The sequence below is a fragment of the Cohnella lubricantis genome (assembly GCF_014212015.1).
In the GTDB taxonomy this organism is placed as follows: Bacteria; Bacillota; Bacilli; order Paenibacillales; family Paenibacillaceae; genus Cohnella; species Cohnella lubricantis.
Genome location: NZ_JACJVN010000057.1, coordinates 120,204 through 168,724, shown reverse-complemented (window position 1 = coordinate 168,724; position 48,521 = coordinate 120,204). Strand labels below are relative to the sequence as shown.

The following is a 48,521-nucleotide window of genomic DNA, read 5'->3' as shown; positions in this document are numbered from 1 at the left end:
GTAACCAAGCAAGCCTAAGATCCCCCCTTTTCAATGGGCTGCTAGCGGTAGCCTAGCTTTGCCATGCGCATTTTCCACCGTGCGTGCTGACACGATTTCATAAAAAAAAGAGATCGGCCAAAGGCTCACGAGGCCTTCGCCGATCTCTCTCCCGTGATCAGGACGCGGGAGAATTTAATTTAACCAACTCTCGCTCCACGAGCAGAGTCAATTCTTCTTCGTAACCGCTTGTAATTCTGTACTTGCGAATGTAGTCCTTCACAAACTTGCGCGGGTCCTTCGGCCGGAAAATTCTAGTCAGCTCCCGGAGACTTTCCTGAACTTCGTTGTGGCTTCGTTTTGCCAATGTGAAATCCCTCCCGGCGGAACGAATCCCGCAAGTTATGCTGCTAAATAGCATCCTGCTTGCTGTCTGCAATTCCTTGACTTTCCCATTATACCAGTTTACGGTCGGGGTTAAAAGCCAAACATCAGATTTGGACTTCAAACCAATGCCGTTCTCCCGACAGGGAAAATCGGGCTCCCGGCCGCAATTCGTAGATCACTCCAGGCTCCAGGCGTTCCCCGTCCGACAGGAACGTTCCATTCGAGGAATGGTGGTCCTCTATCAGAAATAAGCCGCGTTCCGCCTCGAATCTCAGGGAGCAATGCTTGCGGCTGATCTCGCCGGCGTCATAGGGGAAGATGATCCCGCATTGGGCTGCGTCACGCCCAAGCGTCAGCCAGCAGTCCGACAGCTTGAAGCCGCTGCCGGCGAATTCGCCCTCCACTCCCCACAACCGAGGCGATCCCTCTCGCGCCGGAACGGCGGCTTCCGGACGCCGCCGCATGGCCGGCAGAGGAATCGTATAATCGGGCAGCGCGTCTTCCAGGCCGGCTAACGATTCGTCCGATTCGCGGAATGAATCGGCCCGATCTTCCGCAGCGGACGACTCCGAAGGCCACGGCTCGGCGTCGTCGTCCGCCGCCTTGTCCCCGACGTTCTTCGCCTTCGCAGTCATCTGCAAGAAGGCGATCACCGCCGCGGCAGCGATGCAGATGCCAATGGCCATCGCAGCGAGCAATGGCAGCGTTCCGACGCCCGTCTGTACGACAGCAGCCTCTCGTTCCGACGCATGGACCGTTACGATTCCGGCTCCCGACCATAACGCCGTTCCGGCTGCGGCCATCCTCCCGAACGAGCCGAATAGCCGGCCGCATGCGGCAGCCATTCGCTTGGGACGACCCACTGTCCGCCTGCAGGCAGACTTCGTTCTCAACCCCAACGTCCGCAGTCCGAATCCCGCGATCCGGTCCACGACCGCCATCATCAATTGATCCCCCCCTTTAGGCTCTTTATCGGAATCGTATGGCAACTTCTTCACCCCTTGATTGGCTGCGCAATATTGTAAACGCTTACTATTATGCTTAAAAAAAACGTCTATAGCTGATATCAGTATAGCGAAAGGGGGGATGCATACGCAATGAAGGTAACCATTCTTTAGTTATTTTTAATCATTTCTTCCTATTGTTGACCTTCACGAAGCTTTAGCTTGGAGGGGAGGCGGTCGCACACCTCGTACTCATCCGGCGCTTCATGTTCAGACAGCCGTTCAAGCCCCCAACGGCGCAGCTGCATCACGGACGTTCGGCAGCCTCTTCTTAGGGTGACGAACGCCCGGATCGCCGTCTCCCCCTGCTTCTTCGGGATGCCGACGACAACCGCCGCGGCGACAGCCGGATGCCGGATGAGCTCCAGCTCCACCCGCCGCGGATAGACCGTCTGTCCGCCGCGCGGGAACACTTCGGCCTTGCGGTCGACCAGCGCTATGAATCCGTCTTCATCCATGACCGCCATATCGCCTGTTCGCAGCCAGCCATCTTGGAATACGGCGCTGCTAGCCTGCGGCAGACGCCAGTAGCCGGCCGCAATCTGCGGCCCCCTGACGATCAATTCCCCGATCTCGCCAGGTGAGAGCGGCGCGAATCCAGCCTCGCCAACGATTCTCGCCTCGGTATCGGGCAGCGGTATGCCCAGCATCCCCATCCGCCCAAGCCGGTTCGCCGGCTGGGCCGCCGGGTGAGCCGCGGCCTCGGCGATGCAGTAGCCGTCGACGCCGTCTCCGCTGCGGCGCGCAATCGGCAGCGCGGCGAGATAACGAAGCTGCGCCTGCTCTTCCGCGTAGCGCCAAGCCGCGACCTGCACGGCGCCGGCGATCAGGTTCGCGTGCGTGAGCATCGCCCCCTTGGCATCGCCCGTCGTTCCGCGCGTGTAACGGATCATCGCGAGCTCGCGATCCGCGTCGACCTGAACGAACACGGGCGAATCGGGGAAGCGGCGCAGCAGATGGCTCCAGCGCTCGACGCCGCTCGCGCTCACCCGGCGCCGGGCGAACGGGTCAAGCTCCGAGAGACGCGCCGCGGGGAGCTTCGCCGGCGTTCCCGGCGAGCCGTCCGCCTTCGAGGTGGCGATGATCGCGCGCAGGAATGTGCCTTCCCGCGCAGCCGCTATGGCGGGAAGGTGAGAGTCGTACACGACCGCGGCGGCAGCCTCGGTCTCGATCAGGCGGCGGCGCGTCTCCCGTTCCGCGTCCGGGCCTGTACCCGCCTCGAGCGGCACGGCGATCGCGCCTGCCATCAGCGTGCCGAAGAAAGCGATAAACGACTGCGCGCAGTCGGGCAGCACCAGCGCGACCCGTTCGCCTCGGCCAATGCCGAGGCCGACCAGCGCGTTCGCGAATTTGCGGCTGGCGCGAAGCAGCCGGACGCAGTTCCAGGCGGGGCAGAGGTACCCGCCCGGCTTCGCGCCCGGGCTGCGCTCCGCCCAGCCGATGAGCAGCCGGGCCGCGTTGCCGGATGGGTAATCGCATGCCGGAGCTACTTGCCATGGGTAATGAAGAAGCCACGGCCTCTCCTTCTGAACGCTATCATTCAACACGCCGAAGCACCGTCCTCTACTTAATCCGTACTTGATCCTAGCTCTCATTTTATTCGGAGATACGCTCTGTCTATGACTATTCCCACCGTTCGAAAATGAACAAAACCCCGTTCGGCCGCTTAGACCGTTCGGGGTTAGGCTATGGCGTCGGCTGTCTACCCAAGCAGACTGCGCAGGTCCTGAAGGCTAGGCTTGCGGAACTCGACGACCAGTTGATCGCTCTCGATTCGGATATCGTTCACATGAAGCGGCTCCGGCAGCTCGTTGCCTAGCGGAATTACAATATCGTCGAACGCTTCCGCCGGCAGTCCGACATTCTTCAGCTTCGCTTCTTCGACCTGCGCGATTAGATTCGGGCTTGCCCATCTCAGCCGATAGGTTAGCTGCAGGCCGACCGGGACGCGGTCCTTCCACTTGGCGGTCACGTCGGCGACGAGCTTGCCGCCCTCCAAGCGGAAGCGCGCGCCCGTCAGTTCGACGTCGGGCTGATAGTTGCGGTGGGCGGCAACCTGCTGCCGGCCGAGATTGTTGACGTCCGCCTCCGTCAGTACCAGTTCCGGCGACATACGGCGTGCCATATCGAGCGCGCGGGAGCGGAGCGGCACTTCCTCATAGTCGAGGCCGAGCTGCTGCGGCGGGGACACGTACCAATAGGCGAACGCGGCAGCGCCCCCTAAGAGCAAGATTAGAATGATCAGGGCGGCTAACAATTTTCTCATCAGGCATCCCCTTCCTTCGATGCGATCGGGCAGCGGCGGATTGACTTCCGGCTTAGGTAAGAGTATAACATTATATAAAATTCAATGACGGGAACACGTTCCCCGTTCCGCTCGATCCCCAGAGAGTCGGCGCTTCGCTGCAAGCCGACGTTCGAGCCCGGCGGAATATCCTCCCCGAGAAGCCGCGCCGAAGTCCGTTCGGCCATAAGCGCGGACGTCCGCCCCCGTTAAGGGTATGCGCCCCATTCGGCGGCGCGCTGAAGTGCCAAGAACGAAGCGACATCCTGTCGCGGCGTTCGCGGAACGAGGGTGGTAACACGGAGCGCCAATCCGTCCCTTTTGCGGGACGGTTTTTTTGCGTTAGCAGGCGCGCAAACGAGCGCAAACGCGTGGTCACGCTCCTGTAACCCGGTTTTTCCGGCTTACAGCAGCCCCAACTGCCGAGTTCGCTCCTGTAACCCGATTTTTCCGGCTTACAGCGGCCCAAACACGCGTGCGCGCTCCTGTAACCCGTTTTTCCCGGCTTACAGCAGCCCCAACCGCCGAGCTCGCTCCTGTAACCCGTTTTTTCCGGCTTACAGCAGTCCAAACACGCGTGCGCGCTCCTGTAACCCGTTTTTTCCGGCTTACAGCAGCCCAAACACGCGTGCGCGCTCCTGTAACCCGTTTTTTCCGGCTTACAGCAGTCCAAACACGCGTGCGCGCTCCTGTAACCCGATTTTTCCGGCTTACAGCAGCCCCAACCGCCGAGCTCGCTCCTGTAACCCGGTTTTTCCGGCTTACAGCAGCCCCAACCGCCGAGCTCGCGCTCGCAAGACGGCCCGGACCGCTTCCGCGAGCAGTCGCCTCACCGAGCGCCAAATGCCGAGCCTCGAGTCTCCGAGCTTCCGAGTCTCCGAGCTTCGAGCCTCCGAGCTTCCGAGCCTCCGAGCTTGCTAGCCTCGGGCGCGCCGCTAAAGCCGTTAACTTTTCACATCATCAATAACTAATGAGATAAACCGAAAGGGATGACCCGCCATGCCAACTCCATCCGCCGATACGGCTGTCCGCCTGGAGGACGTGCTGCACGCCCACCGCGTCCTGCAGGACGTCGTCGTGCCGACTCCTCTCCAGCCTAACCGCGCGCTGTCCGCCAAATACGGCTGCAACGTCCTGCTCAAACGAGAGGACCTGCAGATCGTCCGCTCCTTCAAGATTCGCGGCGCCTACAACCTGATTTCCTCGCTGCCGGAGGAAGTGCGCGCGAACGGCGTCGTCTGCGCCAGCGCGGGCAATCACGCTCAAGGCGTCGCTTACTCGTGCCACGCGCTCGGCATCCGCGGACTGATCTACATGCCCGCCACCACGCCGAGGCAGAAGATCAATCAAGTGAAGCTGTTCGGCGGCGAGCATGCGGAGATTCGCCTGATCGGCGATACGTTCGACGACGCCTATGCCGCTGCGATCGCCGCCAGCCGCGAAGAAGGCTTGCCGTTCGTCCACCCGTTCGACGATCCGATGATCATCGCCGGCAACGCCACTGTCGGCAAGGAGATCCTCGAAGCGAGCAAGCAGCCGATCGACGTGCTGCTCGTTACGGTCGGCGGCGGCGGGCTGGCGGCGGGCGTCGCGTCATACGTGAAAACGGTGAGCCCGTCCACCATCATTATCGGCGTGGAGCCCGAAGGCGCAGCCTCCATGCTGCGATCCCGCGAAGCCCGCGCCGTCGTCGCGCTGGACGAGATCGAGAAGTTCGTCGACGGCGCGGCCGTCAAGCGGGTCGGCGACTTGACCTTCGCGATCTGCGACGAGCTGCTGGACGACGTCGTCGCTGTCCCGGAAGGCCGCGTCTGTACGGCCATTCTCGAGCTGTACAATGAGCACGCGATCGTCGCCGAGCCGGCCGGCGCCCTGCCTGTGGCGGCGCTGTCGATGCTGTCGGATCGCCTCGCAGGCAAGAACGTCGTCTGCGTCGTCAGCGGCGGCAACAACGACATTGATCGGATGCAGGAGATCAAGGAACGCTCGATGATTTTCGAAGGACTCAAACATTACTTCATGATTAACTTCCCGCAGCGCGCCGGCGCTCTTCGCGAATTCCTCGACGACGTGCTCGGCCCGAACGACGATATCGTCCAATTCGAATATACGAAGAAGAACAACAAAGAGAACGGCCCCGCGCTCGTCGGCATCGAGCTGAAGAGCCGCGAAGACTACGAGCCGCTCATCGCCAAGATGCAGCGCAAAGGCTTTCAGTTCGTCGAGCTGAACAAGGATCCGCTATTGTTCAACCTGCTGATCTGACGCCGCCTGAACCCCCTTGCGGGGTTCTTTTTATTTTTGACCTGCGGTTAATCGGGAATTAACGGGTATATGGTAGGATGACAATGGATTACAATAAATCACAACTCTGCCAAGGAGGAGAGACCGTATGCGGGAGATCGCCCGGCGGACCAGCGCGTTGAGAATCATCATCGTCTACGCCAGCTTCGGCGACGGGCACCGGCAAGCTGCGTTAGCGCTGCAGCAAAGCTTCTCCAGCCTTGGCGCGGCGAATATCGTTCTCCTCGACCTGATGGCCGAAGCTCATCCGATCCTCAACGAATTCAGCCGTTATTTCTATATGAAGAGCTATACGCTCTGGCCGCAAGTCTACGGCTGGATGTACCAAGCGACGCGCTGCATGAAGCCGAATTCGCTGTTCGCCCACTGGCTTCATTCCTGGGGAGCTGACACGCTTCGCCGGTTGATCGAGAAGGAACGTCCCGATGCGATCGTTCACACGTTCCCTATGCTCGTCCTGCCGTCCATCGCGAGACGCATTCAACGTCCGATCCCGATGTACAATGTCGTCACCGACTTCGATCTTCATATGAGATGGGTCCATCCGAAAATCGATAAGTACTATGTCGCCACGGACGACCTGCGCGATGAACTGGCGAGAACCGGCATCCCGCCGGCACGTATCGCCGCGACCGGCATTCCGCTTCGCTCCACCTTCTCCATGCCCCGCCGGCTTGAGCGCGAAGCCGAACGGTTCGGCTTCGACCCGGAGCAGCCGGTCGTTCTGGTCATGTGCGGCGCATACGGCGCGCGGTCCGGCCTCGGCGAATTGTGCAGGCGGCTTGCCTCTGCCGGCCGTACGCAGGTCGCTCTCGTCTGCGGACGCAACCGGGCGTTGGAGGCAGCCTTCCGCGAGAGGTTCAACACCGACGGAAGCCGCGTTCGCGTGTTCGGTTATGTCGAGTCGATCCACGAGCTCATGAGCATCGCCTCTTGCATCGTCACCAAGCCGGGCGGGTTGACTTTAACGGAAGCGATGCAGGCCCGACTGCCGATCTTCCTCTACCGCCCCATGCCGGGCCAAGAGCTGAACAACGCCCGCTATCTCGCCGCCAAAGGAGCTGCCGTCATCTGCCGGACGCCGGGAGCCCTCGCCGCCGAGATCGAGAGTACACTTGAAAGCCCCGGCCGCCGAAGCGCCATGCAGTCGGCGATCGATACTTTGCGCAAAGAAGGAGCAGCCGACCGAATCGCGTTAGATATTCTTCAGAACTTGCCTATACTTTAAGATACGAGCATTCGATTCGTTCCAGGGAGCCGAGGGACCGGAGAGACTTCGGCTTGGCGATCCGGCGATTGGGCTATCCTGAGGCTGGATACGAGCCCGATCAAGCGGAACGAAGATCCGATCGTTGCGTAGAAGATTATGTTGCAAAGGAGACCTCGAGTGAGATCTGTTCGTGTGAAGTCTCTCTTCTCGCCGGAAATGTCGCTCTTCGCCGTCATTCTTTATTTGGTCGAATTCGGGCGGGGCGCTGCGCTCATCAGCTTCATTCCGATCTACGGGAAGAATGCCCTTGGGCTCAACCTGGATGTCATAGGTCTTGCAGTCGCCGCGCATTATTTGACCGACACCGTCGTCAAGCTGGCGATCGGTTACTTGATGAACCGCCTATCCGTCCGGACGATCGTCGTTGGGGCGCTTCTGCTCTCAATGGCCGGTATGCTGCTCATGGGCTTCACGCCAGTGCCTTGGATCTTCATCGCCGCTTCCGGACTGTTCGGCATCGGCATCTCCCCCATCTGGATCGTATGCTTGACCCGCGTCCGAGAGAACCGGCGGGGGACGCAGATGGGCGTCTTGTATACGATCTGGCTGGTCGGCTTAGGCAGCGGTCCGGCGGTGACGAACTTCACGCTGGAGATCGGGGCCGAGCTCACCTTCTGGATTATGGCAGCCGTGTCCGCGGCCGCTCTGCTGCTCTCGCTGTTCATTCCCCGCGAGGTTCATGCCGAGATGGATTACGTGCCGTTCCGGCGTCAGCTCGCCATGCTGGGGGACAGGCTGAAGGAGATGAATCTGCTGCTGCCGGGCATGGTGCTGCAGACGCTGGCGGCCGGCATGCTCGTTCCGATCCTGCCCAGCTTCGCGGAAGATTATTTGGGGCTGTCCCACCCGCAATATTCGCTGCTCCTGCTGATCGGCGGCGGATGCACAGCGGCGGGCCTCATCCCGATGGGAAGGCTGTCCGACAATCTCGGCAAGAAGTGGTTCCTCGTCACGGGCTTCTGCCTATTCGGCTTGGCCTTATGCGCATTAACCGGCATATCGACGCTCGGCTTATCGTTCGCATGGGCGCTCGTTCTAGGCGTCGCATACGCAGCCGTGCTTCCGGCGTGGAACGCGCTGCTCGCCGCTTACGTGCCGCCCGGACAGCAAGGCTTGGGCTGGGGCGTATTCTCCACGGTGGAAGGCATCGGAGGCTTAATCGGGCCGGGCATCGGAGGGATACTAGCCGAGGCGTTCGGCGAGCCTTCCGTCGTTCGATTTGCAGGATTCATCTTTATTGCGATAAGCTTAATGTATATGATATTTCCATTCCGAACGTTTCGCGGGGAAGGCGCCGCTGGAGACACTGCGAGGTAGATCATGCTAGCTGCTATGTCCATGCTCGCATCCCGGTGGGATGCGATCGTCACCTTCTTCAGAGGGCTGACGCTGGACGATATTCAACATTTTCTCGACCGATATTCGGCCCTCGGGCCGCTGCCGGGCATCATACTTCCATTGCTTGAGGCATTCCTGCCATTCTTGCCGCTTGTCGTGTTCGTCGTGGCGAACGCGAACGCTTACGGTCTATGGCTCGGCTTCCTCTTATCTTGGATAGGCGCCTTCATCGGGGCCGCGCTCGTGTTCATGCTGGCTCGGCGCTTCGGCAGCCGTTGGAGCGACCGTATTCGCAAGCGGATGCCGAAGATGGACCGATTCTTCGACTGGATCGAACGCAAAGGGTTCACGCCGATCTTCGTGCTCTCCTGCTTTCCGTTCGCGCCGTCCGCACTGGTGAACATCGCTTCTGGAATGTCCAAGATCCCGCTGCACACGTTCCTCATCGCCATCGTGCTGGGCAAAGCCGTCATGATATTCACCTTATCGTTCCTCGGCCACGACTTGCGCGCGCTAGTGGAGCATCCTTGGCGGCTGATCGTCGCTGGCGTCGTCCTCGTCGCTCTATGGTTTGCCGGCAAAAAGCTGGAGTCTCGCTACCTGTAGTGTCCGCCCGCTCGGGTAAGCCCGCCAGCCGGGTATAAGGTCGCAGGCCCTGTGGTACGCTAACGGCGATTCATTCTAACGCGTACGAAGGAGGAGAGGGCCATGTCCGGCGAATTTCCGTCCCAGAAGCAGCGCGAAGCGAGCCAGGCTCAATCCCGTGCGGATCGAACCGGGAGCGGCAAGGAGAAGGCCAACCGGCTTCAGTCGGAGGCCGATCGCGCGGCCGTTCCGAAGCACGGGCTGTGAGGGAGGATGAAGTAAGCGAATGAGCGAGAAAAAAGGCAGGATGCTTCCGATGTCGGGGGAAGAAGTGGAAGTCGACGGCGTCTATAAGAACGAGTGGGGCCGCGAATTGGAGCTTCAGCGAGGCAACATTTTCCCGCCGGATCCACAGCTTGGCACGACCGAGTGGGAATGGGCGGAGATGAGCTTCGACAATCATCACGAAGGCGAGACCGACCCCCGGCTCTACCCGAAGAAGAACGATATCGACCAGCAAGGCAAGATCACGAACCCCCGCCGGCAGATGGGCCGCGGCAAGAAAGGCCCCGGGGATTAAGCGAAGGACCGCAAGGCGAACGCCAACCGTTCGTCCTTCGCGGTCCTTCTGTTGTGGGGAGCTAACCTAGCTCCCGCATACCGGCAGCCAGGCACGTGCCCCGACTGTCTCCGCACACGTTCGCGGGCCGGAGTTAGTCTGGTTTGAGACTAAGCTCAGTCTCCTCGGCGCCCAGACGATTCCCGCTCAGACGCTTCCCGCTCGGCGGGCTCGCCAACCTCGCGCTCGCGCTTATCGGCTTCGTCTTCGTCGCCGGCTTCGCGCAGCCGCCAGTGGTCGATCAGCCGATCCAGACGGCGCAAGCGATCTTCGTATGCGAACATCGATGAGGTGATGACGAGCAGCCGGGCGCGCGTCACCGCATCGGCTTCCGCGGAAGCCGTGATCTGCTCGGTTAGCCGTACGCCTTCCTCAAGCGGGGGTGCTGCAGAGGAGCCGCGCTTCGTCTTGCCCTCCCACTTCCACAGCAATTGCTCGTGGTAGTTGCACAGCGACTCGATATGCCGATCCGCCTCGCGGTTCCACGAAGCCTCGCTCGAGACCGCCCAATATTGCTCCTCCACCGCTTCGATCAGATTCGCGCCGCGGTGAAGCGTCAGCAGCATCTCCTTGTAGACGATGAGCAGCTTCGAGCGTCGAACGCGGGAACGGCGGAACCACACCCGCTCCTCCTCGAACATCCGATAGGAATCGTCCAGCTTCTTCAGCAGCTCATCCAGACGGCGCTGCTCAATGCGGAACACGCTCTCCTTCAGCTCGTTGGAGACAGACGTCCTAAGCAGCCTCGACAGAAGCGACTGTGCCTCCTGCGCCTGCCGAACGAACCGCTCCTTGTGCTTCGGCGGAGCGATCGTCACATTCACGATGAAGGCGATTCCGATGCCGAGCAGCAGCCCGCCCAGGCGATCCAAGGCGACCGGCCACCCTTGGCTGCGAGCCTCCATAATGACGACGACCGCGACCAGCGCGAGCCCGATCGTGTCTTCGATCTTCAGCCGCAAACAAATTAATATCACTAATATACATACGATACCTACCGAGATCGGGGTGCTGCCAAGCAGCCAGAATGCGGCAATCGCGATCGCGACGCCGAGCACATTGCTCTGCAATTGATCGAGCACCTGCATCCAGCTGCGATAGATGGACGGCTGAATCGTGAAAATAGCCGTGATCGCCGCCAGCAGCGGCGAATCGAGATGCAGCCATTCTCCCGCCCACAAAGCCAACGCGACCGCAATGCCAGTCTTCAGTACGCGGGCGCCGATCGTCATCCGCCCATCCCCCTCTCCTTCAGTTCAATCGTCAGCTCCGCCACTTCAGCTCCGTTCGCGACAAGCGCAAGCCGGTGCTCGCCCGGGGCGTGCTTGCGCGTCGACAAGTCGGCGAAGGAGAGGCGCCTCGCCCCCTTCACCAGTTCTCCTCCAGTCCCCGATCGCTCGCTTAGCTTGAACAGCTTCCGGTACGTCTTGCCGCCGGATCGCGGATAGTATACCGCCAGCTCCAGCCGAAGCTTAAACGCCGCCTCGCCTTCGGGCAGCCGGACAGCATAGCGGACCTCAGCCTCTCCCCCGGCTTCAACCTCCGAAGGCGTCGCCTCCCATTCTGCGACAACCACGCCCTCCGGCGGCTTCAAGCCGAACAGCCCAAGCGCAGCCGGATGCGCCGAAGCGCGAATCAGGCTCCGGCAGCCATGCCGCAGCATGCCATCTGTCAGCGGATCAGCTCCATGCCAGCGCGCGGCGAGCTCCAGCACGAGATCCGGGTGATCCTTGGATATATCGTTAAGATTGTTCGCCACGCTGCGCCTTACATATTCCGAAGGGTCGGCCTTCAGCGCTTCCAGTATCGGCAGAATAGGCGATGGATCCCGCTTGAACGCGGGCAGCGCTTCCGCCCAAGGCAAGCGGGGACGGCAGCCTTCGCTGGCCAGGCGCCGCACATGCTCGTTCGGATGCTTCGTCCAAGCCAGCATCTGGTCCATCATTCGCTTCGTATCCCTCTTAATGAAGGGACGTACCGCGAATTCCGCGCTGGACAGCTGCGTGAACCGTTCTAGCGCGCCGATCGAACGCGCCCAATCGTCCAGCCCATACCGCTCGACGAAGTCGGGGAAGAACAGATACGGGAATCCGCGGCACTCTTCCGCGATGCTCTCCAGCACCGCGAGCGCCTCCGCGTAGCTCTCCGGCAGCGTCTCGCGCAAGCTCTCCGAGATCCGGCGCATGCGCCCCTTCAGCTCCAGTTCATCCCATCCGGGACCGAAGACGAGCTCGCGGAAGCGAGCCCCGTCGAACGGAACCCAACTGCTGCACACCCGCTGGGCGAACCCGTTGATGAATGCTTCGTCATACATGAATTTAAGCGGCTCAGCCACGCCGTATTCCCCCATCCTTGCACAACCGTTCGGCTGCTTAAAACCTGGCGTCTTCAGAGCGAACTTGCTCTATTGAGCCTTGAGGCGCCGAACTCGCTCGAGATCAGCCTATTATAGCATGACCGACGCAAGAATCGCTTCCGCTCAAAGGGCCCAGCCCTTATAATGATAGCTAAACGACAATGTTCGGCAAGAGGAGGCCCCGATTCGACAATGTACCTGTTCGTCGTGAACGAGAAGGCCGGCAACGGCCGGGGACGCAAGGTGTGGCGATCCGTAGAAGCGGAGCTGCAATCGCGGAGAGTCGCTTATCGGGCGATAACCGAGGCGGATGAGGAGAAGGCTTGCGCTCAAGCGGCGGAGCTATTGCGGCGCGGCGAAGTGAAAGCGGTTGCGGCGATCGGCGGGGACGGCACGCTGCACAGCCTGCTGCCCCTGCTGGCGGGCAGCGGGGTGCCGCTCGGCATTATTCCCGCCGGGTCCGGCAACGATACGGCCAGAGCGTTCCGCATTCCAAAGCGGACCCAAGACGCTCTGGCCGTCCTCTTGAACGGGCAGGCGCGCCCATCCGACATACTAAGCGCCAGCCTCGGCTCGGGAGAGCGCCGCCTGACGCTGACTGCGCTGGCTGTCGGCTTCGATGCGGCGATCGTCCGCGACGTGAACGGTTCACGCTACAAGCGTTGGTGCAATCGGCTAGGCGTTGGCTCGCTTGCTTACATCATCGGGCTGCTTCGCGTATTGACCCGCTATCAGCCGCGCCAGGTCACCGTCCGCGTGGACGGGCAACAGCACATTTTCGATAATGTCTGGCTCTCCGCTATCTCTAACACGTCCAGCTACGGTGGAGGGCTTCGGATCAATCCGGGCGCTGAACCTGCTGACGGCCTGCTGCATGTATGCGTCGTCCACGACTGCACGCCTTGGAAGCTGCTGCGGCTGTTCCCTACGATCTTGAACGGCTCTCACGTCCGCACCCGCGTTGTGACCGTCCTGCGCGGAGCTTCCGTCGAGATCGTCTCGGACCGTCCAATCGAAGCGTTCGGGGACGGCGAGCCCGCTGGAGAGACGCCGATCACCGCCAAGTGCGTGCCGAATCAGCTGCTCTTCGTAACGGCTTCCGCCTCCGGGTAACGGAACGGCAGGCTGATCTCGAACGTCGTTCCAGCGCCCAATTGGCTGTATACATCGATTCTGCCTTGGTGGTTGTCCACGATCTTGTAGCTGACCATCAGGCCGAGGCCGGTCCCCTTCTCCTTCGTCGTGTAGAAGGGCTGGCCCATCTTGGCCAATTGCGCTTCCTTGATGCCCGGCCCCTCGTCGGAGATTCGGATTCGTACGGAATCGTCCTCGCGCCCCATCTGGATGCGGATCGCGCCGCCGTCGATCATGGCTTCGATCGCATTCTTGATCACATTGATGAAGACCTGCTTGATCTGGTTCTCCACCCCGTATATCCAGAGCGTGTCGCGGCCGAGATCCGTCTCGATCGCGATATTATGCAGAATAGCTTGCGCTTCCAGCAGCGTCACCGTATCGCGCATCACGCTGCGAACGTCGTAATAGGACAGCTCGTATACTTGAGGCTTGGAGAGCATAAGCAGCTCGCTGACAATGCCTTCGATCCGATTCAGCTCGGAGTTCATGATGCCGTAATAGCTGATCTCCCTGCGTCCGGATGCGATCAGCTGCAGGAAGCCCTTCAGCGAAGTGAGCGGATTGCGGATCTCATGGGCGATGCCGGCGGCGAGCTGTCCGGCTACATAGAGCTTCTCCGAATTGATCAGCAGCTCCTCGTTCTTCTTCCGCTCGGAGATATCCCGCATAATCACTTGAATCGCCGGCTCGTTATCGAGCGTCGTCATCGTCTCCACGATCTCCGTATGCAGAAGCTTGCCCTTGAGCGTATACCATACTTGCTCCAGCGGACCGCTGCTCCCCGTGAACACGAGATTGTGCAGCCTCTCCCGAACGGAATTAAAGTCCTCTGCCTGTAGAAAAGCATAGATCGGCTTGCCGAGCAATTCGCCGGGCTCTTCCGCTTCGAACATCCGCAGTCCCGACTCGTTGACGAATGCCCATCGTTCCTGCTTGAAGATTGCGATCGTGTCCAAGGAATTCTCGACGACGAGCCGATATCGCTCGTCCGTCATATTCATACGCCTGTCGACGAACCAGGTCGCCCATGTCGAGACCAAGAGCATCAGAGCGGCAATGCCGATGATGAGCACGAGCTGGTGGATGTCATTGCTCAGCTTGTCCATCGTCATGTAGACCGAATAGTCGATATCGAGCGCCTGCATGCCGAACAGCTGAACGCACAGCACGGACAGCCCCAGCGTCACGCTGGCCAGCCACTTGTTGCGTTCGCCATGAAGCTCGAACAGGCGAATCGCTCCGTAGGTTCCCATGAACAGCAGCACAAGGGACAGGACGATGAGCCCGGGCTCGGCACGAATATTCTTAATCGGCTGGCCGAGCAGTCTGAAGTAATTCATGAAGCCGACGCCGAAGCTCAGAATGAAGCTGCCCGTCGCGGCCTGATACTTGAATTTGGCCGGAATCGTAATCATGACGAAGGCCATCAGCGAGAAGAAGATGTTGAAGAACAACGAGACAGGGACACTCCACGAGAAGTAGACGGCGCCCTCGAACGCCGTCGCCGCCACGAAGTGCTTGGCCCACAATCCGGCGCTGAACACGAAGGCCCCGCCGGCCAGCCAGAAGTTGCGGAAGGTGCTGTTGCTCCGTTTGAGATTGCCAATGAATATAAACATCGTATAAGATGCGAGTATACTGATCGACAGCGCCAGCAATAGAAATACAGCAGGCCAAGTGCCTTCGAAGCCGTTCATCGCATCCCCCCGCAATACATGCATTTTTCGCGTTTGAATGTATGACTTCGACGGCATTCGTGAAATTCCTTTCCAATTCTGCATCTTAATCGGAGGTTGTACTAAGCCGTGGCGATAGAAAGCTTCGATATCTACGATGAGCAAGGCCGGCCGATCGGCACGGCAACGCGCCGCGAGGTTCATGAACGCGGCCTGTGGCACCATACGTTCCATTGCTGGCTTGTCCGCCGCGGGGAAGGCGGCCGGGCGCTTATCCTCTTCCAGCAGCGGAGCGAGACGAAGGATACGAATCCAGGCCGGCTGGATATTACGGCGGCCGGGCATCTGTCCGCCGGCGAGACTGTCCGCGACGCCGCCCGCGAGATGGAGGAAGAGATCGGCTGGAGCGTGCCGTTCGAGCAGCTCGTCCCCTATGGGACGATCCGCGAGGAAGGAAGCGGAGAAGCCGGCGGCGTGCCCTACATCGACCGGGAGGTCAGCCATGTATTCGGCTGCCTGACCGCGGAGCCGCTGGAGGCGTTCCGGCTCCAGCAAGAGGAAGTCGCCGGCTTGTACGAAGCCGGCGCGGAAGAGCTGATCGCGCTTATGCTCGGCGAGCGATCGGCAGTTCAGGCGAGCGGCGTTCGGCTCGCGCCGGGCGGAACGCTGACGGCTGCCCGCCTGGAGCTGGCGGCGAATGACTTCGTGCCGCGCGACCGCAGCTATTACGTCAGCGTCTTCCGCTTCCTGCGCGAGCTCGCCGCCCGGAGCAAGTCGGGCTCTTGAACCGGCAATCCGGTTCGCTGCAGCCGAATCCGCGACCAGACCAAGCGCCCGCTGCGCAGCGAGCCCTCCCACCAATCGCCGGTGAACGGCGATTGGAAGACGATCTCCAGACGGCCGTCCTGATCCGAGTCCCAGACGCGGAAGGGGCGGCCGTCGTCCATCCTGCCGAACGCAGCGCTCTCCCCTACTGCGCCCCATTCGAGATAGAGGCCGAGATCGGCACCGCCGTCTCCGCCTTCTCTGCCGTCCCCGCCGTTCCGGCCGCCAGCTAACTGTGCGAGCCGGCCGAACTGGCTGTGCCGCTCCGGATTGCCCAGCCACCAGGTGGAATCGTCCCGGCGATAATAGAGCACCTCCCCGTCCGAGTCGCAGAATCTGCCGCTCCAATAAGCCATCCCTTCCCCGAACCGGCCGAGGCCTTCCCAGTTGCGCCACCAATTGTCGATCATCAGGTGGATATTGTAGAACACCGTGTTGCGCGGCGCGAAGTCGAAGTCATTGATCTCCTCGTCGCCATACAGCTCGGCGGCCATCTCGTGAATGCAGCCGTGAATGCCGGACGATTCAATATAGCGCCCCAGTTCGTCCGCCGAGGCGAACGTATCCGGCCGCTGCACAATGCGGGCTTCCGCCGCTTGATTATAGCAATAGGACCGCCGAATCGGCTCCGGAACCGACGGCCAAGGCTCGACCAGCCTGGCATCGAGGCCTGCCTGGCGATACCATTCCAGCGCTTTGCGAACGAAGGCGCGATGGAATGTCAAGAACTCCAAGCCATAGCCGGCCGGCGGATTGTCAATATCGACCGAGTGGCGGGCGTCGTGCCACCGTTTGTGCTCTTCCAGAAGCTCCTCGGGAAAATTCGGAATGACCGTCATCGCCGCACGCTCCCCGTTCATCCGCCGATACGCCTTATTTTTGCACCTCAGACGGATGTTATCTCTTGCTGCCAGTATATGCGCGGGCGGATGCCTCCGTCCCCCTGCGGCATCACGTGTCGAGCCTCTCAATCTTGCGCAGCCGGAAGAGACGATACAGGTGTGTGACGACTACCTTGACCAGCGCGTACGAAGGCACGGCGACGAGCATGCCGAGCAAGCCGGCGAAGCTTCCGAGAGCTAGCAGCAGAATGATAATGGTAAGCGGGTGGATCGCCAGCTTCTTGCCCATGATCTGCGGCGCCAGCACCTTGTCTTCGATCTGCTGGACGATCAGCACGACGATGAGCGTCTCTGCCACTCGCCACGGCGAATCGATGAACGCGACAATCACGCTCGGAACCATCCCGATCAGAATGCCGATGTACGGAATGAAGTTCATGAGCATCAGCGCCAGCGCCAGCAGCAGCGAATAGGGCAGCCCGATAATCGAATAGCCGATCAAGGCTAGCGTGCCGAGGCAGAGGCTGACGATGATCTTCCCTTGTATGTACGCGCTGAGCGTGCGGTCCATCTCCCGCATAATCTGACGGGCTTCGGCATCGTGCTTGTCGGGCACGAGCCGCAGGACGAGATCGGGAAACTTGCTGTCCCCCTTCAGCATATAGAACACGATGAAGGGAACGGTTGACAGCAGCAGCACCACGTTGGAGATGAAACCGATCGCGCGGTTGACGGCATCCCCGACGTTCGCCACGATTCGATTGATGAGATCGGGGATCTTCGCCGACAGGTCGACCTGATGATCGAGCAGATAACGGGCGAGCCATTCGTTCTGCTGCAGCCTCGCGACTTGATTCTCGCCAAGCTGGATCAACTGCGGCAGATTGGCTGTCAGGCTGTCGAACTGACCCCGGATAATGGGCCCGACCAAGAGGCCGATCAGCACGAGGATCCCCGTCAGTCCGAGGAAGACGACGGAGATCGCCAGCGTGCGATTGTTCAATTGACGGGTCAGCAGGTTCACCGGCGTACGAAGCAAGTAATAGAAGATGATCGCTAGAACGACGGGCAGCACAATCGCCTTCAGCGCGGAGCCGATCGGCCGGAAGAGGAAGTCTACCTTCGACGCCAGGTACAAGATCAATAGAACGACGATGATACCGTATCCGATGCGGAAGTATTTACCCTGTGGGATGTCGATCACCTTGCTTTCCGGAAGGCCTCTAATTTACCTATAACCTTCTTGGGCAAGTCTCAAACGCGTAGTATGCTGGGGAAAAGGGTGTTGTTATTCCGCCTGTATTCCCGCCGCTCTGCGCACCTCGTTCGCCAGACGGTTGAACTCGTCCTTCGATGCCTGGTCCGCCGCCGCGAACCAGGCCGCCGACAGGAAGCGGATGATCTTCTCTGCGTCTTCTCTCGTCATCGTGATCTCTCCTTCTGCCGGATTCGGATTCGCGCTGTCCGTATTCGGACTTGCGCTTGGATTCGGCGTTGGACTTGAGCTCGGCGTCTGAGCCGGAGACGTGTTCGTGTTCGTATTCCACCAGCCCTCATTGCCGTAAGAACGGTTCAAGTCCACTTCAACGCCTGCCACTTGCACGTTGTTCCGGTATTGGTACAGGTTGGCGTAGCTGCTCTCCTTGCCGCGGCTCCAAGCGTACGTCTGCCAGAAGTGCTTGCAGGCCTTGCGCTTCGCCATCTCTTCCACCACGGCATAGGAAGCGTATACGCCCGCTTCATAGCCGGGGATCTGCGCCGCCGCGGCCTTCAAGTAGGCCTCGATGGCGTCGTAATCGCCCGGCTGCGCGTCGTAGTCGACGGCGAAGTAGATCGCGCTGCCCTGCGGCTGTCTGATCGCTTGCGCTTCCTTCAAGGCTGCGACGCCGTCGCTGTTGCCATATACGGCGCCTCCGGCGGGGCGGTTGGCCGTCGTCTCGAAGACAGAGACGACCTGCATGCCGGCGGCCGTGATCGCCTCTGCCTCGGCGCGAGTGAGCCGCTTCCACTTGTACTCCTGCGGCACGAGATAGCGCGCGGCGAACTGGTGTCCGGCCGCGGCGATCTGCCGCGCCTTCGCCCCTGTCAGCGGTGTGGAGCAGTCGATGCCTCGGGCGGTCGCCGTCCGATTGTTCGTGTCGGGCATCATCGTCCCTCCTTTCTCCAAGGTTGCACGATGCCTATGGGCCTCTCCATCCGGCCCTTCCCTCGAAAAATATGCGTCTGGACAACCCCGTTATGTCCATCGCTCGCATGTTCCGGCCATATTTCGTTGCGGCGTCCGTTATGGGTTGTCCCTATAAGCTATGCCGGAGACGGCTCTGGCGTGAGGGATATAGGGATTAACAAACTTTAATTGTTGGACAATATCGGCAATTACAGGAAGCTGCCCCTTGATCCAGAATGTGGATCTGTCTACTCTCGTCACAAGCCCGATCCGCGGCGTTCTTCGTTCTCGTTGGCGTTGATCGGCGGTTCCCTTAGCTCGGCCACACGGTCCGATAGCGATTCAAGCTTCTTCTCGAAGCGCACGAGCAGATACACAGCCAGAACGATCGGGAACCCGACTTGGCTGATGGCGGTGAGCAGATAGACGAACGGTTGATTGTCTTCCATTAACATTCTCCTCCTATTTTATTTTTGCCATTTTGGCAAACTAACGTGAGAACGGACCAGCTCCTTACGTGAAAATGTATCCCTCCAATCCCCTGCTTGGAGAAGTTGGGATTATCATACATTGCCATTTTGGCAACTGTCAAGCATGTATAGATAGTTCCAACGCATCATTTTGCCAATTTGGTAATTCATGCTATAATCAACCTACGATTCTGTTGGCAAAGGAAGATCCGCCATGACGCTTGGAACGCGACTTCGGGAGCGCAGGGAACGGTTCGGCAAGACGCAGCTGGACGCTGCCCGAGAGCTCGGCATCAGCAACGTGCAGCTCTCGCGTTATGAATCCGACGGCCGCAAGCCGGATCCCGAGATGCTCGGACGGTTCGCCGAATACTATCGGACGTCGGCCGACTACTTGCTCGGACTCACTGACGATCCGACGGCGGATACGTACGCCCCTCCTCCTTCGGAAGGCTATTCCGACTTCGAGCGCTTCATCAACGATCCCGAACACGGAGCCTTCTTCAAAGAGTTCCTGAATGCGCCCGAGGAGAGCAAAGAAGAGATGCGGCGTTTCTGGGAATACCTTCAGGTCCGGGAACGCGGCCGCAAGCCGGGAGACCGCCAAGGAGAATAGGACAGAGGACCGTCAGACTTCACGCCCTTGCCAGGGCGTTTTGTTTGGCTTAGAATACGAACATATATTCTCATTGCATGAACGAGGTGTTGCCTATGCTTCAACACTATAAGCCGACGCCGCTGGAACAGTGGATCGAGAATCTGTGGCGCAGAGCGGGAATTGTGACGCCTAGCCAGTTGACGGTCGACGAGGCCGCCTCCCGATTGAACGTGTGGGTCCACTATTTGAACCAGAAGAGCAAAGCGCTCGAATACATGGGGCTGCGGTCCATTCTCGTGGACAAGCGTCTCAACCGTGCGGAGCAGTGGCAGGAATTCCTGCACGAGCTCTGTCACGTGCTTCGCCATGCCGGCAACCAGACGCTCATGCCCCGTCCGTTCCTCGAGAGCCAGGAGGCCGACGCCAACCGCTTCGTGCTGTACGCGGCGATTCCCTATTTCATGCTGCGCGAATTCCACCTCCCCAACCGTCGGAGCGATGCTGCCGAGCGGATCTCCGTCCAGTTCGGCGTCACGCACAAGCTCGCCTACCAGCGGTTGGAGCAGATTGAACGCCGAACCTTCGAGGCTGTGTTGTGGGAGGAGTTCGAGAAGCTAAGTCTATAAAAACTCCTTGATGCTGGCAGACTTTCGGATTTTCAATATTCGGTTCAATTAGCCGCCCTCATATTTCTCCTATATTGCACTGGAATTTCTATAGTAGCATCGCATCCCATCCCATTTAGATGAGAATGCCAAATAGCCCTCCGCAAGACTTGCCGGAGGGCTAACGGAGGGCGGGCGGGGTTGCCGCGCTCCGTTACCAAGCCGAGACGCCGATTCGGTCGATCGTCTCCTTGATGAAGGCCGGCTCATCCTGCGGTCCGCGCGACGTGATCAGGTTGCCGTCGACGACGACCTCCTTATCCACGAACGTGCCGCCAGCTTCCTTGATCTCATCCTGAATGCCCGAGTAGCCGGTCAACGTCTTCCCTCGCAGCACCCCCGCCTTGGCGAGCACCTGCGGACCGTGGCAGATCGCGGCGATCGGAATGCCCTTCTCGTGCGCTTGCCTCACGAAGTCGATCACCGCCGGATCCTCCCGCAGCTTCGCCGGAGACTGCCCGCCCGGAATGATGACGGCCTCGTAATCCGATGCCTTCGCTTCAGAGGCGGCCAAGTGAGACGTGTATGTAATCGTCCCCTTCTTGCCCTTTAGTTCATCCCCCTTCTTCATGCTGATGATGACGGCCTCGTCGCCGTTCTCGACGATGGCGTCATAAGGGTTCGCCATCTCGGAATCTTCATATCCATCGGCCAGCAGGAAAGCGACTTTCTTCAGGCTCTGCTTCATTAAGCTATCACTCCCATTGTCCAGCATACGGATAGCATGCCCGAATCTGCCGGAATGAATCGGGAATAAATAGCAAAAAAGCGCGACTCCCGGAAATCCAGGAAGCCGCGCCGCGCTTGAGAAGTTAAGTGGTGCTGATGAAGGGATTCGAACCCCCGACCTACGCATTACGAATGCGTTGCTCTACCAGCTGAGCTACATCAGCAAGATGCTCATCGAGAACACTTTTATATCTTACTGATTTCACCCATCCAAGTCAAGGGTTTCGTCCATGGAATTTTTACCCGCATGTATTTGGCTAATAAAGTTCAAAAGACCATTTGAACTAGGAACAAACGTTCGTATATAATGAGGCCATAACCCTTTATCGAAGGAGTTGATCGCGGATGCCGCCCACCGCATACGAGCCCATGGGCGCCAAGTCGATCTTGAACGCCGTGAAGGCGCCGTCCATGCCGTTCGACTGGTCGATCAATCCGTATCGCGGCTGCCAGCACGGCTGCGCCTTCTGCTATGCCAGAAGCACGCACGCCTTCCTCGGAGAGGCTGCCGACGATACGTTCCAACACCATATTTTCTGGAAGGATAAGGCCCCTGACATTCTACGCGCACAGCTTAAGCGAATGTCCAAGCGTCTGCCGAGATACGTCGCGATCGGGACAGCCACGGATCCATACCAGCAGCTCGAGGGCAAGGCCAAGCTGACGCGCGGCTGCCTGGAGGTGCTCGCGGAATTCGGCATCGCCGCCAGCGTCACGACGCGCTCGCCGCTTGTGCTGCGCGATCTGGATCTGCTCCGCCGGATGCCCGGCTCATCCGTCAACATCAGCATCCACTCGCTCGACCAAGACATCTGGCGGACGTTCGAGCCCTCTTCCCCGTCGCCGAAGCTGCGGATCGATTGCGCTGCGAAGCTGGGAGATGCCGGCGTGCCGGCAATCGTGTTCATGGCGCCGATCCTCCCCTTCCTGACGGATAAGCCGGAGAAGACGGAGGAGCTGATCTCGGCCTGCGCCCAGGCAGGAGTCCGCGAGCTGATGCCCTCCTTCCTAAGGCTATCCACGCCGGAAGTGAAGAGCTGGTTCTTCTCCGTGCTGAGGCAGTCCTACCCGCAATTGGCGGATCGCTACGGCCAGCTGTACTGGCGCACCTCTCGGCTGCCAGACCATTACCGTAAGCCGGTGCACCGGCGGATTGCCGAGCAGATGTCCCATTACGGGCTGAGCCGCTCGGTCGGCGCGTATTTGGCTGATCGCGGGACGTTAGATACTGCGGCGTCCGGAGCCTTCTTCGCCGCCTCGCCCGTTCAACCAATGAACGCCGCTGTCTCCGCTTCTGACTGCGCTCCTGTTCAGCTGACGCTTTTCTAACCTTAAACTTATGCCCTGTCTCTGATCGAACCGTTCCCGCCCGCCCCGCATAAGCTGTCGTGACAGATGCCCAAGGGGGAACGACCATGAACGCCCAGATGTTAATGCTGCCGATCGCGGCGTCCAAGATTGCAGACACCCGCGTCAAAGTGAATGTCCCCGTCGTGACGGGAGGCACCAGCGCAGACGCCATAAGGACGATCAACCAAACGATTGTGAAGGAGACCCACGCGCTCATGAAGGCGCAGGGGTATCCGAGCTCCGACATTCAGGAGATGGACGGCACCTTCGAGATCAAGACGAATCAGCGCGGCGTGCTGAGCTTATCCTTGCTGAATTATACCTTCACCGGCGGCGCTCACGGCAACACGCTGCAGCGCTCGCTAACCTTCGATGCCGAGACCGGGCGCACCTACAGGCTGGGAGAGCTGTTCAAGCCGGACAGCTCGTACATCAGCCGGCTGAACGCGATCATCGAAGCGCAGATCAAAGCACGCGGTCTGCCTCTGTTAGGCGACTATCCCGGCATTACGGAAGAGCAAGATTATTACATCGCCGACAAGGCGCTCGTCATCTACTTCCCGCTGTACGCCATTGTTCCTTATGCCTGGGGCTTCCCGTACTTCCCGATCTCCGTCTATGAGATTGAAGATATCATCGACGAGAACGGTCCGCTCGGGGTTATGCTTTATTAACATTGGCGGCAGGAGTACTAAGAAAGGGCGCAGAGGCCATCGTCTCCGCGCCCTTCTCCTATCTATCCCCGCATCCCGTATCAACATTTCTAGATCGCCGCATTCTCGATCACCACTTCGACGGATCGATCTCGTCCGGCGTCAAGCCTTCCCAGATGTTCGGAACCGACACGGACGACGGGTCCTCGAACACGAGGAACGCCGTCGGCAGGTAGCGTCCGCCCTTGGTCGAAGGCTTGTTGACGAGCTCGCCGCCCTCGGTGACGAGTGCCGTAGACGAGCCGCCATCCAGATTCGCGGCGATGACCGCTCCATGCTCCAGCATAATCTGCTGGGCATCGTACAGATCGGCGCCGATGCTGTAACCCGGCTGCCGGCCGTCAATGATGAGGAACAGAATGCTGCCGTCCTCCTTCTGCCCCATCACCGTCCGAGGAGCGATGCCCCAGCCTTGGCTGTGGTTCTTGATCTGGCCTTTGCCGTTCACAATAATGCGCGGCCGGAAGCTGACCGCTTCGGAGATGCCCAGATCCATCAGTTCCTGGATCGAATATTTGCCCGCGATCATCTTGCCGTTCTTGTCGATGCCGACAATCTGCGTGCTCTTGTCCTTGCCGAGGTCTTCATAATAGACCTCGCCCTGCGAGATGACGACGCCGATCGGCTGGAATCCGTTGCCCTTCCAATTCGGATCCGCGAACCCGCCCGCGTTGACGCCCGCGATCGCACCCGTGCGCTTCACCATGCTGGTGACCTTCTCCCCTTTGCCCGCCTTGTTCGGCACCACCAGCCGAATCTTCGTCGGGTCGCTGACGGTCAGCAGATAGCCATGGTAGCCCGTGCCGTCCACTTCCTCGATCTTCGTCAGCGGCGGCGGCGGTTCCACCGCCGCTGCGGCTTCCGATTCATCCGAACCGCCGCCTCCCGTTCCGCTCGTCACGGACGCAGGCAGATTAATCACGTGCGTATCCTCTTCTTCGCCCATCTCTTCGAATTGCTTCGCATAAGCGGCGACCCTTATCTTCAAGCCTTCCTCGCCGATCAAATACTTCGCCCATACCCGGTGCTGAGTCGTAATGATCGTATCCGCCATCCGATAGCGAAGCGAAGTGCCGGACGGCGTCAGGAAGAACCAAGCCATGAACGCGATGCCTAGAAATAGAATGAACAAGATCATATAAGCAAACAAACGGAGCAGCCCGAAGCGGCGGCGTTTACTGCTCTTCACACGGCTTAACGGCTGCCGGCCCGACGGGTTCGAACGCGGCGCAGCGGCAGAAGCTCGCGCAGGTGCTTGCACTGGCGGCATGTTGCGCACGCTCCTCTTTTTTATCTGACCTCAATCTCCCAAGACTCCCCAAAATACAACTAATATACGTTCGAGAGCCTGCACATGTTTCTGCCGCTAACAAAAACAGGCCTATCCTCCCGGTCTGGCCGCACGAATCGATGGCATTCGACGGCGCTGCGACAGCATTGCCTGGGAAATGAGGACGAAGCCTCCCGCCTTCATCTCGAGCCCCCGCCTTTAAAATTGGTATAATAGCTATGAACAGTCGCCATGCGGCCATGCCATAACCCGATACGGAGGAATGAATCACGATGAACGCTGCTGAATCTTCATACCAAATCACATCCCGCACCGACACTTTCCGGATCTACGAGCTCGTTGAGAGCTCGACCGACTCCCGCGTGCAGATCTGCCCCGAGCGCGGCGGCATCGTCATCGGCTGCCAGCTGAATGGCAAAGAGCTGCTGTACCTGGACCGGGCAACGTTCCTCGACCCGAAATCGAACATCCGCGGCGGCATCCCGGTTCTGTTCCCGATCTGCGGACAGCTCGTCGGCGGTGAATACGAATGGGAAGGCGTCACCTCCAAGATGCGCAACCACGGCGTCTCCCGCACGGAAGTATGGGAAGTCGCCGAACAGAATAAGGACGGCGAAGCTTCGCTGACCGTCGTGCAGCGCAGCGACGAGACGACGCTCGCCGCGTACCCGTTCGAGTTCGAGCTGCGCTTCACCTATCGGCTGAAGAACGGCAACCTGACCATCGATCAGTCGTACCGCAACCTGTCGGATCGGCCGATGCCGGTTCAGGCCGGCTTCCACCCATACTTCGCTACGGGCGAGGGCAAGAAGCTGACCTACCGCTCCGACGCGACGAAGCTGCTCGATTACAACGACAACCAAGTGAAGCCGTTCGACGGTACGTTCGATCTGAGCGGCAAGGTCGAGTCCTCGGCGCTGCTCGATGCGAAGACGCCTTCTATCGCGTTCCCGTTGGCGGATAAGGGAACGATAACGCTTGACTACAGCGAGGCGTTCAACAAAGTCGTGCTGTGGAGCGTTCAAGGCAAGCCGTTCATATGCGTCGAGCCTTGGACGGCGCTGAACGAGGCGCTGAACACGAAGGAAGGCCTGATCATGGTCGCGCCGGGCGAAGCGCTGGAACTGGATCTGAACATCTCCTTCGCGAAAAGGTAACCTGCCCCCCGCCGCGCCGCGCCGGGTTACAGAGTCAAAAGTAACTCCCGCGCGCTCCTCAACCCGCCGCAACAAACAAACCGGCCGGAAGAATCGTACCTCGATCCTTCCGGCCGGTTGCTATGTTAGGGCTTAGCGCCCCATATTCGTTCCAGCGCGTCCACGTCCGCTCTCCACGCTGGCGGCGCCTCTTCCTTCAAGTACGCCAGCATGCCTCTCGCCAAGATTCGATCCGGCGCCGGCTTCGCGAGCTCTTCCTCGAATCGGCTCAGGGCCGCGAGCAGATCGCTGCGTCGCTCCTCCTGGTCCGCCGGAAGCTCCTCCTGCTGCATCGCTCGCCGGAGACGCCGCGCGGCTTGACGCACCTCGCCTGCGTGATCCCGGCCTTTCCCCGGTCTCCCTCGCTCATCCTCGCTGCCTCTCGGCACAATCGGGCTGCTCTTGGAACGAATCATGCCCAGCATAATGTCGTCCAAGCGGTTGACCTGGAACTCCGCCAGACGGTTCACATCAATCGCCGGCTTGCCGATGAACAAGAGCCGCAAGTATTCCTTCATCATGCCGGCGAACAGCATCGCGCCGTCAGCGCTGTATTCGTACGCTTCCCGGCCGTAGATCTCATCGATATGCCCGCACATCCATTGCTGAAGGCTGCGTTCCATGCCGATCATCAGCGCCTGCATCTTCGTCTTCCGATTCTCGAAGACTGCCGGCTCCCGCATGAGCATGATGGGAAATTCCCGATTCTCCAGCACATATGCATAATGGCGCCGCAGCTGCAGAAGAAGGCGCTCGCGAGGCGGAAGCTGCCGTTCCTCCGGCAGCGTCGTCATCCCCGCAAGCATGCGTTCTCCGTAGTATGCGATGACCGACAAGAGGAGATCTTCCTTGGACTTGAAGTAGAAGTATATCGAGCCTTTGGCCATGCCCAGCTCCATCGCAATCTCTTGGATGGAGGTCGCTTCGAACCCTTGGCGGGAGAAGCACCGCATCGCGACTTCCATGATCTGCTTCTTCTTCTCGCTCAACTTCGATCCCCTCCCGACGTCGACTTCACCAGTAGCATTAAGCTTCCTTGTTCTTGCGGCGAAGCTTCATCAGCACTTCGTAAGCGATCGGAACGATGATGAGCGTGAGCAACGTCGAGCTGACCAAGCCGCCGATGACGGTGACGCCGAGACCGCGGGAGATAATGCCCGCATCTTCGAAGCCGAGCGCGAGCGGCAGCAGTGCGCCGATCGTCGCCAGCGCCGTCATCAGAATCGGACGAAGCCGGGTTCCGGCCGCTTCGAGGATCGCTTCGCGGGTCGGCAATCCTTCCTTCTCCTTGTGAATGACGCGGTCGATCAGCACGATCGCGTTCGTGACGACGATGCCGATCAGCATAAGCGCGCCCATCAGCGCGGATACGCTGAGCGTCTCGCCGGCGATCCAGAGCGCCACCAGGCCTCCGATGATCGCGAACGGCAGCGCGAACATGATCGCGAATGGAGCCAGAGCGCCGCCGAACGTGAGCACCAGCACCAGATACACAATTGCGATCGCTGCCGCAATGGCTAGTCCCAGCTGCGAGAACGTCTCGTTCATCTGCTCGGTGACGCCGCCGAACTTCACTTCGACTGTCGCCGGCTTCTCGATCTTATCGATCTCCTTCTGCAGAGCCGTAGATGCTGCGCCAACGTCCTTCGTCGTCGCTTCCGCGCTGACCGTGACAACCATCCGACCGTTCTCCCGTGCGATCGACGATTGAGCGGTGCCTTCTTCGACGGTCGCGACATCTCCGATCGGAACCTCGATCCCGAGCGGCGATTGCAGCGTCTGATTCTGAATATCTTTGATCGATCCGTAAGTGGTGTTGTCCACTTCAACGTAGACGTTGTAGGTCTTGCTCTCTTCCTCTACCGTCGTCAGAACCGGACGGTCATGCTGCGGCATGAGAGCCATGGCGATCTGCCCGGCCGTCAAGCCGTACTGACTCAGCTTCTGCTGATCCGCCACCAGCGTATATTGGTCGTACGTCTTCGCGAGACCCGTATCGATCTTCTCGAACGATCCGTTCGCCTTCATCAGATCGGCGATCTTCATGACGACCGGCTCAATGTCTTCGAGCTTGTCGCCGTAGACGCTCAGGCTAAAGTTGCTGCCGCCGAGGCCGCCGGACATGTCCATCTCTTTCCACTCGCCGGTGTCGACGAGCTGGTGCAGACCGGCCACAATCTCGTCCTTCTTGTCATCGAAGTCCTTCGTGTTCTCGTCGAATCGGACGTAGAACAATCCGCCCTTGGAATTGCCCTGCGCCAGCGGATTGCCGCTGCCCCCGATCGAATACTGCATCGTGGTGACATCGGGCTGCTTCAGCAAGAAATCTTCAGCCGCGAGCGCGTGCTGCTTCACTTCCTCCAGCGTATCGCCCGGAGCCGGGCTGTACGTGATCATCATATTCTTCTCTTCTTGATCCGGTAGGAAGCTGAATCCGATGACCGGTACCAAGCCGAAGCTTGCGATCAACAGCACGAACGCGATGATCACCGTAATGATCTTATGGCGCAGAGCGGATGCAAGCAATCTCCGGTAGCCGTTCGCCAGCTTGCCGGGCTTCTCTTCATGATGCACGACTTTGCCAGACTTAAGGCCTTTGCGGAACATCATATGCGCCAGCATCGGCACCACCGTAATCGCCACCAGCAGAGAGGCGAGCAGCGCGAACACAATCGTCAGCGCGAACGGCAGGAACAGCTGGCCGACCATGCCGCTGACCGTGCCTAGCGGCAAGAATACCGCGATGGTGACGATCGTCGAAGACATAATCGGCAGGAACATCTCGCGAGTCGCTTCGCGGACGAGATCCTTGCCCTTCAGCTTCTCTCCGGCAAGCGACATCCGCCTGTAGATGTTCTCGATAACGACAATCGAGTCGTCGACGACCCGTCCGATCGCGACCGTCATGGCGCCGAGGGTCATGATGTTAAGCGTAATATCAAACTGCTGCAGCAGCAGGATTCCGATAAGGAGCGACAGCGGAATCGAGACGATCGAGATGATCGTCGTCCGGATGTTCCGCAAGAACAGCAGAATAATAATGACGGCGAACAAGGCCCCGAACAGCGCTTTGTTCAGCATCGTATGAACGGAATCCTCGATCGGCTTGCCCTGGTCGAGCAGCACGTCGATGCTGATGTTCGGATACTTGGCGGCAAGCTCCTCGTTCGCGTCCTTCACCGCGTTCACGACATCGACCGTATTGGCATCGTTCGCTTTGACAACCTGAATGCCGATCGATTCCTTGCCGTTCGTGCGGGAGATCGACTCGGCCTGGCCAACCAGTTCTATATCCGCCAGCTCGCTCAGCTTAACGGTCGGCAGTTCGGCCGGAATCATCGCACTGTCTACAATGTCAGCGCCGCCAGCCGCGCCTGCTCCAGCTGCACCCGCGCCCATTCCTTGCCCGCTTGCGCCAGCGCCGCCCATCGGAACCGCTGGAATCGGCAATTCCTTCAGCGCCTCAATCGTCGTCACGCGGCCGTCGACCACGAGCGACTTCTCCGAATTGTCCAGCTCATAGATGCCGAGCGGCGCCTTCATCGCCGCAGCTTGGATCAGCTGCTTCACCGTCTCCTGCGACATGCCAAGCTGCTGCAATTTATCGTCATGGAACTTGAGCTGAACTTCCTTCACGAATTGCCCGGAGACCGCGACGGAAGCGACGCCCGAGATACCTTCCAGCTGCGGCTTGAATTCATTATTCACGATATCCGTCAAGCTCTCCAGGTCGTCTCCTCCGGATACGCTGACCGAGATGACCGGGAACGAGCCGATCGAGAACTTCGCTATGCTCGGCTCCTGAGCGCCGGACGGCAGGCTGACCGCCCCCGCCGCCTCCCGCAAGCTTGTGACCGCCTTGTCCATATCCTGGCCGAAGTCAAATTCGACCATAATGGAAGAAGCGTTCTCCATAGAAGTGGACGTCACGTTCTTAACGGACTCCACATTCTTGAACCGCTGCTCAAGCGGCGCCGTTACCTGCTCCACGACCGCATCCGGGGAAGCTCCAGGATAAACCGTCGTCACGCTCAGATAAGGCAAAGACAAATTCGGCAGGCTCTCCTGCTTCATGTTCATGCCGGAATATAATCCGGCCACCAGGACAATAATCGTAATCATCCATAGCGCAAACTTGTTGTTCAACGAAAAGTTAATGATACTGCGCATGTCTCCGCTCCCTCCGCGTGTGCTGCTCTATCTATTTCTTGTCTTGCTAGCCATCTTATCGAACGGTCGGTCAGATGTCAAACGGCGACTTTTTGTCCGTTAGATGGGCATTTCACGTAGTTATACGGATAGAATGCCCTTCCGTTCCAACAATTTACCGAACGATCGGTCAACTGTATAGACTGCTAGTTCTGACAACAATAAAAAGCAACCGGATGAAGCATTTATCCGATTGCCCGTTCCCCGGCAAGCGCCTGCGCCGGCGGCTTCACTTGTCATTTTCCCAACACAGTTCGGTCCGTACCTTCAAGTCCTGGAATTATAAAGACCGGCAAGAATCCCGGACAACCAGCCGGGAAGCGGACGCTCGATCGATCTGAGCGCTGGCTTCTCCTTCGATTCGTCCGATAACAGCTTGCGTCAGCCGCTTCATCATGCCGTCGAAATCCACCTTCACGGTCGTGAGCGCCGGCTGGAATCTAGCGCTTAACGCGTGGTCGTCGAAGCCGACGATCGACAGATTCTCCGGCACCGATAAGCCTCGTTCCCGAAGCGCCCGAACCGCGCCGAAGGCGACGCTGTCATTGGCCATGATCATCGCCGTCGGCAGCCGCTCGCCAGTCTCCAGATAAGCTCGGATCGCCTCGTACCCGCGCTGCTCATGGAAGCCGCCGGACAATACCCATCGCTTCTCTACCGGAATGCCGTAATGCTTCATCGCCAAGAGGAAGCCCTCATACTTGTCGGTCCCGGAGAAGCGGTTCATATCTCCGTTCACGATGCCAATCTCCCGGTGATTCAGCTGCGCCAGATAGCCGACCGCCAGCATCATGCCGTGATGGTTGTCGAAGTTGACGATGACGCGGTTCGGTTCGTCGCGGCCCGGCAGATCCTGGTCCATCACGCCGACGATATAGCCTTCCGCAATCAGATCCTCAATCAGCGGTTCGTCGTTGGCTGCTCCGATGAAGATCGCGCCGTCAATCCGCCGTTGGTAGAAGATATCCTTGATCTCCCGGATGCCGCTCGCATCCTTCGTACTTCGTATTATATAAGTAAGCACATAGTATCCGGCCGCGGAAGCGTTCTCAATGATGCTCGCCAGAAGCATATTCGTCAGCATATCGCTCGACACATGACCGGCTTCGATCATGAACAAGCCGATCGTTCGGGTCTTCTTGCCCGCCAGCACTTGGGCCGACAAGTTGGGCACGTATTGATACTGCTCGATTATCTTCATGACCTTCTCGCGAGTCTTGGCCGGTACATTGGAGTAATTGTTAATGACCCGGCTGACCGTACTGCGGGATACGCCCGCAAGCCTGGCGATCTCCTCCGAATTAATGCCCGTATGTCTCATCTACACATCTTCCTTTTATCGTGAACACGCGTTTAAAGCTTCATCTTACCAGCCGCTGCCTTCTTAGTCAATCGCAAAGCCGCCTTATTCTCCGCCTCCGCTCCATATAGGAGCTGCAGGCAGGGAATAAGGCGGCTTAGGCGTTAGGCGCGCCATCCTGATCGGGCCGCCAGCGAACGTCGGTTTAGTTGACAGGGGTCAGACCCTTCGGGTCGATCGGCGTATGCCGGTTATGACGATCGCGATGGAACATGCGAGCCGCGAGCTTGCGAATCAATGGCAGCGCGTAGTAGTCGACGCCGAATTTGCCTGCGTTAGCTCCGGCGAACAAGATAACCGTTCCGAACAGGATGAGCCACGGGTTGCTCGATACCGTACCTGCGAGCAGGAACATGAAGTTCATCATCACTCCGAAGAAGGCAGCCGCCGTCGTGAGCGCTCCGAGAATCAACCCGAGACCGACAAGGAATTCACCGACCGGAATCATGAGGTTCAGTATATCGACGTTAGGCAGTGCGAAGTGCTTCAAGAAATCCACGAAGTGAGGGTATTGCAGAGCCTCGGTGCCCGTCTCCATGACGGGCTTGTTGATCGCGCCGTTCAGGAAGCCTCCGGCGTTGAACCCGCCCGTTAGTTTGTGCCAGCCTGCGTCAATCCATTGCCATCCGAGATAAATACGTGCGAAGAAGAGCAGCGCCGCCGCAATTCGATTGTTCCTTAACCAGTTCACCATGATTTATCCTCTCCTCTCATGGCTTCATCATACCTCCGTCAACGTGTTTCCCATATCGGGAATAACGCTGAATTTGCCGGCTCTGATTTCCCTATTTTGATTAGGGAATATCGCGAAGCCATCCTGACCCTTTTTTCGGGGAATTCCCCGAATTACTTCAGCAGGCTCAGCAGTTACAATAGAATTGCGCGCACATATGTACATTAGAATGGCTGCGCGCGCAGCGCATGTTAGCGCGATTAGACGACAACCATTATATTCAGATAGGAAGCGGGTGAGGGGATGGAAGAGATTCGCGTCCAGATAGAGAAGGAGCTGCATATGCTGCGGCAACTGCTCGAGACCGACGTAACGGCTGTCGCCTGGAAGCTTAAAGAAGATAACCGCTTGAGCTGGTGGGCAGCCGACGGCTGCACGGATGATCGTTACCGGAGCTTGGCCATTCGGATGGGCCGCGGACTGGAAGGATCGGTACCGCGGATTGGGCGTCCCCTCATCATTGATGAAGCGAACTCGGATACGCAGGGAAGACGGGAGGAATCTCCGTTCATGCGAGTCGAACAGCTGCTCGCCGCAGCCGTCTACCCGATCGCCGGAACGGACGGTGTGAACGGCGTGCTCTTAGCCGGCAGCCGCAGCCCGCGGACGTACTCGCCCGACAACCTGGCCGTTATGCAGCTCTCCTCTCGCAAGTTGAATCAACTGAGATATCAGGCGCATACGGGAAGCATGATCTCGGCTGAGAATCATTATGCTATAATCGAAGCTAAGAACGGTGAGGAGGCTTCGCGATGATTCGAATCATGCTCGTCGACGATCATGTCGTCGTCCGTACGGGATTGCGCCTGCTGTTGGAAGGCCAGGCGAATTTGGAAGTGGTCGGCGACGCCGCCGACGGGGACGAGGCCATTCGCCTTGCGCAGCAGCTAAAGCCCGACGTTGTACTGATGGATCTAAGCATGCCGCACGGCAAGGATGGACTGACGGCGACGGCCGAACTGAAGAAGCTTCTTCCCGATACGTGCGTGCTGATTCTAACGATGCACGACGACGACGAATATTTGTTCCGCTCGATTCACGCCGGGGCGTCCGGGTACGTGCTGAAGAGCGCGCCGCACGAGGAGCTTCTTACGGCGATCGAATCGGTGGCGCAAGGCAATGCTTATCTGTATCCGACAGCTACGAAGCGCCTGATGAACGAATATATGGAGCGGCTGAAGAACGGCGGAGACGGCTCCGATTCCTACGAGACGCTGTCGGAGCGGGAGCGGGAGATACTCTCCTGGATTGCCAAAGGCTATTCCAACAAAGATATTGCCGAGAATTTGATCATCAGCGTGAAGACCGTCGAGACGCACAAGGCGCACCTGATGGAGAAGCTGGGGCTTCGCACGAGACCGGACCTGGTGAAGTACGCGGTGAAGAAGGGGCTGTTGAACTTTGACGGATAGGCAGCAGAAGGACAGCGATTATCCCGAAGTCATCGGCCAGTACGCGAAGGACCTGCTCTCCCAGCTGGACGGCGTCATCCCCCGGCAGCCTTCGTTCCGCGAGGATCTCAAGTGGACGCTTAACGAGCTCATCAAGCTGAAGGTCGCGCTCGACGAGTCGTCGATCGTCGCCGTCACGAACCGCAAAGGCGTCATCCAGTATGTGAACGATAAGTTCTGCGAGATCTCGAAGTACGACCGGAGCGAACTGCTCGGAAGCGATCATCGCATCGTCAACTCCGGCTATCATGACAAAGCGTTCATGCGCAACTTGTGGAAGACGATTCAAGCCGGTCAAGTATGGCGCGGCGAGATTCGCAACCGCGCGAAGGACGGCACTTATTACTGGGTGTATACGACGATCGTCCCTTTCCTCGATGAGGAAGGCAGGCCTTATCAGTTCTTAGCTATCCGCAACGAGGTAACGCCGCTCAAACGCGCGGAAGAAGAGCTGCAGAAGATGATGACGAGGGTTATGCAGATACAAGAGGAGGAGCGCAAGCGCATCTCCCGCGAGCTGCATGACGGCATCGGCCAGAGCCTGTTCGGGCTCGCGATTCAGATGGACCGGTTGCTCGCGCAGCCCGCTCATCCTCCTGAGCTGGAGCAGCTGCGCCGCGACATGACCGCCGTGATCGAAGAAGTCCGCGGGCTTGCCTGGGAGCTGCGCCCTTCCGTGTTGGACGACCTGGGCGTCGCGCCGGCGCTCCGCAGCTACGCGGAGATGTTCTCGCAGCATTACGGCATCCGGATCCAGCTGTCCTGCAAGCTGACGAAGCGCTATGACCGCCAGCTCGAGACGGCCTTGTACCGGATCATTCAAGAAGCGCTGACGAATATCGGCAAATACGCCAAAGTAACCGAAGCGGAAGTCGAAGTATGGGAGGAAGAAGGCTCGGTGCATGCGCGCATCGAGGACCGAGGCGTCGGCTTTATCCTGATGCCGCAGCGGCAAGGCGTCGGGTTGTTCAGCATGGAGGAGCGCGCGCGCAGCGTCGGCGGCCACACCTCCATCTCTTCGGTTCCGGGCGAAGGCACGAAGGTGACGGCTTCTCTTCCCATCTGCCATTCGAATTTGTGATGTTCCGCAGAACTGCCATTTGACAGGAACGGTGAACGGGAGTATAATGATGAATCAGTTAAGTGTGACCCTCTGATATTTTCCTCAATGGGTGAATCATCCTCCCGTTTCCCATACACATTCCTTGATTATGAATCGGCTGCTGGAAGGAAACACGAATTCTCACTGGAGCGGTCTCGGAACCGCAAGAACGATGGAGAGGTAGGGCTATCGTTGTCTTCGTGCAAGTGACTAGGAGAGAATCGCGCGGTTGCGCTTAAAAGCCAAATTGACCCCCGTCAGCTATCGCTGCGGGGGTCGTCCAATATCTATAGCCTGATTCTCGGTAATCAGCCCACTACCATATGCGCTTCAGCGGCAGGCTCCGCATTCGGATCAATCTTCGGCTTGCGCAGCAGCAATCCAAGAATCAATCCGGCAATGGCGATAAACATTAGGATGAAGAAGGTATAGTTGAAAGTGGAAGTCCATTCCTCGATGCCCGGAACCGGCTTCTGCGCATCCGTCAGCAAATCCTTCATCTTGTTGCCGGAGACCGTCGTCAGCGTCGCGATCGCCAGCGAGGACATCACTTGCTGAGCCGCGTTCGTCAACGACGTGACGCGTCCGACGAGATTCTGAGGCGCCGATTGGATCAAGTGCGTATTCAGCGGCATCATGAACAGGCCCATTCCGGCGCCCAGCAGCGCCAGCGGCAGCATAACCATGACGATGCCGTCGCCTGCGTTCATGTTCGAGAGGAGCAAGGCTGCGGCAATGACGAGCACCATGCCGCTTAGTACCATCGGGCGAGCGCCGAAGCGGTCGGACAGCTTGCCGCCGATCGGCATGAACAGGCCCGAAGCGATCGCCTGCGGCAGCATGATCAGGCCGGTCTCGAAGGCCGAATAGCCATGCGCCTGCTGCAGGAACAGCGGCACGAGGAAGAAGCTGCCGAACAGCGCGAACTGCGACACCCATTGCACGATGATGCCTCGCGTGAAGTTGCCTGAGCGGAAGACACGCAGCTCCAGCAACGGGTTCTTGCGGCGGAGCTCTACGAAGATGAACAAGATCAGAGCAACGGCGCCAACGCAGATGCCGACGAGCGTCTCCGTAGAAGTCCAGCTGGTTCCTCCCTGCGTGACGCCGTAGGACAATGCCGCGAACGCAAGCGGAGCCAGAATAATGCCGAGCAGATCGAGCGCGGCAACGGTCTGCCGTTCGATGTTCGGAAGCGTGCGAATGCCGAGAATGACGGCGATGATGCCGATCGGCAGATTAATGAGGAAGATCCAGTGCCAGCTGACATAATCGACCATCCAGCCCGCAAGCACAGGACCTAAAGCCGGCGCGAGAAGAATCGGAATGCCCATCATGCCCATAACGGCGCCGACCTTATCCTTAGGCGCGATTCGATAGACGAACGCCATGGAGATCGGCATCACGACGCCGCCGCCCAGCCCCTGCAGGATGCGGAACAGAATGAGCATCTCCGCCGAATCGGCGAGCGCGCACAAGCCGGATCCGATCGTGAACAGAGCGATTGAGATGAGGAAGATCCGCTTAGCTCCGAAACGGTCGGACAGCCACCCGGCAAGCGGAATGACAGCCGCCTGCGCCAGCGCGTATCCGGTAACCGTCCATTGGATCAGCGACAGCGAGCTGACGAATTCCTCCTGCAGCTTCGGAATGGCTACGTTAACAGCTGTCCCGTCGAGAATAACCATGAAGATTCCGACGATGATCGCGACCAGCGGCGCCAGGATGGCTCCGATGGACGAAGACGACGCCGCTTGGTCTTGCTTTGCCTCTGATGACATGCCTTCTCTCCACTCTCCTTGAATCGGCGCACCGCCTGTTCGTCTCTCTAGCCCCATGCTCCGTTGACCGTCCAGCCCGATCGCTGTAGAATGGGTTCACGAACTCTTTCAGGAAGCAAGCCTTTGTTTAACCGGACAATTGTCCGGTATAATTCGATGTTAGCGGACAATTGTCCGGATGTCAATGAGTTCCTTTGTTAAATTTGCCAGACCGGGAGTGAGAATAATGCCGACACGCCGAGAACGCAGCGATGCCGCCGACAACCGCCGGCTTATTCTGCAGACAGCCAAGTCCTTGTTCGAAGAACACGGCGTTGAAGACGTCAGCATGCACCAGATTGCGAAGACTGCCGGTATCGGGCAAGGCACCTTGTATAGGCGTTATGCGCATAAAGGCGACTTGTGCTGCGACCTGATCGAGGATGCGGGAGCCGAAGCGATCAGCGCCGCCGAGCGGTATGCGAGCTCTACATCGGACACATTGTCCCCCTCCGAGCGGCTGGGCGGCGCGCTGGATCTGCTGGTCGACTTCATCGACGACAAGCTTCAACTGCTCATCCCGCTCCATAGCGTCCATATGTCCGCCGAGGATAAAACAGCATTCTTCCGTTCGCCCATCTATATTAATCTGAAGCGTATCTTAACCCAGCTTCTTCAGGAGGTTCCGTCCAATTCCGGCGAGGTTGACCCGCAGATCAAAGCCCATGTTATTCTCTGCTCGCTGAACCCGGCCGGTTATCTGCACATGCGCGACACCCTCGGCTTCTCGAAGGAAGAGATCAAGCAGTATTATCGCAAGCTCTACGCCGGTATTTAACGAAGGGCTAGGGTGAAAAGCAAAAGCGACAGCCAGGACGGGGATCCTCGTCCTAGACTGTCGCTTTTTATTGCTATCTTCTCTATTCCTTGCGGTCAGGCAGCGAGCGGACATAAGCATCCGACATGCTGAGCAATTGCAGCGCCTCGTCGTATTCCTCCTGGGTCGCTTCTCCCTTGCCTTCGCCTCCGCCGATTGGCGTCGCCGTGCCGTCCTTGAAGCTCTTGCCGGGGACGAAGACGCTCGTATCGTTGATGAACGAGCCCGTTGGCAAGTAGTAGCGCTGCGGCAGCACGTTGTGCGTCGTATTCAGCAGATCTTCGCCGAAGTGGATATGGTCCGCCAGCGAGATCCCGGCCAAGTTCGCGATCGTCGGGAAGATATCCGATTGACCTCCGACCTGATTGATCACCTGCGCTTCCTGCTGATCGCCGGGGAGCTTCAGGATCAGCGGAATGTTCATCATATCCTGAACGGTGTAATCGCGGTGGTAGATGTCGTCCTTCATCAGCTTCTTCTCGGCCGAGGTGAGCGAGTAGATCGGCAGCCCTTGATGATCCCCGTAGATGACGACCAGGCTGTTGTCCCAGACGCCGTTCGCCTTCAGCTTGTCTATGAATTGGCCGAGCGCCCAGTCCGAATAATTCTGCGCTCGGATATAGTCGCCGACCAGCGTACCCTCATAGCGATCAGGCAGATCCATCTTGTATTTGCGTCCCGGAATGTTGAACGGATGATGGCCGGACATTGAGATGATCTGCGTGTAGAATGGCTTGCCGGAGCTCTGCATCTCGGCCAGCTTGTCCGCTGTCTTCGCGTAGAGCACTTCGTCGGAAGCGGCGAACATGACGGTGTCTTCGTCTCCGAAGAACTCCTTGTCGTAATACTTATCCCAGCCGAGCGCCGGGTACATCGCCTTGCGGTTCCAGAATTCCACGCTGTTCGTATGGAACGTGGCCGTGTCGTAGCCGTTGGCGGCGAACGTCCGCGGCGCGCTTGGCAGCTCCTTGTCTGCGTATTCCTGCGAGGCTGCGCCGTCGCGCGGCACATAGAACGACGTGTTAACGACGAATTCGGCGTCCGCCGTATTGCCCTGTCCGACTTGCTGGAAGAAGCGGGGGAAGTACAGGCTGCCCTTCATCAGCTTGTTCAGGTTAGGCGTAATCTCGGTTCCGTCGATATTCAGCCCCAGCAGGAAGTTCTGGAAAGCCTCCATCTGAATGATGATGACATTCTTGCCTTGGGCTGAACCCCAATAGGCCGGCGTCTCTGTCTGCGCAGGCTCGCCCTTCAGCTTGTCGATCTCCGCTTGCGTGATGTTCGACACATCTACCGGAGCGTCTTTGGAGGATGCGAAGGCGACGTAGACCTCATAGTTGAGGATGCCCATGTTCTGCGCCTGCAGAATCTCGTTCATGCTCCCCTTGTTCGGCATGACGCTGAATACGCAAGCGGCGAGCGATAGCACGGCCAGGCCGCTGAACAGCGGCGTCCGTTCACGGATTCGGAGGCTTCGCCCCCAGGCCCTTGCCCGCTTGCTGAAGATCAGAATGAAGAACAGAATGACAACGTCGACATAGATCAGCAGAAAATAGGGATGCAATAGGGAGAACACGCTTCCCTTGACTTCCGTCACCTGATTCACTTGCGATAACGCCGTGTACGTCACGATAACGCCGAAATATTTGTAATACATAATCACGGCGAAGTAGATGCTGGTCATCACGAGATTCGCGACCAGATAAGCGCCAAGCTTCTTCTTCGGCAATAGCAGCTCGATCAGAGAGAAGACGAGCCATACGGAAGGAATGCCGGTCGCCAGCGCAAGCCATGTCTCAGCCTCGTTAAATACAGCGAACTTGGCGAGATAGATTTTGAGAATCATAAGTACAGAGAAAAAGACAAACGGCTTGGAGACGAAGTCCCTCAAACGCTGTCCAATTGCCATCGCGATCAACTCCTGAAGTACGGTCATTCATCTCTTGGTAGAATGCCTCACCCTATCATAGCCGATTTGGGGGGGATAAAAAAGCCCGGGTAACATTTGACTTGGCCGCCGTCACGTCTTAAAATCCGGCTAATAAGGTATAATGAGCAGTTGAAAGGATGTGTCCGAATGGCGATCCGATACATGAGACCATACGACGAGATTCTAGACGAGATGTGCAAGGCGCTTGAAGATATCCCGGATTGTTACGAGACTTTCGAGATGAGCTCAGAGGAATGGGGCGAGCTGACGCCTGCCGAGCGGGACGTCTGCATTCGCACGCTCGCCGACGACCTCTTCTATGTGCTGGGTTCAGATCCGCACACCGAAGCCGGCTCCGGCAGGCTGGAATACGACAAAGATCGCGCCGTCATTAAGATCGCCGCATCGCCCCAGCTCGTCCATCTCGTCTCCCTAAAGTAAGCTTTGCAAGAACGAGTAAACCCGTCTCCCCGCCGGGAGCAGCGCCGATTCGGCCAGCCGCGTCGGCGTCGGCACCGGCCAGGAACGCATGAACGCCAGATGAATGCCGGCGCCGTATGCGATCAGCCCTGCGAATAGCGACATCTCCCTCCAGCGCCGGCCTGAGTCGAGCTTCCGGCAGCCCAAATAGGCGAAGGCTGCATAGATCACCAACATAAGAACGGTTCTCATCCGTCGGCTAATCCTCCTCCTGCCCGAACTGCTTCTTAAAGGATTTGGTGCTGAGCCCTACCCTCTTGAGCGTAAACTCCACTTGAAGATTCAATGGAATTTGAGCATATCGCGCGGCCCAATCCGGTTCGACCTCATGCCACAGCTTCGGGTACTTGCGATGAACTCTGTCCGCCAGCCCGATGACATCGGCTTGTAATTGCTGGGTTGCGCTGTACCCGGAACGAACCACTTCAATGATCCGCTGCCTGACCTGGCTCTCCAGCTGGCGCAGCGCTTCAGACTCTTCCAAGTCCAAGCTGCAGTTCGTCTCCAGCAGTGTACCGTTCGCTACAATTCTCGCTTGCAAGGTTAGTTCGTCTCCCCGGCGGACAGGTGTGATCTTCGTATCCGCGCGTTCGACCCGCACCGACGTCTCCAGCGTCGGTTCCGTTGCCTTGCAAGGGGCGGAGATGTTCGTACGTTCCACCTTATTGCGCAGAAAGGCGACTCCCAGCGCCTCGTCCTGCGACAGCCACCCGGCCAGCTTCCCTTCCTTCAGCACCGCAAGACGGCCCAGCCGAAGCTTCGAAGGCAAGCTGGTGTTGCCCATCATCTGGTTATTCGTCACCTCGGGCGTTCCGGAGATGAGAATCTCGGGTATAACCGCGTTGTGGGAAGACCCCAACAGCTGCAGCGCAAGCTCATACATATTGACCGAAGGCAGCGCAGAGAACAGCCGATTCTCCGTGCGAAGCGTCTCATAGATTCCTTCGCCGGGAATGGTCTGGATCTGCATCAGTTGGCGAAGGATGGATCGCGCGCTCTCCTCGGTGACCAGCACGTCAACCGTCTCCCGCGACTCCGAGTTGCGCAGATAAGAGTCGATCAGCGGCTCCAGGCCGCGGCGCGCCGCTTCCGCGCTGACCACTACGACCCGATTGTGTGAGAAGAACAGCTTGCGGGGGCTCTCGAACGTGCTTTGCTGGATCGCGCCTCGGATCGTCGGGCCGTGAGTGGAATAGACGATGATCGGCGACTGGGAAGCGCCGCCCTTCATGTTGCCCATCGCTCCGGAGATCGCGGAAGGAATGACAACTTGATAGGACACGACCCATTGCTGCTTCTCGTCCCAATCCACGGCGGTTGCCGCCGTAATGGACAGCTCGTTCAGCTCCAGCCGATCCCAGCAGCCCGCCAGCAGAACGATCGACAGCAGCGCCGCAGCCGGTTTGACGAGCTTCATGTTCTTCCCTCCTCCGCCTTCTTGCTTCCTCGTCCAAGCTTCAGATAAGACGCCAGCCATAGAACGAACGGAACCAGTATGTTAAAGATGATCAGCGAGACGTTCTTAGCGAAGGCTTCGATCTCCATCTCGAAGTTCTCGGGCCAGGAGAAGGACGCATCCAAGGTCAGCAGCAAGCCGATCGCCCAGAGGATCAGCTGTCTCCCGCCGCGAACGCGGAACGTCTGCTCCAGGCAATGGACCGCTCCGAACAGCAACAGCGATATTTTCAAGAACACCGTCACCATCCAGAACATAATGAAGTACATGTCTATCCGCTCCAGGAAACCGCCGAACTGGATAACTGAGATGAGCTCGAAGGAAGGATACTGCAGGAACTTGACGACGTTCGGCCCGAACAGCATCAGCGCTTCAAGCACGATGAACATCATCATGAAGCCAACCAGCAGCACACCCCATATGACCGCTCGGGGTGCCTGCCGAGGCTTCGCCATGAACGGAGCTATCAGAAGAATAATGGCCGCCTCGGACATCCAGCAGACGGGCGTAAACGCTCCCGCCGCGATATGGCCAATGGACTTCTCTCCGATCGGCTGCAGGTAGCTAAAGTGCATTCTCGAATACAACAGAACAATGGTCGCCGTATAAATGCCGACCGTGGCGATCATCATCAGGAAGCAGATGCGGGCAATGGTCACAATCCCCTGGCCGACCGCGTACATCGCCAGCAGGACAGTCACGGCGATCAGCACGGCATTCGGCGTGGTAGGCAGTACGTTGACTTTGAGAAAGCTGATGTACTCATTGAGTGCCCGAGAAGCATGAGAGAAGAAGTGGAAGGCCAGCAGCAGCCCTCCCGCGAAGGCGATCGCTCTTCCCGACCTGCCGCTCAGCCAATTCAGGAATGATTCCCCGTCCCCGTTCCTTCCCGCGAACCAACCCAGCCAAGCGGCGATGCCGCCTCCAATCGCGGTCGCCGCAATCGTGCTAATCCACGCATCCTGGGCGGCAAAGTCAAGAACGGCGGTCGGCACGATCAGATAAGCCGTCGGCATGATAATCATGATGATCGCAGCCATGCATTCGGCAACGGTCAGACCGCTCCTCATGATCCACGCTCCCCTCTATCCTTGGGAGGCCCCGGCTTCAGCCCCGGCGCCTGTCGGACGCGATCTTCAGTCGAGATGACGCTCGGACGGGTCTTCATCAGCCACCATGGCGCCCGAACCAGGACATCCTTCAGATTGGATATCTTAAGCGGAGCTAACGGAGTCATGTACGGCACGCCGAACGACTTCAGGCTGACGAGATGAATGAGCAGAATCATCACGCCGGACATAATGCCGAACAGGCCGAGCGTGGCGGCCAGCAGCATCATGGCGAAGCGGATCAGCCTTGCCGCAATGGCCATATTAAGCGCCGGAATCACGAAGTTGGCGATAGCCGTGAACGAGACGACGATGATCATCGCGGCTGAGACCAGGCCGGCTTGAACCGCCGCTTGGCCGAGCACCAGCGCTCCGACAATGGAGATCGCAGGGCCGATGATTCTTGGCATGCGAACACCGGCCTCGCGCAGCACTTCGAACGTCACCTCCATTAGCATCGCTTCGATCAGAGCCGGGAACGGCACCCCTTCCCGCTGCGCAGCCAAGCTGATCAGCAGCGGCGTAGGCAGCATCTCTTGGTGGAAGGTCGTAATGGCGATATAGAGCGAAGGAAGCAGCATGGAGATGAAGAAGGAGACCATGCGGATGACCCGCAGAAACGTCGCGATATCGAAGCGCTGGTAATAATCCTCGCTGGATTGGAAGAACTTGACGAACGTCACGGGAGCCAGCAGCACGAACGGCGACCCATCGACGACAATCGCTACCTGCCCTTCCAGAATGCCGGCGGCGATGGCGTCCGGCCTCTCCGAATTCTGTATCGTAGGGAAGGGCGTCCAAACCTCGTCTTGAATGAACTCCTCTACGTAGCCGCTCTCCAGAATACTGTCCACTTCGATTCTCGAGAGCCGGCGCCGAATCTCCTCCACCACTTCTTCCCGCGCTATGCCCTTCATATAGACGACGCTGGTCACGGTCTTCGTATGCTTGCCGAGAAGGCGGTTCTCCACCCGGATCAGCGGGGATTTGATCCGTCTGCGAATAAGCGAGATGTTCGTCTGAACGTCTTCCGTGAAGCCTTCCTTCGGTCCGCGGGCTACCGTCTGCGAGCTCGGCTCGTCGACGGAACGCTTCTCGCCTCCGCGCGTCGCCGCGGCGAACGCGACAGAGCTGCCATCCGACAGAATAATCGTAGATCCCGTCAACAGTTCTTCGATCAGATGGCTGAGATCATAAGTCTCCCGCACGCGTCCGAGCTGGATCGTGCCTGCTTCAAGCAGGGCTCGCATATCGGCGGCGGACAAGGAGGAGCGGCCGGATGACAGCTCGTGAACCCGCTCCATGATCGGGCTCAGAAGCATCTGGTTGATCGTATCGAAAATGACGATGCCGTCGATATAGACGACAGCGGCCAGGACACGGCCCGAATCGTCGCGAATCAGTCGGATGGTCAGGTCCGAGCTATCGCCCAGCTCGCGGCGAATCGCATTCAAGTTCGCCTGAAGCTGGCGGGAGAGCGAAGGACCGCCCGGCCCCCTGCCGCCTCCGTTCCCGCCGCCTCCGTTCCTCCTGCCGGAATGGTCTCGGCGCTTCAAGAACGGCAGCCTTATTCCGAGTCCTCTCATCTTATTCCCCCATCGCCGAAGCTTTCGGTGATCGAAGCAGCATGACCGCAAGCAGCACGATCGGAACCGCGACTTCGAAAATCGGAAAATGATAAACCAGGTTGTATTTAAAGCCGACCGACACTTGCTGCATATAACTGCGGAAGCCAAGCGCCCCCAAGTAGATCAGCGCGCCAACCGGCACAATGAAGTAATGGGCTTTCGCTCCGGTCAACTGGGCCATGCAAAGAACGGCAGCCAGGTAATAGGCAGTCTGCTTCATGAACACGCCGACGAACAGCAGCAGCAGGACGATCGGATCGAGCCTCTCCACCATCTTGAATAAACCGGCCGATTGCAGAAGCGGAATCACGCTAGTGTCCGCGAGCGGGCCTAGAACCCCGATCAAGAGCACGTTCGCGGCCACGATCAGCAGTCCCGCGAATAGGAAGGTGAGAAGCGTCGTTCGAGACGTCAAGCTGCTGCGCCCCCCATATTTCAAGAACATGAGGAACAGTACCATCTCCCCGAAGGGGAAGGATACGACCGTGGGCAGCGCAGCCATCACGACCGGACGCAGGCCGTGTTCCAGCGCCGGCTGCAATTCTTCCGGGCGGAACAGATCCGAGAAGAAGATAGGGCCGTACAGCAGCCCATACATCAGCGTGACGCCGGGAGCGATAAGCAAAGCTACGCGAAAAAATACTTCGGGACCCTTGTAAACCGCAAAGGCAGATACGGCCATCATCACCAATGCGACGAAGCCAAGAGGCGTTGTCGGCAGCAAGTACATTAGCATCCAATCGCCGAATTCGCGGACATTGCGGACCGATTGATAAGCGAAGTAGACCATATATGCTGCCGTTACCGCGCCGCCGAGCCACTTGCCCAAATATGCGAGCAACAGTTCCGCTAAGCTGCTGTCCGGTTCCCTGCGATAGATCGGCAACGTAACGGCCGCAAGCAGCAGCAGTCCTGCTAGCAGAGCAAGAAGCACCGACATCCAGGCATCGCGTCCTGCCGGCTTCGCCAGCAGAAACAACGGAGAGCTTCCCACCTGGACTAGAAAAATTCCCGCGGCAAGCTCGTATTGGACTATTTTCTGCATACAGACCTCGCAGGAACGAATTGGAACCGCATTGATAATATGGAACGCAGCGCGGCAATTCATGCATCCGGCCAGGTCCGGCAGCCCCCCGCGCGATTCGCTTCCTGCCCACGGCGGCTTGCCTCGTTTGGCTCTGCCCTGCTGTGGTATAATGAAATATTAGAAAATAAATCGCTTGTACAGGGCGGGGAAGGAAGCTCCCGATGAGCCGTTCGCTATCTCTTCAGCAGATTAAACTGTTGTGCGGCCAAGTCTCTTACGATCGGGGACTGAAATATGTAGAAGCGGGACGCGTCATGCAGGCCGACTTCAACGAGGCCGAACGCCGGTACGACGCCTATGTATGGGGCAGCGCTCGCTACAGCGTTCGGATCGTCATGGACCTCTCCGGCGTCGAAGATGCCCGCTGCAGCTGCGACGCCCGCCATTCCCAATACTATTGCAAGCATATTGCGGCTGTATTGATTCATATTTTCAACGCCCAGCAGCCGCTTGAACCGAAGCCGAATCCCGCCGCTACGGCTCCCGCCGCGCGTCCGCCCGAGCCTGTCTTCTCGAGCCGGGACATCCAATTCGCCAAGAATATCATCTCTCTATTCGATAACGCGCCATCCGCCGCATACGGGGGCGAGGAAGGGGGCCACGGCTCCCGCGTTCCGCTTGATGTCGAGTTCATCTGCAAGGCCGTCTCCGACTTCAGCCGCTCCCCGCTGCTAGCGCTGGAGATGAGAGTCGGCCCCAAGCGGCTCTACATCGTCCAACGGATTAAGGAGTTCCTCGGCGCCGTCGAACAGCAACTGCCCTTCGTATTCGCCAAGCTGTTCACCTACGATCCCGCGGTTCACATCTTCAAGCCGGACGATGAAGCGATCATCCGCCGATTGATCGACATTACGCATAGCGAGTCAGCTTACCGCGACGCCTTCCGCACCGCAGGCGGAGGTTACTCGCTGCAGCAGGACCGTCATTTGATCATCCCCCCTTACGCGTGGGAGGAGCTGCTCCCCCTGCTGCAATCCGCGAACGTCAGGTTCGAGCAAGGCATGCGCGAGCAGCAGGGCATATGGATTGAGGACAATGCGCCCCCGCTCGAATTCGAGCTGAACCCGGCTGAAGCAGGCGGGCTGCAGCTGGATATTCACGGGCTGGAGCGCATTCAAGTGCTGGATAATTACGGCTATGTCGCCGCCGATTGCGTTCTCTATCGCACGGACGAAGCCTCGATGCGCCGAATCGACGAGCTGAAGCGGATGTTCGCCTACAAGCCGGCGAAGCAGCTGCTGATTCCTCCCGCGCAAGTAGAGCCGTTCATGGACCGCGTCATTCCGGGGCTCCGCCGAATCGGCGAGGTAACGATCGCGGCATCCGTCTCGGACCGCTTCATCAGCCCGCCGCTAGAAGCGAAGCTGGATCTCGACTGGCTGAACGGCCGCCTGCTTGCTCGGCTTGTCTATAATTACGGCGATATCCGGATCAATCCGCTGCGCCCCGACAGCGGCCGGGATCTAGCGGCTGGCGACCGCATTCTGCTGCGCGACGTGGAGAAGGAAGGCAAGATCATGAGCCTGATCGAGCGGGCGAACTTCAAATATAATGGCAGCGAGCTGTACCTGGACGACGAAGACGAGTTGTACCGCTTCCAATTCCGGCTGCTTCCGCAGCTCGAGAAGCTGACCCGCGTCACGGCGACCGAGGTCATGAAGACAGCGCTTCTGCAGCCTCTCGCTCAACCCAAGCTGACGATCGACGTCGATGCTCATACGCAGTGGCTGGAGGTCAGCTTCGATATGGAGGGCATCGACGAAGAGGAGATTCGCGATATTCTCCGCACGCTCGTCGAGAAGAAGTCGTATTACCGGTTATCCAGCGGCTCGTTCTTGTCGCTCGAGGATGAGAGCTTCCAGGAGATTGCCCGGCTGATGGACGAGATGGACGTGGCGGGCAACGAGATCAAGGGCTCGAAGTTCGGCCTCTCCGCCGTACGCGGACTGTCGCTCATGAACGCCGCTCCGCACGGTCAGAGCGTCCGGTTCAGCCGATCGCTGAGACAGCTGCTGGAGAATATGCGCAACCCGGATAATCTCGACTTCCCCGTGCCGGATACACTGAGCGGCGTGCTTCGGGAATATCAGAAGTTCGGCTATCAGTGGATGAAGACGCTCGCGCATTACCATTTCGGCGGCATCCTCGCGGACGATATGGGACTTGGCAAGACGCTGCAGAGCATCGCCTTCATCGAATCGGCTCAGGAGGAGATTCGCTCCTCCGGGCTTCCCGTTCTGATCGTCTCGCCAGCTTCGCTGCTCTACAACTGGAAGAGCGAGATCGCGAAGTTCGCGCCGGACTTGCGGGTCACCGTCGCGGCTGGCTTGAAGCAGGAGCGAAGCAGCCTGCTCGAGGATCTGGGGGACGTCGACGTGCTCGTCACCTCGTATCCTCTGCTGCGCCGCGATATGGAGCTGTACGCGAAGCAGCAGTTCTACGCGCTGTTCCTGGATGAAGCGCAGGCGATCAAGAATCACGCGACACAGACGGCGCATGCCGTGAAGCTGCTGCGGGCCGGCTACCGGTTCGCGTTGACGGGCACGCCGATCGAGAATTCGCTGGATGAGCTGTGGTCGCTGTTCGACGCCGTCTTCCCCGAGCTGTTCGGCAGCCGGCGCGCGTTCGCCGAGCTGTCCAGGGAAGGCATCGCGAAGCGCGTGCGCCCGTTCATTCTTCGCCGGATGAAGACCGACGTGCTGAAGGAGCTGCCGGACAAGATCGAGACGCTCCAGCTGTCCGAGCTGACCGACGAACAGAAGAAGCTGTACGTCGCGTACTTGTCCCGGCTGCAGGCGGAGACTGTGCAGAGTTTGAAGACGGAAGGCTTCCAGAAGAGCCGGATGAGAATATTGGCCGGCCTCACCCGGCTGCGCCAGCTATGCTGCCATCCCGCCCTCTTCGTCGAGAATTACGAAGGAGATTCGGGCAAGCTCGAGCAGCTGCTCGAGATCGTGGACGAAGCGCTCGGCGGCGGGAAGCGGATGCTAATCTTCTCCCAATTCACGTCGATGCTGGGGCTGATCCGCGAGGAATTGGCGCTTCGCGGCCAATCCTGCTTCTATCTCGACGGCCAGACGCCTGCCCAAGAGCGGGTCGAGCTGTGCCGGCGGTACAATGAGGGCGAGCAGGACATCTTCCTCATCTCGCTGCGCGCGGGCGGAACGGGCTTGAACCTGACGGGCGCCGACACGGTCATCCTGTACGACCTGTGGTGGAATCCCGCCGTCGAGCAGCAAGCGGCCGACCGCGCCCACCGCATCGGGCAGAAGAAGGTCGTGCAGGTGATCCGGCTGGTGACGCAGGGCACGATCGAGGAGAAGATGGTGGAGCTGCAGAAGCGCAAGCAGGACTTGATCGCCGAGGTGATCAAGCCGGGCGAGGAGTCGCTGTCCGCGATGACGGAGGAAGACATTCGCGAGCTGCTCATGATCTGAGGCAGGCGGGCGATACGTGTGCGGCTGGCGCACATGCGGGTAATCTGGTTGGCGGCATTTCGGCGTTTGGCGCACATGTAGGCCATCTGGTTACTCTCTTTGGCGGCATTTCGGCGG

General features: G+C 59.0%; 43 protein-coding genes and 1 tRNA gene. 19 read left to right on the top strand and 25 right to left on the bottom strand.

The window, feature by feature from the left end:
* Nucleotides 1-157: 157 nt before the first annotated feature.
* The 4 genes from H4Q31_RS21670 to H4Q31_RS15355 form a co-directional block, all read right to left on the bottom strand.
* Entirely contained in the window at nucleotides 158-346 is a 189-nt protein-coding gene (locus H4Q31_RS21670; RefSeq protein ID WP_245347404.1) for a hypothetical protein, read from the bottom strand.
* Nucleotides 347-470: 124 nt separating this feature from the next.
* Nucleotides 471-1,310, bottom strand: a complete 840-nt coding sequence (locus tag H4Q31_RS21380; protein WP_245347407.1) for an FHA domain-containing protein — start codon at nucleotides 1,308-1,310, stop codon at nucleotides 471-473.
* Nucleotides 1,311-1,504: 194 nt separating this feature from the next.
* Nucleotides 1,505-2,917, bottom strand: coding sequence for an AMP-binding protein (locus H4Q31_RS15360; RefSeq protein ID WP_185179926.1), 1,413 nt, complete (start codon nucleotides 2,915-2,917; stop codon nucleotides 1,505-1,507).
* Nucleotides 2,918-3,072: 155 nt separating this feature from the next.
* Nucleotides 3,073-3,636 carry a hypothetical protein gene (locus H4Q31_RS15355; RefSeq protein WP_185179925.1) on the bottom strand — a complete coding sequence of 188 codons (564 nt, stop codon included), beginning with the start codon at nucleotides 3,634-3,636 and terminating at the stop codon, nucleotides 3,073-3,075.
* Nucleotides 3,637-4,653: 1,017 nt separating this feature from the next.
* Between H4Q31_RS15355 and ilvA the strand changes: the two genes are divergently transcribed.
* The 6 genes from ilvA to H4Q31_RS15325 all read left to right on the top strand — a co-directional run bounded on the left by ilvA (nucleotide 4,654) and on the right by H4Q31_RS15325 (nucleotide 9,731).
* Nucleotides 4,654-5,919 (top strand): threonine ammonia-lyase IlvA, encoded by a 1,266-nt coding sequence (ilvA, locus tag H4Q31_RS15350; RefSeq protein ID WP_185179924.1) that lies wholly within the window; start codon nucleotides 4,654-4,656, stop codon nucleotides 5,917-5,919.
* A gap of 127 nt (nucleotides 5,920-6,046) precedes the next feature.
* On the top strand, nucleotides 6,047-7,186 hold the full coding sequence (locus H4Q31_RS15345) for an MGDG synthase family glycosyltransferase (protein ID WP_185179923.1): 1,140 nt from the start codon (nucleotides 6,047-6,049) through the stop codon (nucleotides 7,184-7,186).
* Nucleotides 7,187-7,345: 159 nt separating this feature from the next.
* On the top strand, nucleotides 7,346-8,545 hold the full coding sequence (locus H4Q31_RS15340) for an MFS transporter (protein WP_311771739.1): 1,200 nt from the start codon (nucleotides 7,346-7,348) through the stop codon (nucleotides 8,543-8,545).
* Nucleotides 8,546-8,548: 3 nt separating this feature from the next.
* Complete coding sequence (locus tag H4Q31_RS15335; RefSeq protein ID WP_245347405.1) at nucleotides 8,549-9,172, top strand: TVP38/TMEM64 family protein; 624 nt, start codon at nucleotides 8,549-8,551, stop codon at nucleotides 9,170-9,172.
* A 102-nt stretch (nucleotides 9,173-9,274) separates the two neighbouring features.
* Nucleotides 9,275-9,418, top strand: coding sequence for a hypothetical protein (locus tag H4Q31_RS15330; protein WP_185179921.1), 144 nt, complete (start codon nucleotides 9,275-9,277; stop codon nucleotides 9,416-9,418).
* Nucleotides 9,419-9,437: 19 nt separating this feature from the next.
* Nucleotides 9,438-9,731 (top strand): transposase, encoded by a 294-nt coding sequence (locus tag H4Q31_RS15325; RefSeq protein ID WP_185179920.1) that lies wholly within the window; start codon nucleotides 9,438-9,440, stop codon nucleotides 9,729-9,731.
* 155 nt (nucleotides 9,732-9,886) lie between these two features.
* Here H4Q31_RS15325 and H4Q31_RS15320 read toward each other — a convergent pair whose 3' ends face one another.
* Nucleotides 9,887-11,002, bottom strand: a complete 1,116-nt coding sequence (locus H4Q31_RS15320) for an FUSC family protein (protein WP_185179919.1) — start codon at nucleotides 11,000-11,002, stop codon at nucleotides 9,887-9,889.
* Complete coding sequence (locus H4Q31_RS15315; protein WP_185179918.1) at nucleotides 10,999-12,105, bottom strand: DNA alkylation repair protein; 1,107 nt, start codon at nucleotides 12,103-12,105, stop codon at nucleotides 10,999-11,001. Before H4Q31_RS15315 ends, H4Q31_RS15320 begins: the two co-directional genes overlap by 4 nt.
* Before the next feature lie 213 nt (nucleotides 12,106-12,318).
* Here H4Q31_RS15315 and H4Q31_RS15310 point away from each other — a divergent pair, with 213 nt between their 5' ends.
* Nucleotides 12,319-13,239 carry a diacylglycerol/lipid kinase family protein gene (locus H4Q31_RS15310; protein ID WP_185179917.1) on the top strand — a complete coding sequence of 307 codons (921 nt, stop codon included), beginning with the start codon at nucleotides 12,319-12,321 and terminating at the stop codon, nucleotides 13,237-13,239.
* Here H4Q31_RS15310 and H4Q31_RS15305 read toward each other — a convergent pair.
* On the bottom strand, nucleotides 13,203-14,960 hold the full coding sequence (locus H4Q31_RS15305; RefSeq protein ID WP_185179916.1) for an ATP-binding protein: 1,758 nt from the start codon (nucleotides 14,958-14,960) through the stop codon (nucleotides 13,203-13,205). The genes H4Q31_RS15310 and H4Q31_RS15305 overlap by 37 nt on opposite strands.
* A gap of 108 nt (nucleotides 14,961-15,068) precedes the next feature.
* Here H4Q31_RS15305 and H4Q31_RS15300 point away from each other — a divergent pair, with 108 nt between their 5' ends.
* Entirely contained in the window at nucleotides 15,069-15,725 is a 657-nt protein-coding gene (locus H4Q31_RS15300) for an NUDIX hydrolase (RefSeq protein WP_185179915.1), read from the top strand.
* On the opposite strand, the gene H4Q31_RS15295 is transcribed toward H4Q31_RS15300, so the two are convergent.
* The 4 genes from H4Q31_RS15295 to H4Q31_RS15280 all read right to left on the bottom strand — a co-directional run bounded on the left by H4Q31_RS15295 (nucleotide 15,665) and on the right by H4Q31_RS15280 (nucleotide 19,222).
* Nucleotides 15,665-16,624: a hypothetical protein gene (locus H4Q31_RS15295; protein WP_185179914.1), complete on the bottom strand. Its 960-nt coding sequence runs from the start codon at nucleotides 16,622-16,624 to the stop codon at nucleotides 15,665-15,667. The genes H4Q31_RS15300 and H4Q31_RS15295 overlap by 61 nt on opposite strands.
* 91 nt (nucleotides 16,625-16,715) lie before the next feature.
* Nucleotides 16,716-17,810 (bottom strand): AI-2E family transporter, encoded by a 1,095-nt coding sequence (locus H4Q31_RS15290; protein WP_185179913.1) that lies wholly within the window; start codon nucleotides 17,808-17,810, stop codon nucleotides 16,716-16,718.
* Nucleotides 17,811-17,894: 84 nt separating this feature from the next.
* Nucleotides 17,895-18,752: a DUF1906 domain-containing protein gene (locus H4Q31_RS15285; RefSeq protein ID WP_185179912.1), complete on the bottom strand. Its 858-nt coding sequence runs from the start codon at nucleotides 18,750-18,752 to the stop codon at nucleotides 17,895-17,897.
* 278 nt (nucleotides 18,753-19,030) lie between these two features.
* On the bottom strand, nucleotides 19,031-19,222 hold the full coding sequence (locus H4Q31_RS15280; protein WP_185179911.1) for a YvrJ family protein: 192 nt from the start codon (nucleotides 19,220-19,222) through the stop codon (nucleotides 19,031-19,033).
* A 235-nt stretch (nucleotides 19,223-19,457) separates the two neighbouring features.
* Here H4Q31_RS15280 and H4Q31_RS15275 point away from each other — a divergent pair, with 235 nt between their 5' ends.
* Together H4Q31_RS15275 and H4Q31_RS15270 are read left to right on the top strand one after the other, a co-directional pair.
* Entirely contained in the window at nucleotides 19,458-19,859 is a 402-nt protein-coding gene (locus H4Q31_RS15275) for a helix-turn-helix domain-containing protein (RefSeq protein ID WP_185179910.1), read from the top strand.
* Between the two features lie 95 nt (nucleotides 19,860-19,954).
* Nucleotides 19,955-20,467, top strand: coding sequence for an ImmA/IrrE family metallo-endopeptidase (locus H4Q31_RS15270; RefSeq protein ID WP_185179909.1), 513 nt, complete (start codon nucleotides 19,955-19,957; stop codon nucleotides 20,465-20,467).
* A gap of 193 nt (nucleotides 20,468-20,660) precedes the next feature.
* On the opposite strand, the gene H4Q31_RS15265 is transcribed toward H4Q31_RS15270, so the two are convergent.
* The gene (locus H4Q31_RS15265; RefSeq protein WP_245347406.1) at nucleotides 20,661-21,194 is read right to left on the bottom strand and encodes a type 1 glutamine amidotransferase domain-containing protein; all 534 of its coding nucleotides are present in this window, start codon (nucleotides 21,192-21,194) and stop codon (nucleotides 20,661-20,663) included.
* Between the two features lie 129 nt (nucleotides 21,195-21,323).
* Nucleotides 21,324-21,399 (bottom strand) — tRNA-Thr (locus H4Q31_RS15260).
* 181 nt (nucleotides 21,400-21,580) lie between these two features.
* Between H4Q31_RS15260 and H4Q31_RS15255 the strand changes: the two genes are divergently transcribed.
* Nucleotides 21,581-22,564, top strand: coding sequence for an SPL family radical SAM protein (locus tag H4Q31_RS15255; protein WP_185179908.1), 984 nt, complete (start codon nucleotides 21,581-21,583; stop codon nucleotides 22,562-22,564).
* An 86-nt stretch (nucleotides 22,565-22,650) separates the two neighbouring features.
* Nucleotides 22,651-23,259 (top strand): DUF3298 and DUF4163 domain-containing protein, encoded by a 609-nt coding sequence (locus H4Q31_RS15250; RefSeq protein ID WP_185179907.1) that lies wholly within the window; start codon nucleotides 22,651-22,653, stop codon nucleotides 23,257-23,259.
* Between the two features lie 109 nt (nucleotides 23,260-23,368).
* Here H4Q31_RS15250 and H4Q31_RS15245 read toward each other — a convergent pair whose 3' ends face one another.
* Entirely contained in the window at nucleotides 23,369-24,568 is a 1,200-nt protein-coding gene (locus tag H4Q31_RS15245; RefSeq protein WP_185179906.1) for a phosphodiester glycosidase family protein, read from the bottom strand.
* Between the two features lie 293 nt (nucleotides 24,569-24,861).
* Here H4Q31_RS15245 and H4Q31_RS15240 point away from each other — a divergent pair, with 293 nt between their 5' ends.
* Nucleotides 24,862-25,746, top strand: coding sequence for an aldose epimerase family protein (locus H4Q31_RS15240; RefSeq protein WP_185179905.1), 885 nt, complete (start codon nucleotides 24,862-24,864; stop codon nucleotides 25,744-25,746).
* Nucleotides 25,747-25,871: 125 nt separating this feature from the next.
* Here the strand turns inward: H4Q31_RS15240 and H4Q31_RS15235 are convergent, their stop codons facing one another.
* The 4 genes from H4Q31_RS15235 to H4Q31_RS15220 form a co-directional block, all read right to left on the bottom strand.
* Nucleotides 25,872-26,774 carry a TetR/AcrR family transcriptional regulator gene (locus H4Q31_RS15235; RefSeq protein ID WP_185179904.1) on the bottom strand — a complete coding sequence of 301 codons (903 nt, stop codon included), beginning with the start codon at nucleotides 26,772-26,774 and terminating at the stop codon, nucleotides 25,872-25,874.
* Nucleotides 26,775-26,811: 37 nt separating this feature from the next.
* Nucleotides 26,812-29,955, bottom strand: a complete 3,144-nt coding sequence (locus H4Q31_RS15230; RefSeq protein ID WP_185179903.1) for an efflux RND transporter permease subunit — start codon at nucleotides 29,953-29,955, stop codon at nucleotides 26,812-26,814.
* Between the two features lie 319 nt (nucleotides 29,956-30,274).
* Entirely contained in the window at nucleotides 30,275-31,315 is a 1,041-nt protein-coding gene (locus H4Q31_RS15225; RefSeq protein ID WP_185179902.1) for a LacI family DNA-binding transcriptional regulator, read from the bottom strand.
* A gap of 184 nt (nucleotides 31,316-31,499) precedes the next feature.
* The gene (locus tag H4Q31_RS15220) at nucleotides 31,500-32,048 is read right to left on the bottom strand and encodes a DoxX family membrane protein (protein WP_221626854.1); all 549 of its coding nucleotides are present in this window, start codon (nucleotides 32,046-32,048) and stop codon (nucleotides 31,500-31,502) included.
* Nucleotides 32,049-32,330: 282 nt separating this feature from the next.
* Between H4Q31_RS15220 and H4Q31_RS15215 the strand changes: the two genes are divergently transcribed.
* The 3 genes from H4Q31_RS15215 to H4Q31_RS15205 are packed head-to-tail and all read left to right on the top strand — an operon-like array spanning nucleotide 32,331 to nucleotide 34,619.
* Nucleotides 32,331-32,843, top strand: a complete 513-nt coding sequence (locus H4Q31_RS15215) for a GAF domain-containing protein (protein WP_185179901.1) — start codon at nucleotides 32,331-32,333, stop codon at nucleotides 32,841-32,843.
* On the top strand, nucleotides 32,840-33,499 hold the full coding sequence (locus tag H4Q31_RS15210; protein WP_185179900.1) for a response regulator transcription factor: 660 nt from the start codon (nucleotides 32,840-32,842) through the stop codon (nucleotides 33,497-33,499). The genes H4Q31_RS15215 and H4Q31_RS15210 overlap by 4 nt, the downstream gene beginning before the upstream one ends.
* Complete coding sequence (locus tag H4Q31_RS15205) at nucleotides 33,489-34,619, top strand: PAS domain-containing sensor histidine kinase (protein ID WP_376698255.1); 1,131 nt, start codon at nucleotides 33,489-33,491, stop codon at nucleotides 34,617-34,619. The genes H4Q31_RS15210 and H4Q31_RS15205 overlap by 11 nt, the downstream gene beginning before the upstream one ends.
* A 329-nt stretch (nucleotides 34,620-34,948) precedes the next feature.
* Here H4Q31_RS15205 and H4Q31_RS15200 read toward each other — a convergent pair whose 3' ends face one another.
* Nucleotides 34,949-36,421, bottom strand: a complete 1,473-nt coding sequence (locus H4Q31_RS15200; RefSeq protein ID WP_185179899.1) for a DHA2 family efflux MFS transporter permease subunit — start codon at nucleotides 36,419-36,421, stop codon at nucleotides 34,949-34,951.
* A 226-nt stretch (nucleotides 36,422-36,647) separates the two neighbouring features.
* On the opposite strand from H4Q31_RS15200, the gene H4Q31_RS15195 reads away from it, so the two are divergent.
* The gene (locus H4Q31_RS15195) at nucleotides 36,648-37,238 is read left to right on the top strand and encodes a TetR/AcrR family transcriptional regulator (protein WP_185179898.1); all 591 of its coding nucleotides are present in this window, start codon (nucleotides 36,648-36,650) and stop codon (nucleotides 37,236-37,238) included.
* Between the two features lie 82 nt (nucleotides 37,239-37,320).
* Here the strand turns inward: H4Q31_RS15195 and H4Q31_RS15190 are convergent, their stop codons facing one another.
* Entirely contained in the window at nucleotides 37,321-39,186 is a 1,866-nt protein-coding gene (locus H4Q31_RS15190; RefSeq protein ID WP_185179897.1) for an LTA synthase family protein, read from the bottom strand.
* 168 nt (nucleotides 39,187-39,354) lie between these two features.
* Here H4Q31_RS15190 and H4Q31_RS15185 point away from each other — a divergent pair, with 168 nt between their 5' ends.
* The gene (locus H4Q31_RS15185; protein WP_185179896.1) at nucleotides 39,355-39,648 is read left to right on the top strand and encodes a hypothetical protein; all 294 of its coding nucleotides are present in this window, start codon (nucleotides 39,355-39,357) and stop codon (nucleotides 39,646-39,648) included.
* On the opposite strand, the gene H4Q31_RS15180 is transcribed toward H4Q31_RS15185, so the two are convergent.
* From H4Q31_RS15180 to H4Q31_RS15160, 5 genes are read right to left on the bottom strand one after another with little or no spacing between them, the layout of a single operon-like run.
* Nucleotides 39,640-39,879: a hypothetical protein gene (locus tag H4Q31_RS15180; protein ID WP_185179895.1), complete on the bottom strand. Its 240-nt coding sequence runs from the start codon at nucleotides 39,877-39,879 to the stop codon at nucleotides 39,640-39,642. The genes H4Q31_RS15185 and H4Q31_RS15180 overlap by 9 nt on opposite strands.
* 7 nt (nucleotides 39,880-39,886) lie before the next feature.
* Nucleotides 39,887-41,104 carry a Ger(x)C family spore germination protein gene (locus H4Q31_RS15175; protein ID WP_185179894.1) on the bottom strand — a complete coding sequence of 406 codons (1,218 nt, stop codon included), beginning with the start codon at nucleotides 41,102-41,104 and terminating at the stop codon, nucleotides 39,887-39,889.
* Entirely contained in the window at nucleotides 41,101-42,213 is a 1,113-nt protein-coding gene (locus H4Q31_RS15170) for a GerAB/ArcD/ProY family transporter (RefSeq protein WP_185179893.1), read from the bottom strand. Before H4Q31_RS15170 ends, H4Q31_RS15175 begins: the two co-directional genes overlap by 4 nt.
* Nucleotides 42,210-43,838 carry a spore germination protein gene (locus H4Q31_RS15165; RefSeq protein ID WP_185179892.1) on the bottom strand — a complete coding sequence of 543 codons (1,629 nt, stop codon included), beginning with the start codon at nucleotides 43,836-43,838 and terminating at the stop codon, nucleotides 42,210-42,212. Before H4Q31_RS15165 ends, H4Q31_RS15170 begins: the two co-directional genes overlap by 4 nt.
* A gap of 1 nt (nucleotide 43,839) precedes the next feature.
* Nucleotides 43,840-44,925 (bottom strand): GerAB/ArcD/ProY family transporter, encoded by a 1,086-nt coding sequence (locus H4Q31_RS15160; RefSeq protein WP_185179891.1) that lies wholly within the window; start codon nucleotides 44,923-44,925, stop codon nucleotides 43,840-43,842.
* 203 nt (nucleotides 44,926-45,128) lie between these two features.
* Here H4Q31_RS15160 and H4Q31_RS15155 point away from each other — a divergent pair, with 203 nt between their 5' ends.
* On the top strand, nucleotides 45,129-48,404 hold the full coding sequence (locus tag H4Q31_RS15155) for a DEAD/DEAH box helicase (protein ID WP_185179890.1): 3,276 nt from the start codon (nucleotides 45,129-45,131) through the stop codon (nucleotides 48,402-48,404).
* The last annotated feature ends 117 nt before the right edge of the window (nucleotides 48,405-48,521 follow it).

Bases quoted from the DNA above. Each gene is read 5' to 3' on its own strand.
- H4Q31_RS15275 (WP_185179910.1), top strand. From the start codon at position 19,458: ATGACGCTTGGAACGCGACTTCGGGAGCGCAGGGAACGGTTCGGCAAG.
- H4Q31_RS15320 (WP_185179919.1), bottom strand. From the start codon at position 11,002: ATGACGATCGGCGCCCGCGTACTGAAGACTGGCATTGCGGTCGCGTTG.
- H4Q31_RS15295 (WP_185179914.1), bottom strand. From the start codon at position 16,624: ATGAACGGGGAGCGTGCGGCGATGACGGTCATTCCGAATTTTCCCGAG.
- H4Q31_RS15335 (WP_245347405.1), top strand. From the start codon at position 8,549: ATGCTAGCTGCTATGTCCATGCTCGCATCCCGGTGGGATGCGATCGTC.
- H4Q31_RS15195 (WP_185179898.1), top strand. From the start codon at position 36,648: ATGCCGACACGCCGAGAACGCAGCGATGCCGCCGACAACCGCCGGCTT.
- H4Q31_RS15210 (WP_185179900.1), top strand. From the start codon at position 32,840: ATGATTCGAATCATGCTCGTCGACGATCATGTCGTCGTCCGTACGGGA.
- H4Q31_RS15325 (WP_185179920.1), top strand. From the start codon at position 9,438: ATGAGCGAGAAAAAAGGCAGGATGCTTCCGATGTCGGGGGAAGAAGTG.
- H4Q31_RS15225 (WP_185179902.1), bottom strand. From the start codon at position 31,315: ATGAGACATACGGGCATTAATTCGGAGGAGATCGCCAGGCTTGCGGGC.
- H4Q31_RS15200 (WP_185179899.1), bottom strand. From the start codon at position 36,421: ATGTCATCAGAGGCAAAGCAAGACCAAGCGGCGTCGTCTTCGTCCATC.
- H4Q31_RS15310 (WP_185179917.1), top strand. From the start codon at position 12,319: ATGTACCTGTTCGTCGTGAACGAGAAGGCCGGCAACGGCCGGGGACGC.
- H4Q31_RS21380 (WP_245347407.1), bottom strand. From the start codon at position 1,310: ATGATGGCGGTCGTGGACCGGATCGCGGGATTCGGACTGCGGACGTTG.
- H4Q31_RS15245 (WP_185179906.1), bottom strand. From the start codon at position 24,568: ATGCCGCCAGTGCAAGCACCTGCGCGAGCTTCTGCCGCTGCGCCGCGT.
- H4Q31_RS15255 (WP_185179908.1), top strand. From the start codon at position 21,581: ATGCCGCCCACCGCATACGAGCCCATGGGCGCCAAGTCGATCTTGAAC.
- H4Q31_RS15280 (WP_185179911.1), bottom strand. From the start codon at position 19,222: ATGGAAGACAATCAACCGTTCGTCTATCTGCTCACCGCCATCAGCCAA.
- H4Q31_RS15155 (WP_185179890.1), top strand. From the start codon at position 45,129: ATGAGCCGTTCGCTATCTCTTCAGCAGATTAAACTGTTGTGCGGCCAA.
- ilvA (WP_185179924.1), top strand. From the start codon at position 4,654: ATGCCAACTCCATCCGCCGATACGGCTGTCCGCCTGGAGGACGTGCTG.
- H4Q31_RS15190 (WP_185179897.1), bottom strand. From the start codon at position 39,186: ATGGCAATTGGACAGCGTTTGAGGGACTTCGTCTCCAAGCCGTTTGTC.
- H4Q31_RS15175 (WP_185179894.1), bottom strand. From the start codon at position 41,104: ATGAAGCTCGTCAAACCGGCTGCGGCGCTGCTGTCGATCGTTCTGCTG.
- H4Q31_RS15160 (WP_185179891.1), bottom strand. From the start codon at position 44,925: ATGCAGAAAATAGTCCAATACGAGCTTGCCGCGGGAATTTTTCTAGTC.
- H4Q31_RS15305 (WP_185179916.1), bottom strand. From the start codon at position 14,960: ATGAACGGCTTCGAAGGCACTTGGCCTGCTGTATTTCTATTGCTGGCG.
- H4Q31_RS15220 (WP_221626854.1), bottom strand. From the start codon at position 32,048: ATGGTGAACTGGTTAAGGAACAATCGAATTGCGGCGGCGCTGCTCTTC.
- H4Q31_RS15330 (WP_185179921.1), top strand. From the start codon at position 9,275: ATGTCCGGCGAATTTCCGTCCCAGAAGCAGCGCGAAGCGAGCCAGGCT.
- H4Q31_RS15165 (WP_185179892.1), bottom strand. From the start codon at position 43,838: ATGAGAGGACTCGGAATAAGGCTGCCGTTCTTGAAGCGCCGAGACCAT.
- H4Q31_RS15185 (WP_185179896.1), top strand. From the start codon at position 39,355: ATGGCGATCCGATACATGAGACCATACGACGAGATTCTAGACGAGATG.
- H4Q31_RS15180 (WP_185179895.1), bottom strand. From the start codon at position 39,879: ATGAGAACCGTTCTTATGTTGGTGATCTATGCAGCCTTCGCCTATTTG.
- H4Q31_RS15250 (WP_185179907.1), top strand. From the start codon at position 22,651: ATGAACGCCCAGATGTTAATGCTGCCGATCGCGGCGTCCAAGATTGCA.
- H4Q31_RS15270 (WP_185179909.1), top strand. From the start codon at position 19,955: ATGCTTCAACACTATAAGCCGACGCCGCTGGAACAGTGGATCGAGAAT.
- H4Q31_RS15240 (WP_185179905.1), top strand. From the start codon at position 24,862: ATGAACGCTGCTGAATCTTCATACCAAATCACATCCCGCACCGACACT.
- H4Q31_RS15345 (WP_185179923.1), top strand. From the start codon at position 6,047: ATGCGGGAGATCGCCCGGCGGACCAGCGCGTTGAGAATCATCATCGTC.
- H4Q31_RS15285 (WP_185179912.1), bottom strand. From the start codon at position 18,752: ATGCCCGACACGAACAATCGGACGGCGACCGCCCGAGGCATCGACTGC.
- H4Q31_RS15215 (WP_185179901.1), top strand. From the start codon at position 32,331: ATGGAAGAGATTCGCGTCCAGATAGAGAAGGAGCTGCATATGCTGCGG.
- H4Q31_RS15170 (WP_185179893.1), bottom strand. From the start codon at position 42,213: ATGAGGAGCGGTCTGACCGTTGCCGAATGCATGGCTGCGATCATCATG.
- H4Q31_RS15265 (WP_245347406.1), bottom strand. From the start codon at position 21,194: ATGAAGCAGAGCCTGAAGAAAGTCGCTTTCCTGCTGGCCGATGGATAT.
- H4Q31_RS15355 (WP_185179925.1), bottom strand. From the start codon at position 3,636: ATGAGAAAATTGTTAGCCGCCCTGATCATTCTAATCTTGCTCTTAGGG.
- H4Q31_RS15230 (WP_185179903.1), bottom strand. From the start codon at position 29,955: ATGCGCAGTATCATTAACTTTTCGTTGAACAACAAGTTTGCGCTATGG.